Source organism: Pseudoalteromonas undina (genome assembly GCF_000238275.3).
In the GTDB taxonomy this organism is placed as follows: domain Bacteria; phylum Pseudomonadota; class Gammaproteobacteria; order Enterobacterales; family Alteromonadaceae; genus Pseudoalteromonas; species Pseudoalteromonas undina.
Genome location: NZ_AHCF03000003.1, coordinates 807,400 through 865,070 on the forward strand (window position 1 = coordinate 807,400; position 57,671 = coordinate 865,070).

Sequence of the window (57,671 nt, forward strand, 5' to 3'; positions counted from 1 at the left end):
ACTTAGTGCAAACAGCCGACGAAAGCTGTGAGCAATCTTGTCAACAAAATGCACTTGATAATTTGATTGGGCAAGTACCCAAATTAGCCGAAATGGACGACCTACAAAACCCACAACTTGCAAAAGCATTTTTACAATTATTAGTGCTTGGTGAAAATAACGGATTAAAGCTTGCGCAGTTAACAGAAGATAAACCCGCACAAACAACCACACACAGTATTTTGCAGTGGGGCAAAGGTATTATTCAAGATTTAGGTTTGGGTTTTGGCTGGGCGGCTGTGTACTTCACACTGTTTTCTTTATTATGGCGCGGTCAAACCCCTGGTAAAAAGCTCTGTAACACCAGAGTGGTTGCATTAAGTGGTGAATCACTGGGTTTACTTGATTGTTTTGGCCGCTACGGTGGTTACGGTGCAGGTTTTGCCACTGGCTTGTTAGGTTTTTTACAAGTTTACTGGGACCCAAACAGACAAGCTATTCAAGATAAAATATCAGCCACGGTGGTTATTAAAGGGAGTATTAACCAAGTTGTAAATGTGCAAACGGTAGAAGAGACTGTTAAAAGTTAACTCTGTTTCATAACTTACAAGGATGGTTATGAAAGTTTTAATGATTGTATTTATTAATCTGTATTTTATTAGCACAAACGCATCAGCTTACGTCTTTTATTTTAGATGAACAACGCAGTCTCAGCGTTTGTTGAAAAGTTACAAGCACATAAAAGTGACAATTTAATTATAAATAAACGTTACTTTGAAGATGAAACTCATGACACAGTCGCTGCCCTTAGTTGGTATTATGGGTTGAAAAGCATACTTAAAAGATAATTTTATCATTGAAGTTGAATGGGAGTTTAATTGCTAAATATAAAGCACAAAGAGTTTCATAAAAGTTTTTTATATCTATTAATTATATTCGTACTAATGAGCTATTTAGTATTGCTCATTGGATGGTACGAGTTTAACGATCCTGCTCTTATTGCTAATGAGCGATTACATTTTATAGAGCTAGTAGTGCTACCTATATTAACTATGGCAGTGATATATACATTATTTAAAAAGTATAGGTGTGATCACAACTTTAATTATTTAATAACTCGTCACTTTTTTAAAGGTAGCAGGCTAGTAAAAGGATTTTTGATAGTAATGTACCCTTGTTTGATCTATATGGCGTTGTGGAAATTTAGCGTAGTTCCCATTATGTATTATGCTGAAAATAATTTAGGCGAACTGTGGTCTGAAGAATATTTTTTAACTGATGTAACTACATGTATTATAAATGATCAGCAGCAATGTATAACATTAAACATTGCTGATTTATCCACTGGTGAAGAGCATTCGTTTAGATGGTACTTAGATACAGACGAGCTACAAACACTTAAAAACAAAAAAATAAATTTAGTCGGTGAAAAAAGTTACTTTGGCTATCTTGTTAACGAAATACAATGGTAAAAACGAAAGGGAATTAAATGAAAAGTAATAATTTTAATGAGAGCATAAAAGGCTTTTTTGGGGAGTTGGGTTTGTAATAGCAATGCTTGGCGGTATTAGTGCATTCGCCCTGACAATTGCCGCTGATGTTGACAGTGGATTTAAAACAATGGTTTCTAATAAAGCATTAGAAACAAGTGATGAATTTAACAATGACTATAATCTAACTCTTTCTGAAATATACAAAGAAAATGGTCAAGTAAGAATCGCAGCTGAATTAAAAAATATTACTAACGAGAGCATTTATACGGGAACCGTTATTGCTTCTACATTTGACGAAAGTGGCAAGTTTATTGGTAATTGTGTAGGCAAAAGCACAGACAGCTTCTTAGAACCTAGCGAAGTTAGCTATGTTGACATTAAGTGCAATTTATTTAGATCACAAGCAAGTAAAGTTCACTCGACAAAGCTTAAAATTAAGTGGTTTTAGGCATGTATTCAATTTTTTTAGAGTTAAGTGTAGATGCTAAATAAGCTATTTAGTTGGGAGCGTGGGCGACAAAGATCAGGTTACGACAAGATGCTGCTCTGTCGTATTTTTGCTCCTTTTAAGTTTGATGTCTATTTGATTAAATTTCCACAAGGGAGTGAAATAAAACCGCATACCGATAACGTTAAAACTGGTCGGCACTTTAGGCTCAATATTATATTAAAACATGCCGTCAAGGGCGGTGAGTTTATTTGTGACAACCCAATTATAAATTACAACCGAGTTAAGCTGTTCAGGCCTGATATAGAACAGCACCAAGTATCAAAAATAGAAAAGGGCAGTCGTTATATTTTAAGCATAGGCTGGATTAAAAAATAGATTTGCGAAGGTTGGTTAGATACCAGAGCAACCTTTCTCTTACTGATAGCTGACAACTAATAGTTATCAGCTATAGTTTACTTCTTAAACCTAACCCCAAATCCAATCATACCCAATAACAATATAAATCCCCATACAAACCCATTGCTGTATTGGCTATACACGCTATCCCCTTGTATGAGCTTTATATTGGCTTTGAGTGTGGTAGCTTCAAACTGTGGCATAGTTTGGCGTGTTTGGCTTATTGGGTCGTATACGCCACTTATACCGTTGTTGGTAACACGTATTAGTGGACGTTGTAGTTCAAGGGCGCGCATGCGGGCAATTTGCATATGCTGGTGAGGGCCGATTGAATCACCAAACCAAGCATCATTACTCACCGTAAATAATATGTCTGAGTCGCTTTTATAATTACCCCGCACTAGATCGGCAAATACTATTTCGTAGCAAATAGCAGGCAGTAGGTTAAAGCCATTCGCACGTAAGTTATTTTGCACTTTATCACCGCGAGAGAACGATGACATAGGCAAATCAAATAACGGAGCGATGGGGCGTAGTATGTCTTCAAAGGGAACAAACTCACCAATCGGCAGTAATTGATGCTTTTGATAGCGGTTACTATCTAAGTAACGATAGTGGCCGTGTTCATCACTTTGCTCTTTGTTACCGACCACAATCAGGGTATTGAAAATGGTTTTAGTGTCGCGTTGGTAATCGACAATACCGGTCACTAATGCGGTTTTATTAAATGAGGCGGCACTGTCTAAGCCTGCTAAATACGAATCGGCAAGCGCTTCTATTTCAGGCACTGCAGCTTCAGGCCACACAATTAAATCGGCATCCCAGTGACGGCGCGTCATATCCTGATACTGACTCATGGTGGTCCAAAACTCACTGGGGTCAAAGCGCAAGTGTTGTTTTATATTACCTTGTACAAGCAGCACAGAGAGGTCTTTATCGGAGTAATGGGTTACCTTTGTAAAGTGTGCGCCTGCGAAGACAAGCAAAACCACAGCAGCGGTAACAACAGGCATTTTAAATTGTTTTTGCGCTAAGCTGTACAATGCAAAGCCAATGGCAATACATAATAGCGTGAGCCCAAATTCACCAATTAAAGGAGCAAGGGCATTCAGAGGGCTATCGGTTTGTGTATAACCAAAGCTTAACCAAGGAAAACCAGTTAACAGGTTGGCACGCAAATATTCACTAATAGCAAAACAAGGGAGTAATAGCGCTGCAAAACTTATAGAACCGTTTGAAAAGCGAGTAGTTGCCCACAGCGCCAGCGCAGGAAATAACGCAAGGTAGCTACAAAGCAGTGTCATTAATGCAATTGAGGCGACCAGTGGCATACCGCCAAAGGTGGCGATAGAAACATGTACCCAACTTATACCTGCACCAAACCAGCCTAGACCAAATATAAAGCCATATTTAGCGGCGGTTTTAGCATGTACTTTTCCATTAAGGTTTGCAGGAATACAAAAAAATAGCGAGCCTATGCTAAAAAATACAATCGGCCAAATACCAAAAGGCGCGTAGCTAAAAGTTAAAACAAGGCCCGCAACCAGTGCGAGCCATGCTTTTTTATCTTTTGCTAGTAGGGTGAGACTAGTTAGCAGTTTCTTCACTGTCGTTATCATCAGCCTTAGGAATGGTGACTTGCAGTTGCAATATTCGACGATTATCAGAATTGGTTACTTTAAACTGAAATCCTTCTATATCGATGGTTTCGCCACGGCTCGGCATATGGCCAAAGGCGTGTAACACGGTACCACCAATAGTATCGGCGTCTTGCGAGCTATAACCTGATTTAAAATGCTCGTTAAAGTCATCTACAGGGGTCAGTGCCTGCACAACGTAAACATGCTTAGCCAGTTGACGAATATCTTGTTGTTCTTCTTCTTCATCGTGCTCATCTTCGATTTCGCCAACAATGATCTCAAGAATATCTTCAATGGTTACTAAACCCGATACACCGCCGTATTCATCAATTACAATCGCCATATGGTAGCGTTGCTGACGAAATTCATTAAGCAGGGTATCCACCCGTTTACTTTCAGGCACTACCATGGCAGGGCGCAAATAGTCACGTAGCGATGGTAAATGCTCATCTTTATTTAAAATGAGGGGTAATAAGTCTTTTGCGAGTAAAATCCCTTCTACATGGTCTTTATCTTCACACACTACCGGGAAACGAGAGTGGGTAGAGTCAACCATCATAGGTATGTGCTCTTCAAGCGGGCTATCAATTTCCAAAGTGACCATTTGTGAGCGCGGGATCATAATATCTCGCACTTTGAGCTCAGACACGCCAAGCACACCTTCAATCATTTCTTTGGTTTCAGGATCGATTACATCCCGCTCTTGGGCATCGGCAATTACCTCAACCAGCTCTTCTCTATTCTGGGGTTCCCCTTGCAACATCTGGGTTATACGACCCAGCCAAGTTTTGCCAGAAGAACCCTGGCTAGATTGCGAGTTATCGTCGCTCATTACGTCTAATTGCTCCGTTTATTTAAATATCGTCCCGATATGGGTCTGCTATGTTTAGTTCAGCAAGTAATTGCTTTTCTATGCTTTCCATCTCTAACGCGTCTTCACTCTTTATATGGTCAAATCCAAGTAAATGCAAGCATCCATGAATAACCATATGAGCAAAGTGGTCATGAAATGACTTTTCTTGCTCTTGCGCCTCAGCCAAAACAATGGCAGGACAAATAATTAAGTCACCCACAAGTGGGATATCAATACCCGGTGGCGCTTCAAATTCAAATGATAATACGTTGGTAGGCTTATTTTTACCTCGGTAGTCATTATTGAGCTGTTGCGACTGTTCTTCATCGCTGATGACAATGGTCAGCTCAGACTCATCACGATATTGGCTAAGTACTTTATCGGCCCACATGGCAAACTGCTCAAGGCTGGGTAAGTTGTCAAACTCACACGCTATTTGTAAATCAAGTTCTGTTTTCACGGTATTACTCTTTAGTAGCAGGTTGCTCTTGAGCGGCAAGCGCTTCTTTGGCTTGTTGTTTCTCTAATCGCTTAAGGCGTTCACGCTCATCGTTGCGCTCATACGCTTCTACAATGCGGGCTACTACAGGGTGGCGTACCACATCGTGCGATTTGAAAAAGTTAAAGCTAATTTCATCAACGCCATCTAACACTTCAATAGCATGGCGAAGACCTGAGCGCGCACCCCGAGGTAAATCAACTTGGGTTATATCGCCGGTGATCACTGCTTTAGAATTAAAACCAATACGGGTTAAGAACATTTTCATTTGCTCTGTAGTGGTATTTTGGCTTTCATCTAAAATAATAAACGCATCATTAAGTGTGCGCCCACGCATGTAAGCCAATGGCGCAATTTCAATGATGTTTTTTTCAATCAGTTTTTCAACACGCTCAAAGCCAAGCATTTCAAATAAGGCATCGTAAAGTGGGCGTAAGTAAGGGTCTATTTTTTGGCTTAAGTCACCCGGTAAAAAGCCGAGTTTTTCACCCGCTTCAACCGCAGGGCGAGTGAGCAATATACGGCGTATTTCTTGGCGCTCTAGTGCATCAACTGCCGCTGCAACAGCAAGATAGGTTTTACCTGTACCTGCAGGGCCAATACCAAAGGTAATGTCGTGGTGCAAAATATTAGCAACATACAAGCCTTGGTTATCGTTTCGCGGTTTAATAACGCCACGACGGGTTTTAATCATCATTTCTTTGCCATAAGCACTGTGTGCAACATCTTGCTCAAGCGCTTTAGACTCAGTGATGGCTAAATGTACGTTGTCAGGCTCAATTTCGCCAATTTCCCCACGTACAGGTTGAGTATCAATATAAAGGTTTTTTAAGATCTCTACCGCGCCGGCGCTACTGTGTAGTTTACCGGTTACTTTAAAAAAGTTATCACGATGAATAATTTCAACACCTAGACGGCGTTCAATTTGTTTGATGTTTTCGTCAAACGGGCCACATAATGAAGAAAGGCGTTTGTTGTCGGCAGGTTCTAAATAAATCTCTAATGTTTTTAACTGATTACTCAAAATTACTTCCTATTACAGTGCGCCAGCGTTAACTGGCGCAATGAATTTTTGCAACTAAGGTACGAAAGTAGCGACGCCAATTTCGTTAGCTGTCTCGGTTTTTTGCTCACTCGCTGCTTTAGTTAAAATAGCAGAAGGCGCAATTTCGCGGCGTAAGTTCATTTCTGATTCTGTACGAATTAAATCGCCACGTAAAGAGTTTGGTAGTGCCTCGGTAATACGTACATCAACAAACTGACCGATCACTGTGTGTGGGCCAACAAAGTTAACTACACGGTTGTTTTCAGTTCGGCCACGTAGTTCCATCGGGTTCTTCTTAGAAGGACCTTCAACTAAAATACGTTGCTCAGTATCAAACATTTGGCGGCTAATTTGCTGTGCCATTTGCGTAATACGATTTTGCAATAAGTACAGGCGTTCTTTTTTCTCTTGCTCGGTTACGTCATCTGGCAAATCGGCTGCTGGTGTACCTGGGCGTGCGCTGTAAATAAAGCTAAAGCTCATATCAAAACCAATATCGTTGATAAGGTTCATAGTAGCTTCAAAATCGGCCTTGCTTTCACCTGGGAAACCTATGATGAAATCTGACGACATGCTTAGGTTAGGGCGAATTTTACGTAGCTTACGAATTGTTGATTTGTACTCAAGAGCAGTATGACCGCGTTTCATTAAGTTTAAAACACGGTCTGAACCACTTTGTACTGGAAGGTGTAAGTGATCAACCAGTTCAGGCACATCAGCGTACGCATCAATAATGTCTGGTGTAAACTCTACAGGGTGTGAGGTGGTGTAACGAATACGGTCAATCCCGTCAATTGCAGCCACTAAACGAATTAGATCTGAGAAATAGCAAATTTCACCATCGTGTGTATCACCACGGTATGCATTTACGTTTTGACCTAATAGGTTAACTTCACGTACGCCTTGCTCGGCTAACTGTGCAACTTCTAATAATACATCATCAACAGGGCGGCTTACTTCTTCACCACGGGTGTAAGGCACAACACAGAAAGTACAGTATTTAGAACAACCTTCCATAATTGATACAAACGCAGAAGGACCTTCCGCTTTAGGTTCAGGTAAGCGGTCAAATTTTTCAATCTCAGGGAATGAAATATCAACTACAGATGAACCTTTATCGCCTTGTACTTGTTTAATCATCTCAGGTAAACGGTGCAAAGTTTGTGGACCAAAAATAACATCAACAAACGGAGCACGTTGGCGAATTGAATCACCTTCTTGTGATGCAACACAGCCGCCTACACCAATAATAAGGTCTGGTTTGTCATCTTTTAATAACTTCCAACGACCTAGTTGGTGAAATACTTTTTCTTGCGCTTTTTCACGAATTGAACAGGTGTTAAGTAAGATAACATCAGCATCAGCAGCTTCTTCAGTTAGCTGATAGCCGTTGGTAGCATCTAGAAGATCAGCCATTTTCTGAGAGTCGTATTCGTTCATCTGACAACCCCAGGTTTTAATATGCAGCTTTTTGCTCATTGAAATATAGCCTCGTGTTCAATTCGATAGTGGCACAAATATGTGCTAGAAACAGGTATAAGTGGCGGAATTATTAAAATTTCGCTCGACTTAAAGGACGCGTATTTTAGCTGGATACACGCTCAAAACCAAGTATAGATTTCATGTTTGTGATCTGAAATCAATATAGTATGGGTTTAATAATAGAATTAAGCGAAGCGCTCACACTGAGCAAACTAATTACGATACAATCTAAGCAGAGTTAAGTCAGAATTAAAATGATGAAAAACATGACTAAAAATAATGTAATTGTAGTAGGGGGCGGCATGGTTGGTGCCGCTATGGCTATTAAATTAGCGCAACAAGGCAAAGCCGTACGTGTTATTGAAAAACACCCAATAGATGCACCACAGGTACTTAACAGTGATGAGGTTGATATACGTGTTTCGGCTATTAATCGCTTTTCGGAAAAATTGCTTGATCAGCTCGGTGCAATGCCATTACTGAGAGCAAATAGATTGGCTCCCTATGAACAATTAGAGACCTTTGAACGAGGTAATGATCATTTATTATTTGATTGTCATGCTATTAATACCACCCATTTAGGTCATTTAATCGAAAATAAGCTAATTCAAGCCAGTTTATGGCAGCAATTTGTGCAACATAATATTGAAATGATTAATCCTTCATCGGCTTTAACGGCAATAGAGCAAAACCCTGACAGCATTACCTTGCACTACAACGAACAAAGCTATACTGCTGATTTAGTCATTGCAGCGGATGGTGGGCAATCACAATTACGCAGCAAAGCCAATATTGGTATAACTGGTTGGCAATATCAGCAGCATTGTATGGGCGTGCTAATAAAGCTCGATGCACCACAACAAGTTAAAACATGGCAGCAGTTTACACCTACAGGGCCTGTTGCGTTTTTACCTATGCAAGCACCTTATGCAAATTTAATTTGGTATGACGATGCAAATACCCTCAAAGCATTTAAAGCCCTACAACCTAGCGAATTAAAAGCCCATATTATTGAAAAGTTTCCAAAGCTTGCTGGTGATTTTGAAGTACAAAGCCATGCTATATTTCCTCTGGCAAGGCAGCATGCCAATAATTATTCACAAGGCAGACTCGTTTTAGTGGGTGATGCGGCGCACACCATTAATCCTCTGGCAGGACAGGGTGTTAATTTAGGCTTTCAAGATGTAGCTGCTTTAGCTGAAGTGTTACGTACAGCTGATGATGTAGGGTGCCCGCTAATGCTTAAAGAATACGAGCGTAGTCGTCGTAACGCTAATTTGTTAATGATGAGTATGATGGATGCTTGCTACTTTGGTTTCTCAAATCAAATAGCCCCATTAAAATGGGCGCGCAGCACATTTTTAAAGTTAGCTAATAATACAGGGCCGGTAAAAAACTGGGTGCTGAAATACGCAATAAGCGGTGAGCTTAGTTAAAATACTTATAGTTATTAAAAGGCTCAAATTTGGGTCTTTTTTTATGCCCAAGAAAAAGTGGTGTAAATTATAAAGGTAAAAAAAATTAAAGATATAAATTATATAATTGGAATTGAGGATAAATCGTGAAGTGTAATCAAAGAAGTGTGCAAATTGGCTGGGATACCAGGATTTGAACCTGGGAATGCCAGGATCAAAACCTGGTGCCTTACCGCTTGGCGATATCCCAACTCTAAATTTGGATGAGTTTTAGTTCTAGTTAAGAACATGGTGCGGAAGGAGAGACTTGAACTCTCACATCCTAAGATACTGGAACCTAAATCCAGCGCGTCTACCAATTCCGCCACTCCCGCATACAGGCTTATATTTATACTCTTAACAGAGTTTTCTTATACAACGCTCTTTGGTAGAAGAAGTTGGCTGGGATACCAGGATTTGAACCTGGGAATGCCAGGATCAAAACCTGGTGCCTTACCGCTTGGCGATATCCCAACTAAGAAATTGCTGATAATTTTAATTCTTATCAAGAATGTGGTGCGGAAGGAGAGACTTGAACTCTCACATCCTAAGATACTGGAACCTAAATCCAGCGCGTCTACCAATTCCGCCACTCCCGCATACAGGCTTATATTTATACTCTTAACAGAGCTTTCTTAATTCAACGTTCTTTGGTAGAAGAAGTTGGCTGGGATACCAGGATTTGAACCTGGGAATGCCAGGATCAAAACCTGGTGCCTTACCGCTTGGCGATATCCCAACTAAGAAATTGCTGATAATTTTAATTCTTATCAAAGAATATGGTGCGGAAGGAGAGACTTGAACTCTCACATCCTAAGATACTGGAACCTAAATCCAGCGCGTCTACCAATTCCGCCACTCCCGCATTATCACTTTGAATTAATCAAAGAAATGGTAGTTATTTTAAACTCTTCATTGAGTTGCAATTTAACTCTTGCAGAGCCATTTCTAAAAAGAAATGGTGGCTAAGACGGGATTTGAACCTGTGACCCCATCATTATGAGTGATGTGCTCTAACCAGCTGAGCTACTTAGCCATTGTTGGCTGGGATACCAGGATTTGAACCTGGGAATGCCAGGATCAAAACCTGGTGCCTTACCGCTTGGCGATATCCCAACAATAAACAATTGATAATTTTAATTCTCATCAAGAATATGGTGCGGAAGGAGAGACTTGAACTCTCACATCCTAAGATACTGGAACCTAAATCCAGCGCGTCTACCAATTCCGCCACTCCCGCATTATCGCTTTGAATTAATCAAAGAAATGGTAGTTATTTTAAACTCTTCATTGAGCAACAAAAAATAAATGGTGGCTAAGACGGGATTTGAACCTGTGACCCCATCATTATGAGTGATGTGCTCTAACCAGCTGAGCTACTTAGCCATCTTTTTTGTTAGCACTTCATCGCTGAGTGCGGGGCGTATTATGCTGATATGCCCCAAATTCGTCAACACCTTTTTTGCAAAAAAACACTTAAGTTGGTTTGTTTGCAGGAAAAATAGGCTAACCGGCTACTTTTTAATTAAAACGTTGCTTTTTTAACACTCTTTATGAGCGTAGCATTGTAATTATAGCTTTGTTTTACAATTCTGAGCTTATGGTAAAAGTAGCTAATTATTGTTTTTATTCGGCTGAAAATAAAAAAGGCCCGTAAAAACGAGCCTTTCAAAACAATTAGCCACTCAAGGTGGTGCAGTGTTTAATTATACGTTGAACAAGAAGTTCATTACATCGCCATCTTTAACAATGTATTCTTTACCTTCTTGACGCATTTTACCTGCTTCTTTTGCACCGCTTTCGCCTTTACATGCAATAAAGTCATCAAAAGCAATTGTTTGTGCACGGATAAAGCCACGTTCAAAGTCGGTATGGATTTTACCTGCAGCTTGTGGCGCTGTTGCACCCACAGGGATAGTCCATGCACGAACTTCTTTTACACCCGCAGTAAAGTAGGTTTGTAAGTGCAGTAATTCATAACCGCCACGAATAACAAGGTTAAGCCCTGGCTCTTCAAGACCAAGATCAGCCATAAACTCTAACTTGTCTTCATCTTCAAGCTCAGAAAGCTCAGACTCGATGGCAGCACACACAGGCACAACAACCGCATCTTCAGCGGCAGCTATTTCACGTACACGATCAAGTAGTGGGTTATTTTCAAATCCATCTTCTGCTACATTGGCAATATACATAGTTGGTTTGATGGTTAAGAAGTTAATAGGCGCAATTGCTGCTTTTTCTTCTTTTGTTAGTGCTAAAGAACGTAAAGTTAAGCCTTCATCAAGATGCACTTTTACTTTTTCAAGTACTGCATTTTGCTCTTTTGCGTCTTTATCACCGCCTTTTGCTTTTTTTGCATTACGGAAAATTGCTTTATCAGCACTGTCCATATCAGCAAGTACAAGCTCAGTGTTGATCACGTCAATGTCGTCCGCAGGGTCAATAGTACCCGCTACGTGAATAACGTTTTCATCTTCAAAACAGCGAACTACATGGCCAATCGCATCTGTTTCACGAATATTTGCTAAAAACTGATTGCCTAGGCCTTCACCTTTCGATGCACCTTTAACTAAACCTGCAATATCCACAAATTCCATACTTGTTGTAAGAATACGTTGTGGGTTAACAATTTTAGCAAGTTCGTCTAGGCGAGGATCTGGCACCGGTACCACACCTGTATTAGGTTCAATGGTACAAAAAGGAAAATTAGCGGCTTCAATACCCGCTTTAGTCAATGCATTGAAAAGTGTTGATTTACCAACATTAGGCAAGCCAACGATGCCACATTTAAAACCCATAGTAAGATACCTTGTTTAGATTCGTTTAAAACGTGTGTACGTATACCCCTAAAAATTAGGGTTTAAACGAATGTAGTCTGTTTTGTGCTTTTAACACACCGTCTTTAGCAAGTATTTCCATACAACGAACTGCTTCATCAACTGCGGCATCCATTTTTTCCTGATCTTCCTTGGCTGCTTTTCCAAGCACCCAACCGGTGACCATTTCACGATGTCCTGGATGACCAACACCTATGCGTAAGCGCATAAAGTCTTTTTGATTTGCCATTTTTGCAATAATGTCTTTTAAGCCATTATGACCGCCATGTCCGCCGCCTTTTTTTAATTTGGCAACGCCTGGGTCTAAATCCAATTCATCATGGGCGACAAGTATGTCTTCCACTGGGATTTTAAAAAAATTGGATAAACTACTCACCGCTTTGCCACTTAAGTTCATGTAAGTGGTGGGGATCAGTAATTTGAATTCTTTGCCTTGAATAATCACTTTGCCAGTAAGGCCGTGATATTTAGGGTCGTGTTTTAGCGTGCAGTTGTAGCGTGCAGCGAGTTCTTGAATGAACCAAGCACCTGCGTTGTGGCGTGTATTTGCGTATTCGGGGCCTGGATTAGCCAGGCCCACAAGCATTTGAATAGAATTCAAGGTGCGAGACCTTAAATATTATTCTGCAGCGTCTGAAGCGTCGTCTTCAGTTGGAGCTGCTTTGTTAGCTTTGATAGTAACGATAGACTGATCGTGGCCTTCGCCTTTACCAAGCTCAACAGATTGAACACCTTTAGGGAACGCAAGATCTGTAAGGTGGATTGAATCACCAGCTACAAGATCAGATACGTCTACTTCGATGAATTCTGGAAGTGACTTAGGAAGACAAGAAATCTCAACTTCAGTTAACTGGTGAACAACAGTTGCACCTAACTTAGTTACTTTATCTTCACCGATGAAGTGTAAAGGAACCTTAGTTACTAGTTTGTGAGTTGCGTCTACACGTTGGAAATCAAGGTGAGTAAGCTTAGGCTTGAAAGGGTGACGTTGGATATCTTTTAAGATAGCTTCAACTTTCTCGCCACCTACATTTAATGTAAGGATGTGAGTGTAAAAGCCTTCGTCTTCTTGTGCTTTGATCATATCTTTATGTTCAAAAGTAAGCGATAAAGCTTCTTTATCAGCTCCATAAAGGATTGCCGGCACTTTGTCTTCGCGACGTAGGCGGCGGCTCGCACCAGTACCAGTTTCTACGCGAAGTTCAGCGTCATAAGTATAAGTTGTGTTAGACATGATGTCTCCAATAATTAAAAGTGTTAGGGCCTTTGCGACCAAGGTCCCTAGCCAAAAGGCGCGCTATCATACCACTGCGGGTTTATAAAATAAACATCACCTACAAAAAAAGCGCCAAAAGGCGCTTTTATACTCATTAATGTTTAACTTTAATGTTCAAACATTGCCGAGATAGATTCTTCGTTGCTAATGCGACGAATAGTCTCTGCTAACATATCTGCAAGTGTTAATACTTTAACAATATCAAGCGCTTTTAGTTCGTCAGACAGTGGTATTGAGTCAGTTACAATCACTTCATCAATCACAGAGTTACGTAAGTTTTCTGCAGCTGTACCAGAAAGAATAGGGTGAGTAGCGTAAGCAAATACACGTTTAGCACCATGCTCTTTAAGAGCTTCAGCTGCTTTACACAATGTACCACCGGTATCAATCATGTCATCAACAATAATACAATCACGACCTTCAACGTCACCAATAATATGCATTACTTGAGAAACGTTAGCTTGAGGGCGACGTTTATCAATAATAGCTAGGTCGGTATCGTTTAATAGTTTTGCAATTGCACGGGCACGTACAACACCACCAATATCAGGTGATACAACAACCACGTCATCAAAGTCGCGGTTTTTCATATCTTCTAATAATACCGGGCTGCCAAATACGTTATCTACTGGTACATCGAAGAAGCCTTGGATTTGCTCAGCATGTAAATCAACCGTAAGAACGCGGTCAACACCTACACTTGATAAGAAATCCGCAACCACTTTAGCTGTAATTGGCACACGTGCAGAACGTACACGACGATCTTGACGAGCATAACCAAAATAAGGAATAACAGCAGTGATACGACCGGCAGATGCACGGCGTAGCGCATCAACCATAACGATAAGTTCCATCAGGTTATCGTTAGTAGGGGCACAGGTTGATTGTAAGATAAAAACATCCGAGCCACGAACATTTTCATTAATTTGAACACTGATCTCACCGTCACTAAAACGGCCAACAACAGCATCGCCTAATTCAATATATAAACGTTTTGCAACTTTTTGAGCTAGGTCAGGTGTTGCGTTACCAGCGAAGAGCTTCATGTCAGGCACGGTAGGGTTCCTCAGGCACTGAATTTTTGGACTAACTTACATTGAATGAACAAAGTAGGTTAACTTATGATTACTTGTACGTTACTTCATTTATCAATGATGGCGGCTAACTCCGTGTGAGCAGGAGAAGTATTAACGCTTGATGCGATAAACCCCTGCCAAGTATGGGGGAGGTTAGCAAGTACATCTTGTGCTTGAACTTGACTAGCAAATTCAACAAAACAACATGAACCTGTTCCGGTCATCTTTGATGGGGCGTATTTTAGCAACCACTGCAGGGTTTTTTCAACCTCGGGACACAGCTTTTTCACTAAAGGCTCACAATCGTTAGTCAAAACCTGTTGTTGCCAGTCACCTAAAAGTTTAGGCGTGTCACGTTTTAAATCGGGGTGAGTAAATATTTGTGCAGTACTGACATGCTGGTTTGGAAAAACAACGCAGTACCATTTTTGTGGCAATTTAACATACTCTAATTGCTCGCCAATGCCATGTGCTATGGCACTTTTACCTTTAATGAATACAGGTACGTCTGCACCGAGATTCAAGCCTAAATCTGCAAGTTCATCTAGTGTAAGAGCGGTATTCCACAGTGTGTTAAGCGCTAAAAGTGTTGACGCAGCATCGGATGAACCACCACCAACACCTCCGCCCATAGGCAAACGTTTAGTTAAATTTATTTTTGCACCTAAATTCACTTTACACTGAGTTTGCAATAATAAAGCTGCTTTATAAATTAAGTTGTCAGTTAGCGCAATGCCATGAGTGTCACCGCTAATACTAATATTTTTATCATTAGTAAGCGTAAAATGGAGCTCGTCGCCATAGTTTAAAAATGTAAATAGGGTTTCTAATTCATGATAGCCATCATCACGGCGACCATTAATATGTAAAAATAAATTTAGTTTCGCCGGCGCAATCAGCGAAAGTTCAAAGGGAGTATTCATAATTAGTTAAACTGCCAATCGTAGAGTTTGATTTTAATTTTAATCTTTTGATGGGTTAAGGTTAGCGCATTAGGTAACCAAAAACCGTGTTTTTGTATGTAACTGGTGTAGTTTATTTGCCATTTTTTGCCGGCGTCATCAAACCATAACACGCTTTTAGCACGGCCTAATTGATCGACTTCTAAGGTTTGATCGTCAATAGTGGCTTTTAACCACTGACCGGCGTTATTTACCGGTAAAGTAAACCCCGTTAAGCGTTGTAAAAGTTTACTCGCATTAGTATCAAAAAACTGTTGATCATCAAATATTAATTCAGCCCCCACTGCGGTTTGTTTGAGCGATAAAATTCGGGTGCCAATAAATGTGGTTAACACTAAATGATTACTATTTTGTGTTTGTTGCCAATTTAAGTTAGCAGATTGGCGCTCATCAGGGCTAATAAACGCTAATTTACCTTCCACCTGCCAAGTTTTTTGTGTACTAAGACGTAACTTCCAGTCTTCGTAAGTTTTTGTATTGTAGTTGTTTTTATTGGCGCAGCCCGTTAAAAAAACAAATAACAGGGTTAAAATAAAATATTGTCGAGTCAAATGTTGTTCCTTACTTTCCATATTCCTGAGATTTTTGATAAAATTGCCGCCTATGAAGAAGGGCTCAGCAATATTTGGCAGATATGACCATAATAGCACTTGGTATTAATCACAAAACCGCATCCGTAGATTTACGAGAAAAAGTGGCCTTTTCGCCTGAGCAAATTTCAGAGGCGCTACAGCAATTAAGTGGTCATGCCGACTTTAATGAAGCGGTTATTGTATCTACCTGTAATCGCACTGAAGTGTATTGTAGCCTTGCGCAGCAAAATTCCCAAACATTGTTGCAATGGTTAGCCAGTTTCCATGGTTTAGATGAACATGAACTGAGTAAAAACATCTACTGTTATGAAGACAGCGCAGCAATAAACCATTTAATGCGTGTAGCCTGCGGGCTTGATTCGCTGGTGTTAGGTGAACCACAGATTTTAGGGCAAATAAAGCAAGCGTATAACAGCGCTAAAACCCACGATGCGGTGGGTGTAACTTTTGATCGTTTGTTTCAAAAAACTTTTTCAGTGGCAAAAGAAGTACGCACCGAAACTAACATTGGTGCGAGTGCAGTCTCGGTTGCGTTTGCTGCGGTTAATCTTGCAAAGCATATTTATGGCAAATTAGACAAAACCAAGGTGCTATTAATTGGTGCTGGTGAAACCATTGAGCTGGTAGCAAAACATTTATACCAAAATGAGCCACAAAAAATAACGGTAGCTAATAGAACAATAGAACGGGCTCGCGGCTTAGCAGATGAAGTGTCAGCAGATGTTATTGCCTTGGCACAATTACCAGAACGATTACACCAAGCCGATATTGTTATTAGCTCCACCGCCAGTACTTTGCCTATTATTGGTAAAGGAGTGGTGGAACAAGCACTGAAACAACGTCGTTATAAACCTATGCTATTTATAGATATTGCTGTACCACGCGATATTGAAAGCCAAGTCGGAGAGCTTGACGACGCTTATTTATATTCCGTTGATGACTTACAAGCCATTGTTAGCGAAAACATGGCTGCACGTGAGCAAGCGGCAGAACAAGCACAAATTATTATTAGTGAACGCACCAAAGAGTTTTTTATGTGGCTGCGTTCACTTGATTCAGTGGATTTAATTCGCCACTACCGTAATGATGTACAAACTACAAAAGCAGAACTTGTAGATAGGGCCCTAAGCCAGCTAAATACAGGTAAAAGTGCAGAAAAAGTAATTTTAGAGCTAGCCAATAAATTAACCAATCGCTTAATGCACGCGCCTACCCGTGCCATCCAAGATGCAGCGAAAAAAGGTGAAGTGGCTCAGTTAAATCAATTGAAAAAAATGTTAGGTATAGATCAGGAATAACAGTTAAATGAAAGAGTCCGTTTATCGTAAATTAGAAACCTTAGTTGAGCGCTATGAAGAAGTGCAAGCGCTACTAAGTGACCCATCGGTCATTAGTGATCAAAACCGCTTTCGTACTCTTTCAAAAGAATACTCTGAGCTTGAAGAAGTGGTAAAAACATTTTTAGCGTACCAGCAAGCACAAGAGGATTTGAGCAGTGCTGAAGAAATGCTTAAAGATTCAGACCCTGAAATGCGTGAAATGGCACAAGAAGAATACAAAGAAGCAAAAGCACAGATTTCGACTTTAGAAGACGACATTCAAGTTTTAATGTTGCCTAAAGATCCGAGAGACAACAACAATGTATTTTTAGAGGTTCGTGCAGGAACAGGGGGCGATGAAGCGGCTATTTTTGCTGGCGACTTATTCAGAATGTACAGCCGTTACGCAGAAACAAAAAAATGGAAAGTAGAAGTTGTTACCACCAACGAAGGTGAGCACGGTGGTTATAAAGAAGTAATTGCTAACATCAGCGGTGAAGGTGTTTACGGGCAGTTAAAGTTTGAATCAGGCGTACACCGTGTACAACGTGTTCCTGAAACTGAGTCTCAAGGCCGTGTACATACCTCAGCATGTACTGTAGCTGTTATGGCTGAAGTACCAGAAGCAGAAGCCATCGAAATCAATACTGCCGATATTAAAGTTGATACTTTTAGAGCGTCGGGCGCGGGTGGTCAGCACGTAAATAAAACCGACTCTGCCATTCGTATTACCCATTTACCTACGGGTGTAGTGGTTGAGTGTCAAGATGAGCGCTCTCAGCATAAAAACCGTGCTAAAGCGATGTCGGTATTGGCTGCGCGCCTTCAGCAAGCTGAAGATGAAAAGCGTCATGCTGCTGAAGCATCAGAACGTCGTAACTTAGTTGGCAGCGGCGATCGTTCTGAGCGTATTCGTACATACAACTATCCACAAGGTCGTATTACCGATCACCGTATTAACTTAACGCTTTATCGTCTTAATGAAGTGGTAGCGGGTGATTTAGGCGCCGTTGTCGAGCCTCTAATGCAAGAGCATCAAGCAGATTTACTTGCAGCAATGGGTGACGATTAATCGTGACGCCTTCTGTTGAAAACGCTATTACTACAGGTACTAATTTATTAGCATCAAGTAGTGATAGCGCAAAGTTAGATGCACAAGTTTTACTGCTCAATATTTTACAAAAGCCACGAAGTTATTTATTTACTTGGCCTGAAAAACAGCTCACAGATGAGCAGTATCAGGCATTTCAACGTGCCTGTGAACGTCGCTTACAAGGCGAACCTGTTTCGCATATTACCGGCTGTCGTGAATTTTGGAGTTTGCAGCTTGAAGTGAACCCAACAACACTTATCCCTCGACCTGATACAGAAACCTTAGTTGAACTTGCGCTTGAGTGCGAAGTGCCTAAAAACGCGAAAGTACTTGATTTAGGCACAGGCACAGGGGCAATAGCATTGGCGCTTGGAAGCGAAATGCCCTCATGGGATATTATTGCTGTTGATCGTATTGATGATGCGGTAGCGTTGGCAAAGCGCAACCAACAGCGATTAGCTATTAATAATGTGACTGTTGAGCAGAGTAACTGGTTCAGTGCGTTAAAAAACAAAAAATTTGATCTAATTGTAACCAATCCACCCTATATAGAACATGACGATGTTCACTTACATCAAGGCGACGTGCGCTTTGAACCTTTGTCTGCATTAGTCGCAGATGATGCAGGAATGGCTGATATTAAACAAATAATTACACAATCACGTGACTATTTACACGCAAGTGGCTATCTTTTAATTGAACACGGATTTGAGCAAAGTGCAGCTGTGCGTCATATTTTCAATCAAATGGCGTTTATAAATGTAAGCACAGTGAAAGATCTTGGTAATAACGACCGCGTAACGTTCGGACAATGGCCCTAAATTATTTATAGTAGCTCCGTTGTTTGTTTGCATATGGTTTAAGGAATTCTATGTGATGGAAGATTTTTTATTTTCAAATGAACAACCACCTGAAGTAGCAAGTGAAGAGCAAGGAACATGGAAAGTTTTAATAGTTGATGATGAGCCAGAGGTTCATGCTGTTACCCGTTTAGCATTGAGTGACTTTAAGTTCCAAGATAAACGGTTGGAATTTATTAGCGCATATTCAGGTGCAGAAGCAAAAAAGTTAATTGATGAGCACCCAGATGCAGCCATCATCCTACTCGATGTTGTTATGGAAACTGACGACGCTGGTTTGCAAGTCGCGAAATACATACGTAATACCGTTAAAAATAATTACATTCGTATCATTTTACGCACTGGTCAACCAGGTCAAGCTCCTGAGCGTCAAGTCATTGTCAATTACGACATAAATGACTACAAATCTAAAACAGAACTCACCGCACAAAAACTATTCACCGTGATGATGGCTAGCCTTCGTTCGTATCGCGATATTATTTCTATTGAGCAGTCACGTGAGGGGCTGGAAAAAATAATAACCGCCTCTCGCAATATTTTTGCAACTCATTCAATGGATAACTTTATTGAAGGGGTTATGCAGCAGCTAACCTCCTTGCTTAATGTGGCCGACGAAGCTATGTATGCCACTACCTTAGTTGCGCAAAATCCGTCAGAGGAATTAAATAAAAAACTGATTGTTTGCTCTGGCACTGGTGATTTTGCTAAGCGCGAAGGGGAAGAGCTAGAAACAGTATTAGCAGCAGATCAACTCTTAGCGTGCCAAGAAGCCCTAGCTAACAAAGCAATTGTTTATAAAGATGACTATTTGTTTGCCTATTGTAGTAGTAAATTTAATCATAATTCGATGTTATTTGTATCCGGTGTGCCATCGAAGCTGACAGATACGCAACGAAATCTAATCGAAATTTTTTCTCAAAATGTGCAGTTGGCATTTGAAAATGTACAATTACACACTGAAGTTGAAGCCACCCAGCAAGAACTTGTCTATCGTTTAAGCGAAGCAGTTGAACAGCGTTCATGTGAAACGGGTAATCATGTAAAACGGGTTGCTTATATTTGTTATGAACTGGCATTAGCGTATGGATTATCTGAAGAGCAAGCGAATTTAATTCGCTTTGCCTCGCCTCTACATGATGTGGGTAAAATAGGTATTCCGGATGCTATTTTAAATAAACCCGGTAAATTAAACAGTGATGAGTGGGAAGTTATGAAAACCCATGCAGGCAAAGGCTACGCCATTTTAAAAGATTCACCGCGTAAAATAGTCAGTGCAGGGGCCTTAATTGCACAGCAACATCACGAAAAATGGGATGGGTCTGGTTACCCTTGCGGCTTAAAAGGCGAGAGTATCGATATTTTTGCTCGCATAGTGGCATTGGCCGATGTGTATGATGCACTGCGTCATAAACGTTGTTATAAAGGTGCGTGGACACTTGAAGAAGCCGTTGCTGAGATCAATGCAAACAAAGGTACGCATTTTGATCCTAAACTTGTTGATGTATTCAATGATAAACTTGAAGAACTTGAAGCGGTAATTTTACGCTTTCCTGATAAAACACATAACTAAACAGAAGTAACAATACACATGGATTATTTAGCATTAAAACATACGCACATGGCGATTGCGCTAGTGAGTATTATTTTATTTTACGTACGTTCTTTTTCGCGCATGGGCAGTGGCAGCCTTGCTAAAAATAAAGTGGTTTTCATTGGTAGCCACAGTATAGATACCTTACTAATCATCTCGGCTATTACTTTAATGGCCATGGCTAAAATAAACCCGTTAGAGCAACTTTGGCTATTAGAAAAAATTATACTGGTGGTTGTTTATATCGCCGTTGGGATTATTAGTGCGAAGCAAACCACAACATTACCTAAAGTTATGTTTTTAGTGTTTAACACTGCGGTTATCTTAGCTATTGGCTTTTTAGCAACCGCCAAAGCCCCGCTATTGTTGTAATTAACAATACTTGCTTAAGCTTTACACTACAGGTGTAAAGCTTGCCTCTTTATTTCATTTCTGATTATTGGTATCTAACCTTAAAATTAGGTAAACTACGTGTTCGTTTTCTAGAATGTTGTAGTATGAATGACCACCCTCGGGTTTGATGAACACGATGAATCTTATATAGAAGATGCCTACGATGATTTTTTGCCACCGGCAATATATCGTTGTATTAAAGCAGAAGCTAAATGGGACCCTCAAATAGACTTAACACCAAGTCTTGAAATATTGACTGCGTTTGAGCAACAAATAGAGACTATTTGTTCGCAAACACGCGATGCACATGATCGTTTAGAACAACTACTTGATTGCTTTTACAGTCAGTGGTTATTTAGTGCGTCAAGCCTTAAAGTACCTGAGTACAAGCTAAACAGTATTAGCTACACCTTATCTATGCGCAGTGGTACACCCACGACCTTAGCTATTTTGTTATGCCATTTTTTACAGCATGCAAAACTTGATGCTAGTGTAAGCATAACTCAAGGCGAAGTGGGCATTCACGTCGCAATGAGCGATGATGAAGGGTACATTGTTGAGCCAAGTAGTGGTCAACAAAGCTGGTATATCATTCCTGAAAATACCAACGAAGATAATGCACAAGAGCAAGAGCCTCTTGAGCTTATTTTTGAAGACGAAGTATATAAATTATTTTTAGCGCAACAAAAATGGTCTTTTATTAGTGAGAACAAATTTGGTCATGCGTTAACTTGCGTTGATTTGTTAATGGAAATGCTAGGGGATGATCCCTATGAGCGACGCGACAGGGGCTATTTACTAAATCAGCTAGGTTGCCCTAAAATGGCACGAGATGATTTACAATTTTTTGTTGATGAATGTCCCGACGACCCTGCTATTGAAGTCATCCAACATCAAATCGAAGAACTTGAAGATAATCATAAAACCCACCATTAAAAATAAAAATAGGAAACGTTATGGCTGATCCCCAAACTGCCTTGATCACCAATGATGCTGTTGTACTAGGTTTACTGGCGATTATTTTAGGCTTTATTTTTAAAACCTCGTCAAGTCAGCGCCCAGGGCTTGTAACATTTTACAAATATGTGCCTGCATTATTGCTGTGCTATTTTTTACCATCGTTGCTAAATACCTTTGGTATTGTTGATGGCTCGCAATCGAGTGTGTATTACGTTGCCTCGCGGTATTTATTACCTGCGTGTTTAATCTTACTAACTATTAGCATTGATTTAAGAGCGATTATTAATCTAGGCCCTAAAGCATTAATTATGTTCTTAACGGGCACCGCAGGTATTGTGATTGGTGGACCATTAGCTATTTTAATTATGAGTGCCGTTTACCCTGAAGCAGTGGGTGGACATGGCCCTGATGCTGTTTGGCGCGGTATGACAACTATTGCGGGCAGCTGGATTGGCGGCGGCGCGAACCAAGCGTCTATGAAAGAGATGTTTGAAGTTGGCGGTGATATCTTCTCTGCTATGGTTACTGTCGATGTGATTGTGGCTAATCTATGGATGGCGGTATTATTATTAATGGCGGCTAACCATAAAGCGATTGATGCCAAAGCGGGGGCCGATACCACTGCGATTGAAGATTTAAAACAGCGTGTTGAAAAATACCATGCAGAGCATGCCCGTATGCCAACGCTGAATGATTACATGATGATTATTGCTATTGCCTTTGGTATTACTGGTTTAGCACATTTTTGTGCTGATATTTTAGGACCCTTCTTTGCCAATAACTATGCATGGGCAAAAGAATACAGTTTAAATAGTAAGTTCTTTTGGCTTATTGTTATATCGACCACTATAGGCATTAGTTTATCGTTCACTAGAGTGCGTCATATCGAAGCCTTTGGCTCGTCTAAAGTGGCATCAGCATTTTTATATATCTTAGTAGCATCAATTGGCCTGCATATGAATGTGATGGCGATTTTTGATTCACCAATGTATTTTGTGCTTGGTGCAATTTGGATGCTAACTCACGCCAGCTTAATGCTGATTGTTGCTAAACTAATTAAAGCGCCGTTATTTTACATGGCTGTTGGCTCTCAGGCCAATGTAGGTGGCGCGGCCTCGGCCCCTGTTGTCGCCGCTGCGTTTCATCCATCACTGGCACCGGTAGGCGTTTTATTAGCAGTACTAGGCTATGGTGTAGGTACATATATGGCGTATATTTGTGGATTAATGATGCAAGCAGTTGCACCATAAGGAATTAAAATGAACAACCAAGTTATAAATATTAATCAGATAGAACTGGCAAATGATAAACCTTTCGTTTTATTTGGTGGCATGAATGTGCTGGAATCTCGTGATTTAGCGATGCGTATTGTTGAGCATTATGTTGAAGTGACCACTAAATTAAATATTCCTTATGTATTTAAGGCGTCATTTGATAAAGCCAATCGCTCGTCAATCAATTCTTACCGTGGTCCGGGCATGGAAGAAGGCTTAAAGATATTTGAAGAGATTAAAAATACCTTTAATATTCCGCTGATCACCGATGTGCATGAACCTCATCAAGCAGCACCGGTTGCAGAGGTTGTTGATGTTATTCAGCTACCGGCATTTTTGGCTCGTCAAACAGACTTAGTGGTTGCCATGGCAAAAACAGGCGCGATTATTAATGTGAAAAAGCCACAGTTTTTAGCCCCACATGAAATGCGTCATATCATTACTAAATTTAATGAAGCGGGCAATAATAATGTGGCCTTGTGTGAACGTGGTTCAAGCTTTGGTTATAACAACCTAGTGGTTGATATGCTGGGTATGGATGACATGAAAACCATGGCGCCCGTTATATTTGACGCTACTCATGCGCTACAACGTCCTGGCGGTCGAGCTGATTCAGCCGATGGTCGTCGTGCTCAAGCAGCAGAACTGGCTCGTAGTGGCATGGCACTGGGTATTGCAGGCTTATTTATTGAAGCACACCCAAATCCAAATGAAGCAAAATGTGATGGCCCTTGTGCATTAGCACTGAGTAAATTAGAAGGGTACTTATCGCAAATGAAAGCAGTTGATGATTTAATCAAAAGCTTTGCTCCGCTTGATACCAGTGCTAGCGATTTATAAAAAAGTGATTTACTCATTAAAAAGCGACTTCGGTCGCTTTTTTTGTGGCTTGAATATACTCTTTCCCAGCATAGGTATATAATTCACCGCATAAGAAAAACTAATTCTAAGCTTGGTTGCCATGTCAAGACGAGTTCCTCCATTAAACGCGCTAAAAGCTTTTGAAGCTGCAGCCCGTCATTTAAGCTTTACTAAAGCCGCAGAAGAGTTGTATGTGACGCAGGCTGCGGTAAGCCATCAAATTAAAACCCTCGAAGAGCACTTAGGGTTAAAGTTGTTTTTGCGTAAAAATCGCTCGTTACTTCTAACCGAAGAAGGTCAAGGCTACTTTTTAGATATTAAAGAGATTTTTACTCAGCTAATTGACGCAACCGAAAAGCTACTAGCCCGTGGTGCAAAAGGCTCGCTAACAGTGAGTTTAACCCCGAGCTTTGCGATTCAATGGCTTATTCCTCGATTGAGCTTATTTAACGAGTTACACCCTGAAATTGATGTGCGAATTAAAGCCCAAGATCAGGACGAAAACTCGTTAACAGACGATGTTGATATTTCAATTTATTATGGTCGCGGTCATTGGAGTGGCGTACAAGCTTATAAATTGCACACTGAATACTTAGTGCCACTGTGTAGCCCATTATTGTTAAGTGGCCCTAGAGCGCTTAATCAACCAAGTGATTTAGCAAACCATACCTTGTTGCATGACACCACTCGTAAAAACTGGAAAACGTGGATGAAAACCGCGGGTGTTCGCAACGTACAAGTTAACCAAGGGCCTATTTTTAGTCATTCATCTATGGTGCTGCAAGCTGCGGTACATGGCCAAGGTGTTGCAATTGGTAATAGTGTTTTAGCAAAACCAGATATTGATGCAGGTCGATTAGTGATCCCGTTTAATCACAGTTTAGAAAGTAAAAACGCCTATTATTTGGTGATCCGTGAGTCGCAAAATGAATTAGGTAAAATTGTGTCATTTAAAGATTGGATGTTAAGCCTAGTTGAGCAGGAGCAAGAATATTAATGAGCATTGAATGGGTTAAAAGCAGTCAGCAACCTGCAATCGCACAGTTTATATTTGCGCATGGTGCAGGGGCTGGCAGTGATTCTGAGTTTATGCAAACCATGGCCAAACAGCTCAGTGAGTATGGTATTGACGTTGGGCTGTTTGATTTTGAATACATGCAAATTGCTAAACAAACCAATAAACGTCGCCCACCAGAGCGAGCACCAAAATTACTTACATATTTTGATCATATACTTACTCAAGCTGATGCAAATTTACCGCTATTTATAGGGGGTAAATCAATGGGCGGGCGCATGGCGTCTATGCTTGCTTGCTCAACCTCGCATGCTGTTTTAGGTGTACTTGCGTTTGGTTATCCGTTTCATCCACCGGGCAAGCCAGAAAAGCTCCGAACAGATCACTTTGCAGACATACCATGTCCTTTTTTAGTACTACAAGGTGAACGAGACACCTTTGGCACCCGTGAAGAGCTTGCCACAATGGCAATGCCAAAACAGCCGCAGTATATATGGTTAACTGATGGTGACCACTCACTAAAACCACGTAAAAAAAGTGGTATAACCGAGCAACAAAACCTTAATGTTGCAGCAATGCAGGCGGCTAACTTTATCAAAAGCACCATTGAGAATGTAAAAGAGGAAAAACATGATTAAACTATTTTTACTCGCAGGCAGCTTTTTTTGTATGCTTTCAGTGATACTGGGCGCATTTGCTGCCCATGGTTTAAAAAGTCGCTTATCAGATTACGCTATTGGTATTTTTAAAACCGCCGCCGAGTATCAAATGGTACATGGGCTGGCACTGATTGCAGTGGCAATCTTAATAAAGTGGGGCATTAACTTAAGCATGGCAGGTGGTTTTTTTATAGCGGGTACACTGTTATTTAGTGGCAGCTTATATTTACTGGCTTTAACCGGCTTAAAGTGGCTGGGCCCAATTACACCACTAGGTGGACTGTGTTTTATTATTGGTTGGATAGTTATTTTAGTGCAAGTTGCACGATTTAAGTTTTAAAGAGTTTAAGGGTTAATATGTCTAGTGTTGTGATTTACTGTCGTAGTGGTTTTGAAAGCGATGCCGCTGCTGAAATAACGTTTCACGCCGCCGAGCAAGGGTTTGCTGGGTATGTAAAAGCAAAACCAAATACCGGTTATGTTATTTATGAATGTTTTGAAGCGCAGTACAGCGACGAAATAATCAAAAAAGTTGATTTTAAAAATATGGTATTTGCACGCCAATGGTTTGCCGGTAACCTGATAGAAAATATGCCATTAGAGGATAGAGTGGGCGCTATTGTAGATGCCGCAAAAGACTTTACTTTATGCTCTGAACTACGAGTAGAAACACCCGATACCAACGAGGGCAAGGAGTTACTGACTTTTTGTAAAAAGATATCAACTCCGCTTAAAAAAGCGCTCGAGAAACAAAATACCGTATTGCGTGAACCAAAAGCCAATCGTCCAGTAATGCATGTGCTGTTTTTAGCTAATAATACTGCGTATGTGGGTCACTCTTATAGCTATAACAACTCACCTTTCTTTATGGGGATTCTGCGTTTACGTATGCCAAACGATGGCCCAAGCCGCTCAACCCTTAAGTTAGATGAAGCATTTAATGTATTTATTCCTGAGCAGCAGCGTGAGTCAAGAGTGCAAGCTGGCATGCGCAGCGTTGATTTAGGTGCTTGCCCAGGTGGTTGGACTTATCAGTTGGTTCGCCGTGGTATGTTTGTTAGCGCGATAGATAATGGCCCAATGAATGAAAGTTTAATGGAAACAGGGCAAGTAAAACATTTTAGAGAAGATGGTTTTAAATACCGCCCAGAAAAAAGAAACATAACCTGGTTAGTTTGCGATATGGTAGAAAAACCAACGAAAGTAACTAACTTGATGATTGACTGGGCAGTAAACGCCTATGCAAAAGAGCTTATTTTTAATCTAAAACTACCGATGAAAAAACGCTTTGATAGTGTGTATGAATGTCTAAAAATGATTAGAGAGGAAATGGTGAAGTTCGGTATCAGCTATGAATTACAAGCTAAGCATTTGTACCATGATCGTGAAGAGATAACGGTGCACTTAAACGTAATTAAAGTACCACAAAGCTTATATAGTTAATTGATTAGCGAGTATAAAAAATGGGCCAAGAGGCCCATTTTTTTTAACTACGATATTGTGGTCGGTAATGCTCAACCCATAACCGTGTAGCGCCGCACACTGCCACAGGCATCACAATTAAATTTATAAATGGGATAGCGGTTAGCAGCATCACTGCAAAGCCAAACCCGTAAGATAAGCCTTGTTTGCTTTTTAAGTCATTTTTCATTTGAGTGAAGCTAACTTTGTGGTTATCAAAAGCATAATCTTTATATTGCACCGCATACATCCAGCAGGTAAAAAGCACCCAGAGCACTTGGCCTATTACCGGTAACACCCACAATAGAATAAAAAAGCCAATAGCGCGCGGGAGGTAGTAGCAAAGCTTAGTCCATTCTCGGCCTAGCATTCGCGGCACATCTTTGACTAAATCAGCTAATCCATCGTCGTTAATTTTTTGACCAGTTAAATACAGCTCAACTTTTTCACTTAGCAAGCCATTAAAAGGTGCGGCGATAAAGTTAGTAATAACGGTAAATAACATACTGTAACTAAACAGCACCACCAGTACAGCAATTGGCCACATTAACCATTCGAGCCAACTAAGCCATTCTGGAAGCATTGAATTTACAGCGTTAAAGCCATCACTCAGCCAGCCAAATAAAAAGAATAAGGAGCTACCAAATAATAAAATATTAATAAGTAGGGGGATTAGTACAAAGCGTTTTAGTCCTTTTTGACTAATTAACTTAAACCCGGAAAAAAAATATTCCATACCTTGCGTTATTTGCACACTAACCTCATCGATTATTTATCTTTTGGCTATTATAAATAGCCTGATGATTTTAAACAGTACTTTTAAGTAACAAAGTATTTAATAAAGGGTATTTCAAATAGAATGATAATAAATTGCTAGCTTGGGCAATTACTTTGAATTCTTCGAAAGTGCTTAATGAAATAAAATGCTCAGCAATAGACAAAATTACCATAGATGCTAATTTCAATATTATGTATAGTCAAAAGACTATAATAAATTATTATATAGAATATAGCGGCGCATTTAGCGTAAGTGACTGTTGAGGAATATAATTTGATTGAAATAATGAGAGTCAGAAAGCTGCTTTCTCAGCAACAAAATATATTATCTAAAATAGCCTTGGGTGCGCCACTTGATGAAGTACTTGAAAATATTTGTTTATCTATTGAGGAGCTTATTGAAGACTCCTCTGCAAAGTGCTCTATATTAACACTCAAAGGTGAACAGCTATTTCATAGTGCGGCGCCTAATATTGCAAAGGGTTACTGTGAGGCAATTAATGGCGTACATATCGGCCCCAGTGTTGGCTCATGCGGTACTGCAGTGTATGAAAAAAAGCGAGTAATAGCCTCAGATATTGCAACATCACCCTTATGGGAAAACTATAAAGCGTTGGCATTGAGTTTTGATTTAAGGTCGTGCTGGTCAACCCCTATTATTTCAACACAATCAGACATATTAGGCACTTTTGCAATTTATCATGACAGTGCCAAGTCACCGACAACTCAAGATTTAGAGTTAATAGACTTTTTTGTTGATTTCACCAGTATTGCTTTAGAAAAGCACACAGAGTCACTAAAATCAAAAGTGTTACTTGCAGAATTACAGCAAAGTAATGAAAAGTTTAAAGCCTTCGCAAAAGTACTTCCCGATCTAACCCTCATTTTGAGTGAAGAAGGGGAGTATACCAACGTTTACGGCACTGCTAATGAAAGTTTATATTTAAGCCAAGAGCATGTGATTAATCGAAATGTCAGAGATATTATGCCTCCCGAGGATGCTAATCCTATTATGGCGGTAATTGCCAAAACGCTTCAAACTAATGAAGTTCAAGTGTTTGAGTATCAGCTAAATATAAAAGGTAAGCAACTTACATTTGAAGGACGAACAGCCCCGCTTGAAAGTTACCAACCTAATAATCCCTCTCAGCGACATGTAGTATGGATGGCCAGAGATATCTCTACTCGTAAAGCGGCAGAAGAAGAGGTGCAACGGTTAGCATTTTTTGACCCGCTTACAAACCTCCCGAACCGCAGAATGCTCAATGATAAACTCAGTATGTATGTTGAACAAATTAAGCAGTCTGATCACACGGGCGCACTCTTATTTTTAGATTTAGATAATTTTAAACGTATAAACGACTCATTAGGGCACAATGCCGGTGATGAAATACTGGTTGAGCTATCACAGCGACTAACGCGTGTTTTAAACCCAACAGATACCCTTGCCCGCGTGGGCGGTGATGAATTTATTATACTCATTGAGAATGTAGGAGATAGCCATAAGCAAGCGAGTCTTGAATCAGAATTAATGGCTAAAGTGGTACAAAGCGTTTTTTATGACAAGTTTGAGATAGGGGATTTGGCGTTTCAAGTTAGCTGCAGTATAGGTATATGTTTAATTAATAACGCCAATGCTATTAGCGAAAATATTTTAAAATTTGCAGATACCGCCATGTATCGCTCTAAAATGAAAGGCGGTAATAGTAGTAGCTTTTACGATCCTGCACTGCAAACCTTACTGGAAAATCAAACTGAGCTTGAAACAGATATAGTCAGAGCGATTGCATGTGATGAATTTTGTGCTTACTTTCAGCCTCAATTATCAATTGATGGCAGTATTATTGGTGCAGAAGCACTCATACGATGGAATCACCCAACCAAAGGACTAATCTCTCCTAATTCGTTTATTCCAATTGCCGAGCAATTTGGCTTAATTCAAAAGTTACAAAACATTGTATTGCGCGATATTTGTATTTTACTGGAAACACTTCGAGATCATAACGTACTGAAAAACCAGTTTAATGTGTCTATTAACATTAGCCAGTGTCAGTTTAATTCTTCTACTTTAAAAGGAGAATTGTTTAAAGCGATTGAGACGTATGATGTATTACCCTCACAAATTAAATTAGAGATCACTGAGTCCATGTTAGCGGGTGATTTAATGAGTACGGTAAAGCAAATGAAAGAGCTAAAGTCGCAGGGATTTGTATTTTCAATTGATGACTTTGGTACCGGCTACTCGTGTTTAAAGCACTTGAGTGTTTTACCGATAGACGAACTAAAAATAGATAAAAGCTTTATTGATAAAGTGTTGGATAACGCATCGGGGCAAAGCATAGTTCAGTCTATTATTGGTTTAGGTCATAGTTTAGATATTAATATTGTAGCCGAAGGGGTCGAAAGTGCTGAGCAACTACATATATTAAAGTCTATGGGTGTAAACGCAGTGCAAGGGTTCTTATTTGCAAAACCATTAACACACAGCAATTACTTAAAATGGCATAAAGAGCACCAATAACATCGTGCTTGTTACTAACTGAGGCGACAAGTTTAGTTACCCCAATCAATAAGTCGCTTTGTTTAACCTCTAATTGGGCAGTAACGTTTGCTAACTTACTGCGTTTTAGCTCAAACAGAAATGTATACTTTTTGTTTGTTTGTTTGCTAGCTAAGTGTAATGAGTTTTTTACTATTTTGTAACAGTTGCACAAATCATTGCTGTGGCATTGGTTTAGCGTTTTTAACGCGTTAAACTAGTCAGGAATTGGCAATAAGTCTACTTGTTGTGACATTATCTAAACGTAAACACGACAGGTACTTGAAACTTGCTTTTGAGTTGCTTTTTCGTTCGTTGTAACTATGGTTTAGGGTTATGTCATGGTATGTCGCTATGTCGGTAACTGTAAAAAACCATTAGGAGCGATAAATGAATACCACGAAAGCAGCTTTAAAGTCGGGTGAAATACACTCTCCCCGAGTAAAGTTTCTGGAAGGGGTTGATATACCCGTTTTTTTAATCAGTGGCGGTATATTAGTTTTATTTGCCGCGCTGGCACTGTACGACATAAAACTGATGTCGGATTGGATAAACTCTGCCTTTGCCTTCTCCACCAAAATATTTGGCGCCTTTTGGCAAGTTCTGCTGTTATTAACCTTTGTGATTGGCATATTTTTAGCCGTAGGCCGCACCGGTTCAGTGGTGCTCGGCGGTTTAAAAACCCCTGAAATATCTACCTTCAAATGGATAAGTATAATTATGTGTACTTTGCTTGCAGGTGGCGGTGTATTTTGGGCCGCAGCAGAGCCAATGGCACACTTTATTTCTCCGCCCCCGTTATTTGGTGGTGAAACTGGCACAAAGGATGCCGCCTACAACGCTCTTGCACAAAGCTTTATGCATTGGGGCTTTTTAGCCTGGGCTATTTTAGGTAGTTTGACCGGCATTGTTTATATGCATCTCCATTACGAAAAAGGATTACCGCTTAAACCGCGCACTTTGCTTTACCCGGTATTTGGCGATCGCGCAATGAAAGGTGCGCTTGGTACTATTGTTGATGCATGTTGTGTACTCGCTGTGGTTGCTGGCACTGTTGGTCCTATTGGTTTTTTAGGTTTACAAGTGAGTTTTGGTCTAGAAAAATTGTTTGCCATTCCTGATACCTACACCACGCAGGTGGTTATTTTATTTAGCTTAATTGGAATTTACACACTTTCAGCGGTAAGTGGGGTTACCAAAGGTATTCAGCTACTAAGCCGTTTTAATGTTGTACTGGCAGTGTTGCTGATGTTGTTTATATTACTAATGGGGCCAACTGCGTTTATTATCGACAGTTACATTCATTCCTTTGGTTTGTATTTAGATAACTTTATTCCTATGGCTACATTTCGTGCCGATAAACCGTGGCTAGACTGGTGGACTGTATTCTTTTGGGGCTGGTTTTTAGGTTATGGCCCATTAATGGCTATGTTCGTTGCACGTATATCCCGTGGACGTACTATTCGTGAAATGATTTTACTTATTTCTGTGGTTGCCCCTGTGATCACGTGTTTTTGGTTTACTATTGTTGGCGGCTCAGGCATCTTTTTTGAATTAAACAATCCTGGCGTTATATCAGAGCCTTTTGCTGGGCTTAATTTGCCAGCGGCATTGTTAGCCATCACTGAGCAGTTACCTATGGGATTTGTTGTGTCGGTGTTATTTTTAGTACTGACCACTATTTTTGTGGCAACAACAGGTGATTCAATGACGTATTCGGTATCTATGGTAATGACGGGTACCGATCACCCACAAACCTCTATTCGAATGTTTTGGGGGATTATGATGGGGGTTATGGCGGCGTTGCTTATTTCTATAGGCGAGGGCGGAATTTCAGCCTTGCAGTCGTTTATTGTGGTCACTGCGGTGCCAGTTTCGTTTGTGTTACTACCTTCGTTGTGGACAGCACCACAAATAGTTAAGAAAATGGCAGACGAACAAGGGCTTTAATAATTGATAAAGAGCGCTAATAAGCGCTCTTTTTCTGGGTACATCATGTTCTCACCTTGTTATTGAGCTATTTATTATCCTAGCAATAAACTAACCCACTAAAAATAACTTAGCCTAAGTAGGTTGTTCATTCCTATCGATACGGTATAGTTTAAATATATTTAAGCATAACCTTGAGATAAACCATGCAGTTAGTCGACTTAGACCCTTGTGATCAGGATGTGATCAACGTATTTGCTGACATAGATCGACTTATTAGCTCATTATATCCTGTAGCAACTTCACAAGCGCTTACAGTTAATGAGCTTGGTTTACCGGGCGTTTACGCTGTAGGGTTAAAAAATCAAGACGGAATAGTTGCCTGTGGCGCAATAGTAAAGCAATTTGATGGTAGCTGGTATGGCGAAATTAGACGGCTTTACGTAAAACCTAGCTATCGCGGAAAAGGCTTATCGCGGCGTATTATGCAAATTTTATTGCACTATGCAGGCGAAGAAGAAATCCCAATCATAAAACTAGAAACAGGACCAAAGCAAATACAATCAATCCATCTTTATGAGAATTTAGGGTTTGTGCAATGTGCCCCTTTTGGTGAATACACAGAAAACCCGAATAGCTTATTTATGGAGCTTGCGCTCAGCTAATATTGCTTTGTTTGAAGCTTTTATTTATCAATTTCAATCCTAACTCGTTACGAGTAGAAATACTTGTTGGACATGAATCACTATTTTTCTTTTAATGCGCGGCAACTAGCCGAATCGGCATTCATAAATAAAAGAGAAAGATAAATGAAAGAGACAACATCACTAGAACAAGCTCGTACGAGCTACAACGTTCGTCATTGGAGCCAAGGTTTTTTTGGTATTAATGATCAAGGTGATGTGTATGTTGCGCCCAAGGCTGATGCCCCACAGCAAACCATTGCACTAACAGACATTGCTAAGCAACTTGAAGACAAAGGTTTAAGCTTGCCAGCACTTGTTCGTTTTCCACAAATATTACACCATCGTGTGCATAGCCTATGTGGCGCATTTAATACCGCAATAGAAAGCTATGGCTATCCAAAAGACTATTTATTAGTTTATCCAATTAAAGTAAATCAACAGCGTGAAGTTGTTGAAGAAATTGTTGCCAGCCAAGCGCAAGTAGAAAAAAAACAGCTAGGTTTAGAGGCTGGTAGCAAGCCAGAGTTATTAACTGTATTAGCGCTGGCTGAAAAAACCAGTGCGGTGATTGTGTGTAATGGCTACAAAGATAAAGAATATGTGCGCTTAGCGCTGATTGGCGAGAAGCTGGGCCATAAAGTGTATATCGTACTTGAGAAACTGTCTGAGCTGGATATGGTGCTTAGTCAAGCCAAAGAACTTAATGTAAAACCGCGTATTGGTATTCGTGTGCGTTTAGCATCGCAGGGCAAAGGAAAATGGCAAGCAAGTGGCGGTGAAAAATCGAAGTTTGGGTTGTCTGCTTCACAAGTGCTGTATGTAGTAAACCGTTTAAAAGAAACAGATCAGCTTGATTTAGTACAGCTTGTGCATTTTCACTTAGGGTCGCAAATGGCCAATATTCGTGATGTACGCTTAGGTGTAAGTGAAGCTGCGCGTTTTTATTGTGAATTACGTAAGTTGGGTGCACAAATAGAGTGCCTTGATGTAGGGGGCGGTTTAGCGGTTGATTACGACGGTACACGCAGTCAATCACACAACTCAATGAACTACAGTTTAGCCGAATACGCAAATAATATTGTGTACACCATAGGTGATATTTGTAAGCAGTATGAACAGCCTTTCCCTACCATTATTTCAGAGTCGGGAAGAGCATTAACGGCGCACCATGCAGTGCTTATTTCCAATGTAATTGGCACCGAAACATATGCACCAGAAGAAATAGAAGCGCCGGCAGATGATGCGCCGCAATTACTTAAAAATATGTGGATTTCATGGCAACAATTGCATGTACTTACTGATGACCGTGCATTAATTGAGATTTTTCACGACAGCCAAGGTGATTTAGCTGAAGCGCATAGTCAGTTTGCGATGGGATTATTAGATTTAACCCAACGCGCATGGGCCGAGCAAATTAATTTGCGTGTGTGTTATGAGCTTAATAAATTAATGGATAACAAAAATCGTTTCCATCGTCCGATTATTGATGATCTGAATGCGCGTTTAGCGGACAAGTTTTTTGTCAATTTCTCATTGTTTCAGTCATTGCCTGACGCGTGGGGTATTGACCAAGTGTTTCCGGTATTGCCTTTAAGTGGTTTAACGCAAGCTCCACAAAAACGGGCTGTGTTACTTGATATCACCTGTGATTCAGATGGCGCATTAGAGCATTATGTAGATGGTCAAGGTATTGAAAGTACGTTGCCAGTACCTGAGTTTACAGCAGACAAACCTTATTTAATGGGGTTTTTCTTAGTAGGTGCCTATCAAGAGATTTTAGGCGATATGCATAACTTATTTGGTGATACGCATAGTGCTATTGTCAATATGGATGAGCAAGGTATTGCTAGCATTACAGAAATTAATCATGGTGATACTGTGGCTGACATGATGCGTTATGTACATTTAGATGTTGAAGGTTTTCAGCAGTCATACGCGCAGTTAGTGAGCGCAAAAATTGCAGCAGATGAACAGCAAAGCGTTTTAGACGAGTTGCAAAGCGGCCTTGATGGCTACACTTATTTAGAAGAGTTATAAGCAATGTCTAGCTTGTTTGGTTGTGTTGACCACTCATTGTACTCAAATGGGATGACGTTTTTACGTCGTCCTATGGTACAAAACATTAACGCGATTGAAGCCGATGTAGTGGTATTGGGTCTACCGTTTGATTTAGCCACTTCAGGGCGCCCTGGTGCCCGCTTAGGGCCTGATGCTATTCGCAGAGCATCGGTACATTTAGCATGGGAAGATACAAAATATCCATGGACATTTCCATTGTTTGAGCGCTTAACCGTGGCGGATGCTGGCGACTTTACTTATCCGGTGGGCGATCCTGAATATTTTACCGCGCAATTGGAAATGGCGGCAGAGCAAATACTTCGCCAAGGTAAAACATTATTAGGCTTGGGTGGCGATCATTTCGTAACGTTACCACTATTGCGCGCACATGCAAAAATTCATGGCAAAATGGCATTAGTTCACTTCGATGCGCATACCGATACCTATAGCAACGGCTCGCGTTTTGATCACGGCACCATGTTTTATCATGCCCCAATGGAAGGGTTAATTGATGTTAATCACAGTATTCAGCTAGGCATTCGTACTGACTTTGATCAAAGCAGGCATGAGTTTGCAGTGATTGATGCCATGCAAGCCAATGATCTGCATGCGAATGATATTGCAGCTCAGATTATTGAGCGAGTGGGTGATTTACCGGTTTACTTAACCTTTGATATAGATTGTTTAGACCCCGCCTTTGCACCAGGTACGGGCACACCCGTGTGTGGTGGTTTAACCTCTGATAAAGTGCTTAAAATCTTACGCGCACTGAAAGGGGTTAATATGGTGGGAATGGATGTGGTTGAAGTATCCCCGTCGTACGACCAAAGTGAGCTTACCGCCATTGCCGCTGCAACGATTGCCAGTGAATTACTGCATTTGTGGGCATTTAAGCATAAATATTAATATGTGTTAATGCAGTTTAAAAAGCGCCAATTTGGCGCTTTTTTTATATGAAAATAAAAGACTATTAAAACTGCATATTGTGCTTTTTAGCATAAATAAAAAACACCGGAATTTCGATTATGACGTAAGTTAAAAAAGTAAACCAAAACCAATTAACTTCAAATATTAACCAGCTAAATTGCACGCCTGAGTTGTAATAAAGAGTAGATGCAATTAATAGCGTAATGCCTGTTGCAAATAAATCTTGCACCGATACTTTTTTAAAGCTGCTGCCTGCAAAGCGCGGATAAATAAATCCGTAGCCTAGGGTGATCATAATGATAACCAATAAGAGCAAATTTAGTTCAGGGGTCATTGTGGTTTATATTGCCTCGCATATTCTATTCGCTCTTGGGAACTTGGGTGCGTTGATAAATACTTTAACCAAGCATCATCATAGCTCCCTTTTTGCGCTTGTAAATTCTTTTCCAGTGCTTCAATTGCATCAGCAAAGTCGTGGTTAGAATAGCCTAATTTTAAAAGGTTTTTAATCGCATATATATCGGCTTCTTGTTCCATATCTCGCGAAAAAGCTTGTTGTAAAAAAGATGAACCAGAGCCAAGCACGACTTCTACTATACCTTCTAAGTCACCAAAAATAACTGCAAATACAACGGTGCTCGCTGCAGCTTGTGCCGCAAGTCGAATGCTGTGATGGTGCTGAACATGACCAATTTCATGAAGTAAAATAGCACGCAGGGCATCAGGATCATTTTTTAATAGATCAACAAGTTCGTCAGTTACTACAACCCGACCATTTGGAAGAGCAAACGCATTAGCTGAAAAATAATCAGACTGATAAAAAGATAGCCTAAACTTTGCACTGTCTAAATTGAGCGAGTTAAGCATTAAACGCCATTGTTGCTGTATTTCTGATTGCTTATTAGTGGAAAGTTGAGAAGGTTCCAATGCGACTTTTTCTATTACACTGAGCGTTTGCTCTCCCATCGTTTCAATTGTCGAGGCAGGTGCTAAGTTAACGCTATAAACGGCTACTGATGGTATTAAGCGGTATAAAATTAACCAAAGTAATAGGGGAATTAGCAGCACGGATGCAACAATAAGAATCTTATTTTTTTCTAAGCGTTCACTGAGTCCATGCTCTTTAAGCGCGAATGGCCACCTAAATTCTACATCTTGAGGAATAAATCGCCCACCATCAGCAAAATTTAACTCTGACGCCATGCCAGGTAACGGGCTATCAAGTTGGCAACTGTCTATTGTTGATGCAAGTAACGTCGTATTCTCAGAGTCAACAAGTGTTATTTGCTCATGGGAAAGGTGTGCATAGCTTTTAATATGTTGGCTGCTATTAGGGTAATAATAACAGCCAAAAATAGGATAATTACTCATTAGGTGAGTGAAATATCAATATCAAACACATTAGCAGCTTCTTCAGCAAATGATGACTGCTCATTTTGTGCAACATCAATCAACGAAAGTGCGCCGCTATAAATAGTGACTTCAGTAACCGATGCTAACAGCTTTGCTCTGCGTACTTTAGCCCAAGGGTAGGCCAGTCCTAAGGTAAATATAATTGCCAATACATTAGTAAATAGTAAGATGGCATAGTCAATGGCTTTTAAGTTCGAATCAAAGGTAGCGACTTCTGTAAATTCGCTGTTATTAAAAATATGATTTCGAATAAGCGAATGATAAACAGCGCCTACTAGTGTTAAAAACGCAACATACAACGTAGCAATTAATAGCGGCACTACAATTGTCGAAAGGCTAAAGTTTTGTGTGTTTAAGTTACCGATAGTTAAGGCACTTGCACCAGCAAAGAAGCCAAAAATAACTAAGCCACCTATTGCAACTCCTAGGGTAATAAGTGCTGCGATGTAATAGCGTTCGCCTTGAAGATTTACTGTAAGTGGTTTATTTCCATAGCTGATGTTTTCATGCATATATTGATCAATTCGCTTTAATACATACGGCAGTAATAGGTGTAATGTGAATACACTTGCAATAGGTAATAAAACAAAGTTAATAAATGCATCGCCGTAATTACCTGAAAAGGCAAAGCGTACATTACGATGGCGAGTCATACGCATATTAAAACGCAGACCTTGGTTGATGATCCACGGCAATAAAAATAAAAAGCCAATAGCAAATAAAAGGCCTATCGCTGGTGCGAGGCTGCTAAGTAAGGTGTAAATTAAAAATGCGATGACCGCTAAAATGCGTCCTTTTAAAATTTGTATTGGGGTCGCTAGATAGTCAAAGCTATGGCCGTCGATACGCGTATGACCGTAAAAATAACGATAGGTGCGAACTTTTGCCCATGCCGAATAAATTCCGAGAGTTATAATACTCAGCAGTATATTAACAATCCATATACCAAAAAATTCGCCGGCTTTGCCGCTAAATTGTACTTTACCGCTAAAAATAGCAGGGGGTGTTTGATTTGACTCAGATGAAGTTGGGTGTACTGGTTCCATTTTAAAAATATATCCATGTTGTTTTTTGTAAATTTACCTTTTTTAGATAAAAAAAACAATCTTTATAATTAGCTAGCTGATTGTAAGTAGGCTATTTTTATTGCTTTTACTGTTTATGGGGCTGCACTTTAAGTCACCTCTGGTATACTGTGCAGATAATTTAATGGGGCTGTCATGATTTCAAAAAACCAACTTAAACTTATTCGCCAGCTTGGCCAAAAAAAGTATCGCAAGCAATTTAACCAATACTTAGTACAAGGCGAAAAAAATGTACTGGAGTTATTAAATAGCCCATTAAAAGTAAACGATGTATTTGCAACGCAAAGCTTTATTGATAATAACCAAAGCTCATATCCTCAAACGCATTTTATTACAGCGGATGAAGAGCAGCTAACAAAGGCCAGTACTTTGGTAAGTAATAATGCGGCTATTGCAATTATTGATATGCCAAGCACCGTATTACCAGATGAAAACAGTTTAATATTAGCCTTAGATGGCGTATCTGATCCTGGTAATTTAGGTACCATCATTCGCGTGGCTGATTGGTACGGTATAAAACATATTGTTGCCAGCACTGACAGTGCCGATCCGTATAACCCAAAAACAATTAGCGCCACAATGGGGTCGTTCGTTCGCGTATCGGTAAGCCAAGTTGAATTGCCTGAATACTTATCTACATTAAACATGCCTATTTATGGTGCATTTTTAGATGGCCAAAGTGTGCATAGCACTAAATTTAGTGGCCAAGGTGTATTGCTTATGGGCAGTGAATCACATGGAATACGCGAGCAGTGTGCAAAATTAGTGAGCAACAAAATAACCATACCGGCTTTTGGCGGTGCAGAGTCGCTCAATGTAGCAATGGCCACGGGTATTATTTTAGATAATTTTAAACGCCAAGCTTAACTTTTTAGCTATTTATGCGTTAAGTTACTTATAGTAAAAAACAATAATAAATCGGTAATAACAATAAAATGCGCTTAAGCACTATTAAATTAGCGGGCTTTAAATCGTTTGTAGAGCCCACTAAAATTCCATTTCCTGACCAAATGACGTGTGTTGTCGGCCCTAATGGCTGTGGCAAATCAAACGTCATTGATGCGGTGCGATGGGTGCTTGGTGAAAGCTCAGCTAAAAATTTACGTGGCGATGCCATGACCGATGTCATTTTTAATGGCTCTACTAACCGCAAGCCCATTTCGCAAGCCTCCGTTGAATTAATATTTGATAATACCAAGGGTAAGTTACCCAATACTTTTGCTGATCGTAACCAAGTGGCTATTAAGCGTTTGGTGACTCGCGATGGTCAGTCATTGTACTTTCTAAATGGCAGTAAATGCCGAAAACGTGATATTACCGACATATTTTTAGGCACGGGCCTTGGGCCGCGAAGCTACGCTATTATTGAACAAGGGATGATCTCACGTTTAATAGAGAGCAAACCGCAAGAGCTACGTGTTTTCTTAGAAGAAGCCGCAGGGGTCTCTAAATACAAAGAGCGTCGCCGCGAAACGCAAACACGCATAAAAAGCACCCGAGAAAACCTAGAGCGACTGCTTGATGTTCGTCAAGAGTTACAAAACCAGCTTGATAAACTGGCGGTACAATCGGTTGAGGCTAAAAAATATCGCGAACTTAAATCCCAAGAGCGCACCTTAAAGGGGCAAATAGCGGTATTAAAATGGCAAAAACTGCATCAACAACAGCTCGATAAAAGTGCGCAAATAAAAAAGCTGGATGACCAAATCAGCTTCTTTAAAACGGCGCATTCAGGCCATGATGATGTGCTGGCAAGCCTTGATGCTCAAGTGCAAGCTCAACAAGATAAACTCGATGATGCACAGCAACAGCAGCACCTTACGCATACCGAATTGACTCGCAGTGAACAGCAGCAGATTAGCATTAAGCAACAAACGCTGTCACTGAAACAAAATTTAGCCAAGTTAGAGCAACAAAAAAACCAAAGTGAAGAAGTCAAAACGCAGCAACAAAGTCTTTGCCAAGAGTTAGATGACAATTTGCAACAGGCTGTAGAGCATAACTTAATGTGTAGCGAGCAGGTTATAGAGCTTAGCGATGAAGTTAATCGGCTGCTGGAGATTAAAAATACCGACACATCACAGTGGCAATCGTTAACAGAAGACTATCAGCAATTAAATAATCAGCAGTTAGCGCATGCAAATGCAGTAAAACATACAGAACAGAAAATCAGTTATGTTAAGCAACAACTAACGCAGCTTGATGAGCAAATAGATGAGTTAAAACGCAGTGAGATAGAGCAGCAATTAATTCAGCAACAGCAGCACAGACAAACGCTAACAGAGCAGCTGGCTAACGCGCAAACTGCTCATAGTAGAGGTCAAAGTGCTCAGACAATACAGCAGCAACAGCTTGATGAAGCTCAGCAACAATGGCAGCATTTATCTCAGCAAGTTAATGAACTAAAAGCCGGTATAGCAGGGCTAAAAACTACCCTTGGACTTGAAAAAAACAGCGATAAAAATTTAACTTTATTCAAGCAGTTAACTGTTCAGCCTGGTTATGAGTTTTTAGTAGAGCAGGCGCTGTCATCACTTGAGCACATTCATATTTCACCAGGTAAAGCAGAAAATAGCACGTGGCAAATACCCTCACAGTCTGTGGCAAGCAATAGTATTGCTGCCTTTATTAGCGCTGGTATCTACCCCGAGTTATTAAACCATATTGCTTATGATGCCGAGGGTGAAGCTCACCACCTTAACGATGCCAGTTTTATTGCAGTGATGGACAAGCAAGGGGCGTTACATGGTCGAAATTGGCATCTCAGTGGCGAAAAAAATGCAGAAAATTCCTTATTATTAATGCACAAAAAGCTCAAGCAGCAAGAAACCTTACTTGAGCAACAACAACAGGCATTGAGGGACGCACACTCCAAACTTGAAGAACATCAAGCGCAAGCTGTATTAATAACCGAGCAGCAAAACGAGCGCAAAGACACTATTCATCAATTAGCACAACAACTTGCTGTAGCAACAACGCGTGGTGATATGCTCAAAGCGCAAGCTGATCAACATCAGCAACAGGTGACGAAATTACAACAACAACGTCAGCCACTGCTAGAACAACAGCAGCAGTTAAGCGAATTGTTGGGCGAAGAGCTTGATAAAAATGAACAGCTTGCAGAGCAGTTAGAGACCTTAGCTGTAGAGCTTAACCAAGCCGATAGCACACGAATAAATAGTGATGAACGTTACAAACAAGTTTTGAATAATGCTGAACAATATAAAACGCAAGCACATCAGGCAGACCTTAATGAGCAAAAAGTGCGTAGTGAGTGGCAGCTCAGTCAAACCAAGTTGAACCATGCCGAACAAGCATTAACAATGGCTGTAGAAGGAACGCAAGAGCTAATAGAGCAAATTGAGGCGTTACTTATTCCTGAGCAAGAGCTTGCACTAAGTATTGAACAATTATTAGTACAGCACCAACAAGGCGAACAAACCCTTGTGGATATTCAACAGCAGTTAGCTCAAGCAAAACAAGAATTACAAACCAAACAAGCGAGTTTAAAAACGTCACAAACTGAGCTGGTGGCATTACAAGAGCAACACCAGAAGCTGAGCATTGAAGAGCAAAGCCTATTAATAAAAGCGCAAGCGGTACTTGAGCCACTTAGCGAGCTTAATCAAAATTTAAAACAGGTTTTAGCAGAGCTTCCTGCAGAGTTGTCATTAAACGCAGCGCAAAATCAACTTGCTGGAGTCAGTAATCAGCTAGAGCAATTAGGAGCCGTTAACCTTGCAGCCATTGATGAATTTGAACAAGCTAAGCAAAGAAGTGATTATTTAAATAATCAGCTGGATGATTTAACCCAGGCATTGACAGCTTTAGAAGGCGCTATTCATAAAATAGATCGTGAAACTAAAACGCGCTTTAAGTCTACCTTTGATCAAGTGAATCACGATTTTGGTCAGCTTTTTCCAAAAGTATTTGGCGGCGGCAGTGCTTACTTAGAATTAACCAGTGACGATTTACTCGAAAGTGGTGTTAGTATAATGGCAAGACCTCCGGGTAAAAAAAATTCGACAATTCATTTGTTAAGTGGTGGAGAAAAAGCGCTGAGCGCATTATCATTGGTGTTTTCTATATTCAGGCTCAATCCAGCTCCATTCTGTATGCTGGACGAGGTAGATGCCCCATTGGATGATGCCAACGTGGTTCGTTTTTGCCGATTGGTTGAAGAAATGTCACAATCTGTGCAGTTTATTTATATAAGCCATAATAAAATTGCAATGGAAATGGCGGGTAGATTAACGGGTGTAACCATGGCAGAGCCAGGCGTGTCGCGCATGGTTGCTGTAGATATTGAACAAGCGGTGCAACTTGCACATGCATAATTTTATAGTCATTTGCTAGTTGTTTTGGGTAAAATGATGGCAGTTAGGCATATTAATAATAAAAGGTGAGGGGATGGCCGAAGAATTAAGATGGGTTTTAATTGTGATCAGTGTGTTTGTCATTGGTGGCTTATTAATACACGGTTTATGGTCAGTAAGAAAAAAAGAGAATGCTGAACTCCCTGCAAGCGAGCGAGTTGAACCTGTTCAAGAACAGCAGCCTTCATCTGTGCATACTGAGCCACAAGAGCCAACGTTAGCGCAACGAGAAGAGCCACAAATGAGTGAGTTAAACTTCAGCGCTGATGAGCCACAAATAGATGCTAGCCCAGCTGATACAGCTATTGAAGATGACCTTGAAGTCGTAACCGAAGAGGCTGTTGATACGCAACAAGACGCCCCTAAAGATGTTTCAGACTTTGTGATTGTGCATATTCAAATGCCAGAAGGACTGACCATGCAAGGCAGTAAATTACTGCCAGCAGTTAACACGCTAGGTTTTAAATATTCAGAAGAAGGCTTTTTTAATCGCCATCTAGACCCTGCAGGCCAAGGGCCGGTGTTATTTAGACTGGTAAATATGTATAACCCTGGCACGTTCGATATTGATAATATGGAACAGTTTAGTACCGCAGGCGTGAGCTTATTTATGACTCTACCATGTGATGGCGATGGCCTTGCTGCGTTTAATATGCTACACAGCGCCGCTAAGAAGCTAGCAGATGAATTTGGAGCTGAAATCTTGGATGCTGAGCGAAACGAAATGACGGTAGAGCGTATTCGTCAATATGTTGAGCAGGTTCGCGCATTTTCTGCGTAATATACGCATAAGTTAAATTTTGTAAGCCACTGGGCGTTCACTCGTCAAAGTGGCTTTTTTTATGTTTTTGAGGTCTACATGGCAAGCAGCATTAGTGAGCAAATTAATCATCTTCGTACCACGCTTGAGCAACACAATTATAGTTATTATGTGCTTGATACACCCAGCATACCCGATGCCGAATATGATCGCTTATTACGTACTTTGAGCGAATTAGAAACCCAGCACCCTGAGTTTTTAACCGCCGATTCACCTACTCAAAAGGTAGGTGGGGCGGCGCTTGCCAAGTTTGAGCAAGTAGCACACCAAGTGCCTATGTTGTCGCTTGATAACGCTTTTGGTGAAGACGAATTCAATGGTTTTAATCGTCGTATTAAAGAGCGTTTAATGAGCACTGAAGAGCTTACATTTTGCTGTGAGCCTAAACTGGATGGCTTAGCGGTATCGATTATTTATCGCGATGGGGTATTAGTGCAAGCAGCGACTCGTGGCGATGGTTTTACTGGCGAAAATATTACTCAAAATGTAAAAACAATTCGCAATGTGCCATTAAAGTTACGCGGTGATGATTACCCGCGTGAGCTTGAAGTGCGCGGTGAAGTGTTTATGGATAGCGCGGGCTTTGAAAAATTAAATGCCGAAGCAGAAAAGCGCGGTGACAAAGTTTTTGTAAACCCACGTAATGCGGCAGCAGGCAGTTTACGCCAGCTCGACTCAAAAATTACCGCAAAACGGCCACTGATGTTTTATGCCTACAGCACCGGATTGGTCGCCGATGGCACATTACCTGAAGATCATTACCAGCAACTTGCCAAGCTTACCGACTGGGGATTACCACTGTGTCCAGAAACAAAACTAGTTGAAGGCCCAAAGGCCGCGCTTGCCTATTATAATGACATTTTAACGCGCCGTAGCGAGCTAAAATATGAAATAGATGGCGTGGTAATAAAAGTAAATAAAAAAGCCCTACAAGAGCGCCTAGGCTTTGTTGCGCGTGCACCGCGCTGGGCTATTGCTTATAAGTTTCCGGCGCAAGAAGAAATAACACACTTGCTAGATGTAGAGTTTCAAGTAGGGCGTACTGGGGCTATTACCCCTGTTGCGCGACTAGAGCCGGTATTTGTTGGTGGTGTTACGGTATCGAATGCAACGCTGCATAATGCTGATGAAATTGCCCGTTTAGGCGTAAAAGTGGGCGACACTGTGATTATTCGTCGCGCTGGGGATGTGATCCCACAAATTACCCAAGTAGTGCTTGAACAACGCCCAAGCGATGCAAAAGCGATTGTGTTTCCAACTATGTGCCCAATTTGTGACTCGCACGTTGAGCGGGTTGAAGGAGAAGCTGTTGCACGTTGTACAGGCGGCTTGGTATGTCAAGCACAGCGCAAACAAGCGATTAAACATTTTGCCTCACGTAAGGCTTTAGATATTGACGGCTTAGGCGACAAAATTGTTGATCAATTAGTTGACCGAGAGCTGATCAAAACGCCTGCTGATTTATTTATTTTAAAGCAGGGACATTTTGAGTCACTTGAACGAATGGGACCAAAATCAGCAAAAAACTTAGTTGCGGCGCTTGATGATGCTAAAACCACTACCTTAGCAAAGTTTTTATATTCACTGGGTATTCGTGAAGTCGGTGAGGCCACAGCTCAGAATTTGGCTAATCATTTTTTAACGCTTGAAAACGTGATTGATGCCAGCATTGAACAACTAATAGAAGTAAGCGATGTAGGTGAAATAGTGGCGAAGCATGTTCGAGGCTTTTTTGCTGAAGAGCATAACCTGACAGTGGTAAACGAATTAATAGCGCAAGGAGTAAACTGGCCACAGTTAACAGCGCCATCAGAGCAAGAACAGCCGCTAGAGGGTTTAACTTATGTGCTAACTGGGACGCTTAATACGCTTAATCGTAATGATGCAAAAGCGCGCCTACAACAATTAGGCGCCAAGGTTTCTGGCAGTATTTCAGCAAAAACAGATGCCTTAGTGGCGGGCGAAAAAGCCGGCTCTAAGCTCACCAAAGCGCAAGAGCTTGGTATAGAAATACTGACAGAGGATGATTTAATTACTTTGTTAGAGACTCATAATGGCTAGTTTTACAAATATACTTAATACCTTGTTAATTGACCTAGGCCAATGGTTACAGGGCTATTTGCCGCATTTATCACTGCTTTTAATGGTGTGCTTAGTGTCGCTGTATGCGGATGACATTTTAAAGTTAACCAAAGGCGTCGTAGCTAGGCGCCACTTTATTATTAGGGTGGCGTGTTTTGTGTTGATAACTGCGTTTGGCTTTGGCTTGTTAGTGGTGTGGTTAAGCCCACTGCTAACTAAAGCTTTACTGTTTTTTGGCACTAAGTGGTTAGCGCTTACCTTATTAGTGGCATTTTTTATTTTGGGCACTATTGCCGATAGGAAAAATCAGTTGTGAGTCGATATGGGCCTGAATACTGGGATAAATATGGAAGCTATCGTACACCATTCGCATTCCACTTGAGTATTTTAGTGCTACTGCGTGCCTATTTTATTTGGGTGATAGCCGCGTTGAGTCGTCGACCTGAGCTTGATTTAATGTCATTGTTTTTTAAGTCAAAAGATGATTTTTTTATTGCTATAGCGATCGGTGCAGTAGCGATTGTACCTACTATTTTATTTTGTTTACGCAGACCAAGAGACTCGCATCAAGCTACGCAGCGCTTGGCGCGTATTTGGCGGTATATGCGTTGGCCGCTGATTGCGTGTGCATTAATTGATTTGTCGTGGTTAAGTATTCAGGCAGCCCATAGCCATTATCGCTTCTCATTGTTTTTAGCTGTGCAAATGGTGATTGTATTATGGGTGTTGTGGTATTTGGCAAAAAGTCGTTACTTAAGCGTTTTCTTTAGTGATTGGCCCGAGCCGACAGAAAAAGCAACTGATAAAAAGTAAGAGGGCTTATGCATAGTATCAATAAAAAAATAGCATTAGTAATCGCTTTAATAGGGCTCGTAATTATAGCGTGTGGCTACTTTTTTTCTTTAGGGGAACACCTTTGGTTTAAAGCTGCCTTAGTTATGTGGGTTGTGGTGTTTTGTTCGTGTTGTTACCGATTAACGCCGTTGTTTAAAATGCGCAATCCGCTGCGTAATTTTATTCAACGCGATGCGCAGCACTTATTTGTTTTTAGTTTAACAGGGCTGTTTGATAAAAAAAATGGCCCGCATTGGTTAGTCATCAGTAACATTGAGTCGATAGAAATAAGAAACGATGAACTAATAGTGCACAGTAATAATGACAGACAATTAAGCGTGAGCATTCCTGGCAGTCAAGCCCAATTGCATGCCTATGTAAGCCGTATACTTACAGCAACAGAAAAGCACACTATAGTCTTTAGATAGCGTTGATCGTGGTATTAGCCACAGGCGTACCAGACTACAAGTAAATGATTGCTAGTTAAATTAATAACGTAATGAGGTTGTTATGTTGAAGTGGAACGATATTGTTAATTTTGCCAACTATGGTAATCCAACACCGGTTCGAAAAGTGGTTAAAACAGATCAGCAATGGCGCGAACTGTTAAACGAAGAGCAATATTATGTGACCCGTAAAAAGGGAACTGAACGACCAAATAGTTCGAGTAGTTGTACCTTGTTAGAGCCAGGTAAGTATGTGTGTGTTTGTTGTGACAACTTACTATTTGATGCAGATGAAAAGTTTGATAGTGGCACCGGCTGGCCTTCATTTACCCAACCGGCAACTGAGGAAGCGATTGGTTATGTCATGGATAATAGTCATGGCATGGAGCGAGTTGAAGTTGTTTGTAATGTGTGTGATGCGCATTTAGGGCATATTTTCCCTGATGGGCCACTTCCTACTGGTTTACGCTACTGTGTAAACGCACTGGCAATGAAAAAGCTCTAGGGCCTGTTGACCTCTCAAGGTTAAATTTGCAGCGGTCTGTTTGGGGTTTAGGCAAGGCAGCGCCTATGTGGTGTGGTTACTCCCCATAAATAGGCGATAACGTAGCATTAATGCCAAACAGGCTCTAACTAATCTCTAGTTTCATTTCTTTAGCAATCTGAAGTAGTTTATCGAACCGCTCTGATTGCTCTTCTGCTAAGGGAGATTTTTTTAATAGTTTAAAGCACTTTTGGGCCAACAGACTATTGAAAGAGTCACCATGTTTTTTTGACTTATCCACTAAACATTGCAATAAATTAAGCGCAATACTTGGATTGTGTGGCATGACTCTAAATGCTTGGCTGAATGCCTCTAAGGCAACATTTAATTGGCCGCGCTCAAACTGCTTAACAGCATGATTATTGAGCTCTTTCGGCCCCATTTTAATATCACGTCTTTCACTTTGCTGTTGCTGTATATAACGCAAGTAAGTAGCATCGCTTCTACTTGGGTGACGTTCGCAATGATCAATTATTTGGCTAAATAGCGCTTGCGCCTTTTGGTGAAAACCTAATTCATGCAGTGCTTTTGCTTTGTCTAGGGCACCATCTACTGAACGTATTTGAGTATCGCTGTCATCAAGTTGCTCAATGAGCTGTTTCGCTTTTTTATGTTCATCTTTTAAATAATAAAGGCGTGCATTGAGCACATCGATTTGAGTTTGCGCATTACTGGTTGGGAATTGTGTTTTTAGCTCATTAATATATTTATTTGTTTGACGAGAGATCCTGTTTATTTGGTCGGTTTGATCTGTGGTCAATGCAAAATCAATCCCAGCACGAGCAGCATTTAAATAAATGTCTGGGCTATCATGCATAGAGTACTTAGCATAAGTGGCAATATCTTTTTGAGTTAAGTAGCTGGTTTCATAATCTCTATTAATGAGCGATACGCTGTTCAGTGATTTTTGACGGTCTATATTACGTGGAGCAATATGTGTCGCTTGGCTTAAAAAGTCTTGGGCTAAATCAAATTGGTTTAGTTTTATTTCTAAACGCCCCAATAAGTCTAAGGCTATAAGTCGAGTCTCATTACGTTCAAGCATTGTTTTAAGCATGCGCTGAGCCAAAATATGCTCATTGTTAGCAATTAAGGCTTCTACCAATCCTACTTTTGCCCATGCAAACTTTTGCATATTCAAAACTGACTTAAAAAAATCTTTCGCTTCTTGGTTTTGTTTTAGCGCCAGTAAAATATTGCCTTTTAATCTAAGTAGAATAGGGCTGTATTTATTACTTTTATCGAGTTGGGCATTAATTTGTTTCAATGCTTTAGACTGGTTATCGTCATCAATTAAAGTGTATATAGCTTTTAAGTCGCTTTTACGTTTGAGAATACGCTCTATGCGCACTCTTAACTCTTGTACAGAGAAGGGTTTTACTAAAAAGTCATCGGGTTGAAGTTCTAATACACTGTGAACTAACTCTCCGCTAGTTTCCGCAGATGTAAAAATAAACCCAGTAGAGTGTTTTATTAATGCTTTAGCGCGTAATTCTTCATAAAGCTGGTAGCCATCTTGGCGTTTGCTTAGATTAAAAGAGCAAATTACCAAGTCAAATTCTTCATGTAAGCATTGTTCTTTTGCCGCTAGAGCATGATCTGCAAAACGCATATGTCCAAAGCCAATTTTTTCGAGCGACTGTTTCATGTAGCTTTGAGCAAGTGGCTGCTCTTCTACAATCAGTATTTTTGCTTCATTGAAAATATTTTTAGACATTGGCTTAAGCGTAATTGAATTTAACACAGACTATAATCAACAGTTTAGACGCTTACAAGGTAATTTAAAGATTCGCCTCGAAGATGAGAGCTTATTAAGCAAATTAATTCTAAAGGTTTATATTTTTACCTTAAAAGAGCTAAAAACCCATTTAAAGTAAATGAATAGCACGCGTAATAAAGTAAGTTTAAACAAAATGATTTTGGAGATAATAAAACTCGAAAGATAAATTTTTGGTATGTGATTGGAATACTGATTTTTTGAAACCGAAGAATTACTTGGTAACGAATTTCTAAATGGTAATTAATACTGAACTTGAACTAAAAAAGTGGAGGGTAATGAATATTAAAATGGAAGGTGGTACTGGAGGATTTAGATTTTTGTAATATGCACCATTCAAAGAATGGTGGGTCGTACTGGACTTGAACCAGTGACCCTCGCCTTGTAAGGGCGATGCTCTCCCAACTGAGCTAACGACCCATATTACAAATTTACACCTACTATTAAAATAAATAGTACTGGACTTTAACCAGTGAACTTCGCCGTTACTTGTAAATAGCGGTGATGCTCTCATTTCTTGTAACTGAGCTAACGACCCATATTACAAATTTACACATGACTATTAACATAATAATAGAATTTATATGTGGTGGGTGATACTGGACTTGAACCAGTGACCCTCGCCTTGTAAGGGCGATGCTCTCCCAACTGAGCTAATCACCCACATATAAATTAAAACGCTACTATTAAAATAAATAGTACTGGACTTTAACCAGTGAACTTCGCCGTTACTTGTAAATAGCGGTGATGCTCTCTTTTTCTAACTGAGCTAATCACCCATTTAGACATCTTGTAATATGCACCATTCAAAGAATGGTGGGTCGTACTGGACTTGAACCAGTGACCCTCGCCTTGTAAGGGCGATGCTCTCCCAACTGAGCTAACGACCCATATTACAAATTTACATATGACTATTAACATAATAATAGATTTTATATGTGGTGGGTGATACTGGACTTGAACCAGTGACCCTCGCCTTGTAAGGGCGATGCTCTCCCAACTGAGCTAATCACCCACATATAAATTAAAACGCTACTATTAAAATAAACAGTACTGGAGTTTAACCAGTGAACCTCGCCGTTACTTGTAAATAGCGGTGATGCTCTCATTTCTTGTAACTGAGCTAACGACCCATATTACAAATTTACACATGACTATTAACATAATAATAGATTTTATATGTGGTGGGTGATACTGGACTTGAACCAGTGACCCTCGCCTTGTAAGGGCGATGCTCTCCCAACTGAGCTAATCACCCACATATAAATTAAAACGCTACTATTAAAATCAATAGTACTGGACTTTAACCAGTGAACTTCGCCGTTACTTGTAAATAGCGGTAATGCTCTCATTTCTTGTAACTGAGCTAACGACCCATATTACAAATTTAAACAAATAGCTACTTATATAATAACAGTTTTTATATGTGGTGGGTGATACTGGACTTGAACCAGTGACCCTCGCCTTGTAAGGGCGATGCTCTCCCAACTGAGCTAATCACCCACATATAAATCAAACCAAACTATTATGAAAATAGTACTGGACTTTAACCAGTGAACATAGCAATTACTTGTAAGTAAAATAATGCTCTCTTTTTCTGATTGGGTTAATAAACCCCTACAGAACTTAGATACGACACATTAAAATGTGGTGGGTGATACTGGACTTGAACCAGTGACCCTCGCCTTGTAAGGGCGATGCTCTCCCAACTGAGCTAATCACCCGCATCTAAACAACACCACATTGCTGCGTTGTTGTGGGGCGCTATTATAGATAGACTTGTAAATGTGTCAACACTTGAATGATAAAAATGTGCTGAATGAAGCTTTTATAATCAATGCAATGCAAATAGTGTTCACTTTATCAACAAGGTAACATAAAACGAACAATAAGCAGCTTTGGCTAGGGGTTAAAATAACTATATTTATATTCACTAGAGCGAGTTCTGTTGCTTTTTAAGGATGAAAATTAATTCAATTTAGTGGTAATTGATTTGCCGAGTCAGGGTTGCAACCAAGAAATCAAAGTAAAGCTTTCTAGTTCAGATCATCCTGCCTATGTTATTCAATTGTTTAAACCACTCAAATTAGCAAGTTGTTTATCGCTTAGCATAGCTAAGCTTTACAATTAGCATTTAATAAAATCCAGCTAGATTATGATGGAAGTAGGCCCGTTTTAGGAGAAAAGCAGTGATAACTCAATTTGCATATAAATGTATACCTTTTGAGTCCGATGTGAATAGGTGCTTTTAGTATTACAGGGTCGTTATGCTCAACTCAAACTTAAATGTGGCACACTTAACGTAGCTCATGGTTACTAAATAGTATGAAAATCTACTTTTTAGCATGTATGATAGCCAGTTTGTTGAAAATTAAACCATTTAAATAATGTCGCACAAAAAACTGTTGACTTTATTTTGGGGGGTGCATAGAATGCGCCCCGCACTAAGCGATACACGACGTGGTTATCACCGAGCGTATTGAATAAGTTGGGGCTATAGCTCAGCTGGGAGAGCGCTTCGCTGGCAGCGAAGAGGTCTGCGGTTCGATCCCGCATAGCTCCACCAATTTTTAGTGTTTGTCCTAGGGTAACAGTTTTCTGTGTCCCCATCGTCTAGAGGCCTAGGACACCGCCCTTTCACGGCGGTAACAGGGGTTCGAATCCCCTTGGGGACGCCACTTAACTTTTTAGTTAAAGGCGGTTTTACCGAGAAAATAGCGTAACACATAAAGCTCGAGTCTTTATTTGTACTATACGCCATTACCTTAAGAGCTCAGGATGTGAGTTAAACTAATCAATCGTCCTAGTGACACTTTTTAGTGTCCCCATCGTCTAGAGGCCTAGGACACCGCCCTTTCACGGCGGTAACAGGGGTTCGAATCCCCTTGGGGACGCCACTTACTATTATATAGTAGGGTAGTGTTATTAAAGCTCGTCTGAATCGAGTCTAAACTTTCAGTTGTCCTAGTGACACTTTTTTAGTGTCCCCATCGTCTAGAGGCCTAGGACACCGCCCTTTCACGGCGGTAACAGGGGTTCGAATCCCCTTGGGGACGCCACTTACTATTATATAGTAGGGTAGTGTTATTAAAGCTCGTCTGAATCGAGTCTAAACTTTCAGTTGTCCTAGTGACACTTTTTAGTGTCCCCATCGTCTAGAGGCCTAGGACACCGCCCTTTCACGGCGGTAACAGGGGTTCGAATCCCCTTGGGGACGCCACTTACTATTATACAGTAGGGTAGTGTTATTAAAGCTCGTCTGAATCGAGTCTAAACTATTCAGTTGTCCTAGTGACACATATTCTGTGTCCCCATCGTCTAGAGGCCTAGGACACCGCCCTTTCACGGCGGTAACAGGGGTTCGAATCCCCTTGGGGACGCCACTTACTTATTTTAAATAGGGAAGTGCAGTGTTATTAAGCAACTCACCTGAAACGAGTCTAAACTTTCAGTTGTCCTAGTGACACTTTTTAGTGTCCCCATCGTCTAGAGGCCTAGGACACCGCCCTTTCACGGCGGTAACAGGGGTTCGAATCCCCTTGGGGACGCCACTTACTTATTTTAAATAGGGAAGTGCAGTGTTATTAAGCAACTCGCCTGAAACGAGTCAAACCATTCAGTTGTCCTAGTGACACAGAAAATGTTTCTGAGAAGATAATGCCATTCGCCTCACAGGCTCGGCTCATCTTACGCAGAAATAGCAAATCAGTGATTTGCAAACCAATTTCTGCGTCCCCATCGTCTAGAGGCCTAGGACACCGCCCTTTCACGGCGGTAACAGGGGTTCGAATCCCCTTGGGGACGCCACTTACTTATTTTAAGTAATCTACAAAGCAGTATGACTGCAGCACTCTCTATCCGCAAAATAATAAAGAGTGAAAAATCTCTTGGTATGCCACCTACTATTCATTAGTAATATAGCTTTTAATAAAAAGTATCTAAAATCAGTTTACCTGCATTTCCATCACTACTTCAAAACTATCCAGTGAAGTTAAAATCTCAAAATTAAAAATTTTAATATAATAACTCCTATATATTATTAGTTTCTTTCCTTTCTTTATATTCAGCTTAAATATACTTCGCCTATGTTAGGGTACATATAAACGTCCAAATAAATAGGAGGTTATATGGCAAGTGGATGGGCACGCGATGGTGCAATTCAAGATCAAATCGACGCCAGCGTTAATGACGCTGTGCAGTATGCTAGAAGTAATTTAGTTTCTGGAGCCAGTGCCGAGCTATGTGAAGAATGTGATGAACCAATACCACAGGCACGAAGACTTGCGGTACCTGGGGTTAAGTATTGTGTAAGCTGCCAAGCTGACCTAGAAGGTAAAGGCGGGCTTTCAAAAGGGCTTAATCGGCGTGGCAGTAAAGACAGTCAGTTACGATAAAAAGGTGCATACAGCACCTTTTTTAATATCGTATCAGAGTTGAGCTTAGATAATTAAAAAGGGGTTAGTAAACCTATTAAATAAATTTACTAAAATTTATTCATGTTCTCTTTTTTCTGAATAAGTTCAATTGAGTAGCCATCTGGATCTTTTACAAACGCAATTTCTGTTGTACCACCCTTTACTGGTCCTGGTTCACGGCTAACGTTACCGCCAGCGCCCTTAATATCTTCACAGGCTTTATAAATATCATCAAACTCAATAGCGATATGGCCATAGGCATTACCTAAATCGTAGCTGTCGGTATCCCAGTTATAGGTTAGTTCAAGTACTGTCGTGTCAGTTTCATCACCGTATCCTACAAAGGCGAGGGTGTAGCGGTACTCTTCGTTATCAGCACGGCGTAACTCTTTCATACCGAGCACTTGAGTATAAAACGCAATTGATTTATCTAGATCAGCAACCCGTAACATGGTGTGTAGTAAACGCATTTAAACCCTCTTAAAATTCACATAAATTTTGATAACGCAGCCATTTTATAACGACTACTGCTGCGCTGTTAAAATATCAATAATCCGATTATAAATTATTTCTGTGAGCATCACAGTATCATCGCCATTAGTATTTATAAACTGTACAACGACTGTATCGATATCTTTATAATAACGAGCAATGCTTGAATACCCTAATACCCAACCCGTGTGTTCATACTTATAAAGCGATGTATACAAAGCTTGCTCTTGTTCGTCGAAAAAAGCGCCTTTGTTTAAAGCAATAAGAAAGTCGCCTATATCTTGTGCGGTAGCCACATAGCCTTGATCGAGTGCTTTAAAATCATTCTCATAACCTACGTAGTAACCACTCATCAAATCTACTAAATTTATTTCATGCACTGATGAAAACGTGTTCGTTAGGCCCAGTGGCGTTAAAATTTCATCTTTAATATATTGGTTATGATCATAACCCAGTACGTTAGACATAATTTTTCGCAGCAACAAATAATTGGTATTAGAATAGCCATAATCAGCATCAGGGCTAAAATCAGCGGGTTCATCGAGCACTAATGCAAGTGGATCAGGGTAGGTGATTGACCAATCAAAATTATCGGTGTCTGTGTAATTGGGTATGCCACTTTTGTGTTTTACCATCATTCGTAATGTAATCTTATCTGCGTTTTCAATGCGCCCAATTAATGATGGAAGATAATCAGCCAGTGTTTTATCTATATCAATACGTCCAGCGGCTGAAAGTTTGGTTAAAGCTGCTGCATCATATAACTTTCGAATGCTGCCAATTTTAAAAAGTGCATTAGGGTATGCGGGTATTTTTTGCTCTCGATCATGCCAACCATTTGCAAAATATTCAGGTTGCTGTCCTTGTTTATGAATGTAAACAATAATGCCATCAATTCCTTGTTCAATAGCCTCTTGTGTTTGTGCTTGAACGTTAGCGGGCAGTGGGTGAAAGTAATATAAAGCAAACTGCCAAGGGGCAAAAATGTATATGCTAGTAAGAGTAACAATGAGAGCTGCAACGCGCAGAAGCGTGAGCGCCTTTTTGTTCTTCAATTGTATCATTGCATTCTGGCCTCATTTATTTTTGGAGTGTGAGGATCAGCTCTTTATTCTACTAAACAGCAATATCATGTGATATTGCTGTTTAGTTATAAGGAGTTCAACTCTATTAAAATATACTTTTTACTTATTAGCTTTGCCCTTAAGAACATAGATTTCGCCATCAAAACTGCCTTGAATTGTTAATCCTTGTCCTGCAAGCTCCTTAAGATAGTCTACATGCTCTTGTGTAATATGTTGCCCCGGAACCAAAAGCGGAATGCCTGGCGGATAGGGCGTAACTAAACCGGCACAAATACGGTTGTTACTTTTACCGATAGGCACAGATTCGCGCTCGCCATAAAAAGCTTCGCTTGGAATACAGGCTAAGTCTATAGCTGGTAGGTTTTCCGGTAAGCGAGAACGTCGCGTCGATGTGGCTAGTTTTACCTTGCCACTATCGAGTTTTTTCAACGCATTGTATAAACGAATGATCTTCGAACGCGTGCCGCCAAGAGTCAGTAACACCAAAATGGTACTGTGGGTGTATTTTTCTATTTCTAGGCCAATTTCATCGAGAAGGTATTTATGAATATCTTTTAATGAATAGGGTAATTCGCTAATATCGATGAGAATTTTTAGCGGATCGTGACCCATGTTATCACCACTAAAGTGTGGAAATATTTCCATAAAATCTTGTTTACCAAGCACTTTAATTTGTTTGAGTGAAGCCATCTGTTGTTTAAATTCTTCCACATGGTTCAACAAAGCATTGAGTAACTTATAGCCTTCCATCTCCAATTGCTTTTGGCACACATCAAGCGACGCGATAAGCTGATATTTCGGCGATGTACTGGCATAAATACTGTAAATCTCGCGAAAGAAATCAGCATCGAAATCAGGATCGTTAACATGAATATAAGACGCCTGAGAAAACGCCGATACCACTTTATGCGCTGAATGAGTAACATAATCAGCGCCAGCATGAATGGCGGAATAGTAACGTAAGCTTGGATGAAACAGCGAGTAAGCAAACCACGCTTCGTCGATAAACACCTTAATACCATGCTGATGAGCAAATTCAACTACCTGTTTGAGGTCGCTCAGTAGGCCATCGTAAGTACAACCGGTGAGAACCAGTAATTTTGCATCGGTATTTTGTTCTATTGCTTGTTTTATATCAGCCAATGACGGTGGCGCAAAAATCCCATATTTAGGATTTAAAATACTCGACAAATAAATGGGTAAACTGGCTGATTGCAAAATGCCATAGTGCACAGATTTATGGCAATTACGGTCAATAATCACTTTATCGCCCTTGCGAAGCAGTGTCTGCAAGATGATTTTATTTGAGGTAGATGACCCGTTGGTAACAAAATAGGTATGTTTCACTTCAAACGTTGCCGCAGCTGACTCTTGGGCACGGCCAATGGTATTGGTGCTATCTGATAATGAGCCTAACGAATCGACTGACACCGACAAGTCACCTACGAAGACATTACGGCCATAAAACTGATAAAAATCTTTAATATAAGGAGAATTTCTAAAGCTAGAACCGCCACTATGTCCTGGAGTGTGCCATGAATCATTCGACTCGCCAACATACCGGCGATACGCCGTCCAAAATGGGGTTTCTGAGCGATCATCGAAATCGTTAATCATATAACCTAAAATTGCTTCAGGGTCTGAGATTACTTCATCTTTAAAGAAGAAAGACTCAATCTCCTCCGACTCATTAACGATTTCTAGCCCTTTTGTATCATCGCCAATAACATAAACGGGCAACTCAAGGCGGATCCTCTTTAGTTGCTCGATAAAGCGGCTATACATTTTCTCGCCTACTTTATTTTGCACATCCCAACTAAGTACAACAGCTTGAATATCGCCATCTTCTTCAACACACTCAAGC

50 protein-coding genes and 25 tRNA genes (2 of these 75 only partly in view) are annotated in these 57,671 nt (G+C 40.4%); 39 read left to right on the top strand and 36 right to left on the bottom strand.

The annotated features are described in order from the left end of the window. From PUND_RS07320 to PUND_RS07335, 4 genes are all read left to right on the top strand, one after another. A protein-coding gene (locus tag PUND_RS07320; RefSeq protein ID WP_010388325.1) for an RDD family protein crosses the window boundary here: on the top strand, positions 1-569 show its 3' portion. The gene continues 442 nt to the left of window position 1, outside the view; the window shows 569 of its 1,011 coding nt (coding positions 443-1,011); its start codon lies off the left edge, out of view; its stop codon occupies positions 567-569. A 597-nt stretch (positions 570-1,166) separates the two neighbouring features. Further along, on the top strand, positions 1,167-1,451 hold the full coding sequence (locus PUND_RS18360; protein WP_240539500.1) for a hypothetical protein: 285 nt from the start codon (positions 1,167-1,169) through the stop codon (positions 1,449-1,451). An 82-nt stretch (positions 1,452-1,533) separates the two neighbouring features. Continuing rightward, entirely contained in the window at positions 1,534-1,920 is a 387-nt protein-coding gene (locus PUND_RS07330; protein WP_010388328.1) for a hypothetical protein, read from the top strand. A 33-nt stretch (positions 1,921-1,953) separates the two neighbouring features. Further along, a complete protein-coding gene (locus tag PUND_RS07335) occupies positions 1,954-2,298 on the top strand; it encodes a 2OG-Fe(II) oxygenase (protein ID WP_010388329.1) in 345 nt (114 codons plus the stop codon). Positions 2,299-2,375: 77 nt separating this feature from the next. On the opposite strand, the gene lnt is transcribed toward PUND_RS07335, so the two are convergent. Genes lnt through miaB form a run of 5 tightly spaced genes read right to left on the bottom strand, consistent with a single transcriptional unit; the run spans position 2,376 to position 7,835 of the window. Then, on the bottom strand, positions 2,376-3,926 hold the full coding sequence (gene lnt / locus PUND_RS07340) for an apolipoprotein N-acyltransferase (protein ID WP_010388330.1): 1,551 nt from the start codon (positions 3,924-3,926) through the stop codon (positions 2,376-2,378). After that, positions 3,907-4,791, bottom strand: a complete 885-nt coding sequence (gene corC, locus PUND_RS07345) for a CNNM family magnesium/cobalt transport protein CorC (RefSeq protein ID WP_010388331.1) — start codon at positions 4,789-4,791, stop codon at positions 3,907-3,909. The genes lnt and corC overlap by 20 nt, the downstream gene beginning before the upstream one ends. Before the next feature lie 22 nt (positions 4,792-4,813). Continuing rightward, positions 4,814-5,272: an rRNA maturation RNase YbeY gene (gene ybeY, locus PUND_RS07350; protein WP_010388332.1), complete on the bottom strand. Its 459-nt coding sequence runs from the start codon at positions 5,270-5,272 to the stop codon at positions 4,814-4,816. Between the two features lie 4 nt (positions 5,273-5,276). Continuing rightward, entirely contained in the window at positions 5,277-6,335 is a 1,059-nt protein-coding gene (locus tag PUND_RS07355) for a PhoH family protein (protein WP_010388333.1), read from the bottom strand. A 54-nt stretch (positions 6,336-6,389) separates the two neighbouring features. Beyond that, the gene (miaB, locus tag PUND_RS07360) at positions 6,390-7,835 is read right to left on the bottom strand and encodes a tRNA (N6-isopentenyl adenosine(37)-C2)-methylthiotransferase MiaB (protein ID WP_010388336.1); all 1,446 of its coding nucleotides are present in this window, start codon (positions 7,833-7,835) and stop codon (positions 6,390-6,392) included. Positions 7,836-8,092: 257 nt separating this feature from the next. Here miaB and PUND_RS07365 point away from each other — a divergent pair, with 257 nt between their 5' ends. Then, positions 8,093-9,274, top strand: a complete 1,182-nt coding sequence (locus PUND_RS07365) for an FAD-dependent oxidoreductase (RefSeq protein ID WP_041709701.1) — start codon at positions 8,093-8,095, stop codon at positions 9,272-9,274. A gap of 154 nt (positions 9,275-9,428) precedes the next feature. Here PUND_RS07365 and PUND_RS07370 read toward each other — a convergent pair. From PUND_RS07370 to lolB, 16 genes are all read right to left on the bottom strand, one after another. Continuing rightward, positions 9,429-9,503 (bottom strand) — tRNA-Gln (locus tag PUND_RS07370). Positions 9,504-9,542: 39 nt separating this feature from the next. Next, positions 9,543-9,627 (bottom strand) — tRNA-Leu (locus tag PUND_RS07375). 64 nt (positions 9,628-9,691) lie between these two features. Then, positions 9,692-9,766, bottom strand: a tRNA-Gln gene (locus tag PUND_RS07380). A 40-nt stretch (positions 9,767-9,806) separates the two neighbouring features. Then, positions 9,807-9,891 (bottom strand) — tRNA-Leu (locus PUND_RS07385). Between the two features lie 65 nt (positions 9,892-9,956). Next, positions 9,957-10,031 (bottom strand) — tRNA-Gln (locus tag PUND_RS07390). Between the two features lie 41 nt (positions 10,032-10,072). Next, positions 10,073-10,157 (bottom strand) — tRNA-Leu (locus PUND_RS07395). A gap of 94 nt (positions 10,158-10,251) precedes the next feature. Then, positions 10,252-10,328: transfer RNA gene (locus PUND_RS07400), tRNA-Met, on the bottom strand. A gap of 5 nt (positions 10,329-10,333) precedes the next feature. Further along, positions 10,334-10,408: transfer RNA gene (locus tag PUND_RS07405), tRNA-Gln, on the bottom strand. Positions 10,409-10,447: 39 nt separating this feature from the next. Then, positions 10,448-10,532: transfer RNA gene (locus PUND_RS07410), tRNA-Leu, on the bottom strand. Between the two features lie 69 nt (positions 10,533-10,601). Beyond that, positions 10,602-10,678, bottom strand: a tRNA-Met gene (locus tag PUND_RS07415). Positions 10,679-10,998: 320 nt separating this feature from the next. Beyond that, complete coding sequence (gene ychF, locus PUND_RS07420) at positions 10,999-12,090, bottom strand: redox-regulated ATPase YchF (protein ID WP_008115165.1); 1,092 nt, start codon at positions 12,088-12,090, stop codon at positions 10,999-11,001. A 55-nt stretch (positions 12,091-12,145) separates the two neighbouring features. Further along, entirely contained in the window at positions 12,146-12,730 is a 585-nt protein-coding gene (gene pth, locus PUND_RS07425) for an aminoacyl-tRNA hydrolase (RefSeq protein ID WP_010388338.1), read from the bottom strand. An 18-nt stretch (positions 12,731-12,748) separates the two neighbouring features. Then, complete coding sequence (locus PUND_RS07430) at positions 12,749-13,363, bottom strand: 50S ribosomal protein L25/general stress protein Ctc (protein ID WP_010388341.1); 615 nt, start codon at positions 13,361-13,363, stop codon at positions 12,749-12,751. Positions 13,364-13,512: 149 nt separating this feature from the next. Continuing rightward, the gene (locus PUND_RS07435; RefSeq protein WP_008115168.1) at positions 13,513-14,460 is read right to left on the bottom strand and encodes a ribose-phosphate pyrophosphokinase; all 948 of its coding nucleotides are present in this window, start codon (positions 14,458-14,460) and stop codon (positions 13,513-13,515) included. 86 nt (positions 14,461-14,546) lie between these two features. Then, positions 14,547-15,404, bottom strand: a complete 858-nt coding sequence (gene ispE / locus PUND_RS07440) for a 4-(cytidine 5'-diphospho)-2-C-methyl-D-erythritol kinase (protein WP_010388343.1) — start codon at positions 15,402-15,404, stop codon at positions 14,547-14,549. 2 nt (positions 15,405-15,406) lie between these two features. After that, positions 15,407-15,994 (bottom strand): lipoprotein insertase outer membrane protein LolB, encoded by a 588-nt coding sequence (gene lolB, locus PUND_RS07445; protein ID WP_010388344.1) that lies wholly within the window; start codon positions 15,992-15,994, stop codon positions 15,407-15,409. A gap of 83 nt (positions 15,995-16,077) precedes the next feature. Here lolB and hemA point away from each other — a divergent pair, with 83 nt between their 5' ends. From hemA to rlmM, 12 genes are all read left to right on the top strand, one after another. Next, positions 16,078-17,334 carry a glutamyl-tRNA reductase gene (gene hemA / locus PUND_RS07450; protein WP_010388345.1) on the top strand — a complete coding sequence of 419 codons (1,257 nt, stop codon included), beginning with the start codon at positions 16,078-16,080 and terminating at the stop codon, positions 17,332-17,334. A 7-nt stretch (positions 17,335-17,341) separates the two neighbouring features. Then, on the top strand, positions 17,342-18,427 hold the full coding sequence (prfA, locus tag PUND_RS07455) for a peptide chain release factor 1 (RefSeq protein ID WP_010388346.1): 1,086 nt from the start codon (positions 17,342-17,344) through the stop codon (positions 18,425-18,427). A 2-nt stretch (positions 18,428-18,429) separates the two neighbouring features. Further along, positions 18,430-19,269, top strand: coding sequence for a peptide chain release factor N(5)-glutamine methyltransferase (prmC, locus tag PUND_RS07460; protein ID WP_010388347.1), 840 nt, complete (start codon positions 18,430-18,432; stop codon positions 19,267-19,269). A gap of 55 nt (positions 19,270-19,324) precedes the next feature. Continuing rightward, positions 19,325-20,878 (top strand): DUF3369 domain-containing protein, encoded by a 1,554-nt coding sequence (locus tag PUND_RS07465; protein ID WP_010388348.1) that lies wholly within the window; start codon positions 19,325-19,327, stop codon positions 20,876-20,878. Positions 20,879-20,896: 18 nt separating this feature from the next. Then, the gene (locus PUND_RS07470) at positions 20,897-21,271 is read left to right on the top strand and encodes a SirB2 family protein (protein ID WP_010388350.1); all 375 of its coding nucleotides are present in this window, start codon (positions 20,897-20,899) and stop codon (positions 21,269-21,271) included. Positions 21,272-21,400: 129 nt separating this feature from the next. Further along, positions 21,401-22,228: a tetratricopeptide repeat protein gene (locus PUND_RS07475; RefSeq protein WP_010388352.1), complete on the top strand. Its 828-nt coding sequence runs from the start codon at positions 21,401-21,403 to the stop codon at positions 22,226-22,228. Between the two features lie 20 nt (positions 22,229-22,248). Further along, complete coding sequence (locus tag PUND_RS07480; RefSeq protein ID WP_010388358.1) at positions 22,249-23,502, top strand: DUF819 family protein; 1,254 nt, start codon at positions 22,249-22,251, stop codon at positions 23,500-23,502. Positions 23,503-23,511: 9 nt separating this feature from the next. Continuing rightward, on the top strand, positions 23,512-24,366 hold the full coding sequence (gene kdsA / locus PUND_RS07485; RefSeq protein WP_010388361.1) for a 3-deoxy-8-phosphooctulonate synthase: 855 nt from the start codon (positions 23,512-23,514) through the stop codon (positions 24,364-24,366). A gap of 121 nt (positions 24,367-24,487) precedes the next feature. Then, the gene (locus PUND_RS07490; RefSeq protein ID WP_008115185.1) at positions 24,488-25,384 is read left to right on the top strand and encodes a transcriptional regulator GcvA; all 897 of its coding nucleotides are present in this window, start codon (positions 24,488-24,490) and stop codon (positions 25,382-25,384) included. Then, positions 25,384-26,040, top strand: coding sequence for an alpha/beta family hydrolase (locus PUND_RS07495; RefSeq protein WP_010388363.1), 657 nt, complete (start codon positions 25,384-25,386; stop codon positions 26,038-26,040). The genes PUND_RS07490 and PUND_RS07495 overlap by 1 nt, the downstream gene beginning before the upstream one ends. Further along, positions 26,033-26,401, top strand: a complete 369-nt coding sequence (locus tag PUND_RS07500; protein ID WP_010388367.1) for a DUF423 domain-containing protein — start codon at positions 26,033-26,035, stop codon at positions 26,399-26,401. Before PUND_RS07495 ends, PUND_RS07500 begins: the two co-directional genes overlap by 8 nt. Positions 26,402-26,418: 17 nt before the next feature. Then, positions 26,419-27,504: a 23S rRNA (cytidine(2498)-2'-O)-methyltransferase RlmM gene (rlmM, locus tag PUND_RS07505; protein ID WP_010388369.1), complete on the top strand. Its 1,086-nt coding sequence runs from the start codon at positions 26,419-26,421 to the stop codon at positions 27,502-27,504. A gap of 43 nt (positions 27,505-27,547) precedes the next feature. Here rlmM and cysZ read toward each other — a convergent pair whose 3' ends face one another. Further along, positions 27,548-28,258 carry a sulfate transporter CysZ gene (cysZ, locus tag PUND_RS07510; RefSeq protein WP_372861627.1) on the bottom strand — a complete coding sequence of 237 codons (711 nt, stop codon included), beginning with the start codon at positions 28,256-28,258 and terminating at the stop codon, positions 27,548-27,550. 315 nt (positions 28,259-28,573) lie between these two features. Here cysZ and PUND_RS07515 point away from each other — a divergent pair, with 315 nt between their 5' ends. The 5 genes from PUND_RS07515 (at position 28,574) to speB (ending at position 36,417) form a co-directional block, all read left to right on the top strand. Then, complete coding sequence (locus tag PUND_RS07515; protein WP_010388373.1) at positions 28,574-30,820, top strand: putative bifunctional diguanylate cyclase/phosphodiesterase; 2,247 nt, start codon at positions 28,574-28,576, stop codon at positions 30,818-30,820. 408 nt (positions 30,821-31,228) lie between these two features. Then, the gene (locus tag PUND_RS07520) at positions 31,229-32,788 is read left to right on the top strand and encodes a BCCT family transporter (RefSeq protein WP_010388377.1); all 1,560 of its coding nucleotides are present in this window, start codon (positions 31,229-31,231) and stop codon (positions 32,786-32,788) included. Between the two features lie 185 nt (positions 32,789-32,973). Further along, the gene (locus tag PUND_RS07525) at positions 32,974-33,432 is read left to right on the top strand and encodes a GNAT family N-acetyltransferase (protein WP_008467955.1); all 459 of its coding nucleotides are present in this window, start codon (positions 32,974-32,976) and stop codon (positions 33,430-33,432) included. Between the two features lie 144 nt (positions 33,433-33,576). Beyond that, a complete protein-coding gene (gene speA / locus PUND_RS07530; protein ID WP_010388379.1) occupies positions 33,577-35,490 on the top strand; it encodes a biosynthetic arginine decarboxylase in 1,914 nt (637 codons plus the stop codon). Between the two features lie 3 nt (positions 35,491-35,493). Further along, positions 35,494-36,417, top strand: coding sequence for an agmatinase (speB, locus tag PUND_RS07535; RefSeq protein WP_010388380.1), 924 nt, complete (start codon positions 35,494-35,496; stop codon positions 36,415-36,417). Between the two features lie 64 nt (positions 36,418-36,481). On the opposite strand, the gene PUND_RS07540 is transcribed toward speB, so the two are convergent. Genes PUND_RS07540 through PUND_RS07550 form a run of 3 tightly spaced genes read right to left on the bottom strand, consistent with a single transcriptional unit; the run spans position 36,482 to position 38,897 of the window. Then, positions 36,482-36,733, bottom strand: a complete 252-nt coding sequence (locus tag PUND_RS07540) for a hypothetical protein (protein ID WP_240539501.1) — start codon at positions 36,731-36,733, stop codon at positions 36,482-36,484. Between the two features lie 35 nt (positions 36,734-36,768). Beyond that, positions 36,769-37,809, bottom strand: coding sequence for a M48 family metallopeptidase (locus tag PUND_RS07545; RefSeq protein ID WP_010388383.1), 1,041 nt, complete (start codon positions 37,807-37,809; stop codon positions 36,769-36,771). After that, positions 37,809-38,897 carry a YjgN family protein gene (locus tag PUND_RS07550; protein WP_010388384.1) on the bottom strand — a complete coding sequence of 363 codons (1,089 nt, stop codon included), beginning with the start codon at positions 38,895-38,897 and terminating at the stop codon, positions 37,809-37,811. Before PUND_RS07550 ends, PUND_RS07545 begins: the two co-directional genes overlap by 1 nt. 174 nt (positions 38,898-39,071) lie before the next feature. On the opposite strand from PUND_RS07550, the gene PUND_RS07555 reads away from it, so the two are divergent. From PUND_RS07555 to msrB, 8 genes are all read left to right on the top strand, one after another. After that, entirely contained in the window at positions 39,072-39,803 is a 732-nt protein-coding gene (locus tag PUND_RS07555) for an RNA methyltransferase (protein WP_010388385.1), read from the top strand. Between the two features lie 68 nt (positions 39,804-39,871). After that, a complete protein-coding gene (locus PUND_RS07560; protein ID WP_010388386.1) occupies positions 39,872-43,273 on the top strand; it encodes a chromosome segregation SMC family protein in 3,402 nt (1,133 codons plus the stop codon). A 73-nt stretch (positions 43,274-43,346) separates the two neighbouring features. Beyond that, positions 43,347-44,093, top strand: a complete 747-nt coding sequence (gene zipA / locus PUND_RS07565; protein WP_010388387.1) for a cell division protein ZipA — start codon at positions 43,347-43,349, stop codon at positions 44,091-44,093. A gap of 78 nt (positions 44,094-44,171) precedes the next feature. Next, positions 44,172-46,193, top strand: a complete 2,022-nt coding sequence (gene ligA / locus PUND_RS07570) for an NAD-dependent DNA ligase LigA (RefSeq protein WP_010388388.1) — start codon at positions 44,172-44,174, stop codon at positions 46,191-46,193. Further along, the gene (locus PUND_RS07575) at positions 46,186-46,530 is read left to right on the top strand and encodes a DUF3392 family protein (protein WP_008115215.1); all 345 of its coding nucleotides are present in this window, start codon (positions 46,186-46,188) and stop codon (positions 46,528-46,530) included. The genes ligA and PUND_RS07575 overlap by 8 nt, the downstream gene beginning before the upstream one ends. Further along, complete coding sequence (locus PUND_RS07580; protein ID WP_010388389.1) at positions 46,527-47,027, top strand: DUF2919 domain-containing protein; 501 nt, start codon at positions 46,527-46,529, stop codon at positions 47,025-47,027. The genes PUND_RS07575 and PUND_RS07580 overlap by 4 nt, the downstream gene beginning before the upstream one ends. A gap of 8 nt (positions 47,028-47,035) precedes the next feature. After that, entirely contained in the window at positions 47,036-47,476 is a 441-nt protein-coding gene (locus PUND_RS07585; RefSeq protein WP_010388390.1) for a hypothetical protein, read from the top strand. Positions 47,477-47,558: 82 nt separating this feature from the next. Further along, entirely contained in the window at positions 47,559-47,999 is a 441-nt protein-coding gene (gene msrB / locus PUND_RS07590) for a peptide-methionine (R)-S-oxide reductase MsrB (RefSeq protein WP_010388391.1), read from the top strand. A 124-nt stretch (positions 48,000-48,123) separates the two neighbouring features. Here the strand turns inward: msrB and PUND_RS07595 are convergent, their stop codons facing one another. From PUND_RS07595 to PUND_RS07630, 8 genes are all read right to left on the bottom strand, one after another. After that, positions 48,124-49,755 (bottom strand): response regulator, encoded by a 1,632-nt coding sequence (locus tag PUND_RS07595; RefSeq protein WP_021033161.1) that lies wholly within the window; start codon positions 49,753-49,755, stop codon positions 48,124-48,126. Between the two features lie 404 nt (positions 49,756-50,159). Next, positions 50,160-50,235 (bottom strand) — tRNA-Val (locus PUND_RS07600). Positions 50,236-50,402: 167 nt separating this feature from the next. Further along, positions 50,403-50,478 (bottom strand) — tRNA-Val (locus PUND_RS07605). 151 nt (positions 50,479-50,629) lie between these two features. Next, a tRNA-Val gene (locus PUND_RS07610) sits at positions 50,630-50,705 on the bottom strand. A 49-nt stretch (positions 50,706-50,754) separates the two neighbouring features. Continuing rightward, positions 50,755-50,830, bottom strand: a tRNA-Val gene (locus tag PUND_RS07615). Between the two features lie 167 nt (positions 50,831-50,997). Further along, positions 50,998-51,073 (bottom strand) — tRNA-Val (locus PUND_RS07620). 169 nt (positions 51,074-51,242) lie between these two features. Next, a tRNA-Val gene (locus tag PUND_RS07625) sits at positions 51,243-51,318 on the bottom strand. A gap of 145 nt (positions 51,319-51,463) precedes the next feature. After that, positions 51,464-51,539 (bottom strand) — tRNA-Val (locus PUND_RS07630). Positions 51,540-52,305: 766 nt separating this feature from the next. On the opposite strand from PUND_RS07630, the gene PUND_RS07635 reads away from it, so the two are divergent. From PUND_RS07635 to PUND_RS07675, 9 genes are all read left to right on the top strand, one after another. Continuing rightward, a tRNA-Ala gene (locus PUND_RS07635) sits at positions 52,306-52,381 on the top strand. Between the two features lie 36 nt (positions 52,382-52,417). Continuing rightward, positions 52,418-52,493, top strand: a tRNA-Glu gene (locus PUND_RS07640). Positions 52,494-52,636: 143 nt separating this feature from the next. Next, positions 52,637-52,712, top strand: a tRNA-Glu gene (locus PUND_RS07645). Between the two features lie 86 nt (positions 52,713-52,798). Beyond that, positions 52,799-52,874, top strand: a tRNA-Glu gene (locus PUND_RS07650). A gap of 85 nt (positions 52,875-52,959) precedes the next feature. Continuing rightward, positions 52,960-53,035: transfer RNA gene (locus PUND_RS07655), tRNA-Glu, on the top strand. Between the two features lie 87 nt (positions 53,036-53,122). Next, positions 53,123-53,198: transfer RNA gene (locus PUND_RS07660), tRNA-Glu, on the top strand. Positions 53,199-53,290: 92 nt separating this feature from the next. Further along, a tRNA-Glu gene (locus PUND_RS07665) sits at positions 53,291-53,366 on the top strand. A 180-nt stretch (positions 53,367-53,546) separates the two neighbouring features. Then, positions 53,547-53,622: transfer RNA gene (locus PUND_RS07670), tRNA-Glu, on the top strand. Positions 53,623-53,942: 320 nt separating this feature from the next. Continuing rightward, positions 53,943-54,209, top strand: a complete 267-nt coding sequence (locus PUND_RS07675; RefSeq protein WP_010388395.1) for a DksA/TraR family C4-type zinc finger protein — start codon at positions 53,943-53,945, stop codon at positions 54,207-54,209. Positions 54,210-54,298: 89 nt separating this feature from the next. Here PUND_RS07675 and gloA read toward each other — a convergent pair whose 3' ends face one another. The 3 genes from gloA to PUND_RS07690 form a co-directional block, all read right to left on the bottom strand. After that, on the bottom strand, positions 54,299-54,700 hold the full coding sequence (gloA, locus tag PUND_RS07680; protein WP_010388396.1) for a lactoylglutathione lyase: 402 nt from the start codon (positions 54,698-54,700) through the stop codon (positions 54,299-54,301). Positions 54,701-54,754: 54 nt separating this feature from the next. Next, a complete protein-coding gene (locus PUND_RS07685) occupies positions 54,755-55,786 on the bottom strand; it encodes a serine hydrolase domain-containing protein (protein WP_010388397.1) in 1,032 nt (343 codons plus the stop codon). A 120-nt stretch (positions 55,787-55,906) separates the two neighbouring features. After that, positions 55,907-57,671 carry the 3' portion of an aminotransferase class V-fold PLP-dependent enzyme gene (locus PUND_RS07690; protein WP_010388398.1) on the bottom strand. Its footprint extends 146 nt past the window's final position, so the window shows 1,765 of its 1,911 coding nt (coding positions 147-1,911); its start codon lies off the right edge, out of view; the stop codon is at positions 55,907-55,909.

What these genes read in the sequence shown, in the direction of transcription:
- PUND_RS18360 (WP_240539500.1), top strand. Translation starts at nt 1,167, where the DNA reads ATGGCGTTGTGGAAATTTAGCGTAGTTCCCATTATGTATTATGCTGAA.
- PUND_RS07330 (WP_010388328.1), top strand. Translation starts at nt 1,534, where the DNA reads ATGCTTGGCGGTATTAGTGCATTCGCCCTGACAATTGCCGCTGATGTT.
- PUND_RS07335 (WP_010388329.1), top strand. Translation starts at nt 1,954, where the DNA reads ATGCTAAATAAGCTATTTAGTTGGGAGCGTGGGCGACAAAGATCAGGT.
- corC (WP_010388331.1), bottom strand. Translation starts at nt 4,791, where the DNA reads ATGAGCGACGATAACTCGCAATCTAGCCAGGGTTCTTCTGGCAAAACT.
- miaB (WP_010388336.1), bottom strand. Translation starts at nt 7,835, where the DNA reads ATGAGCAAAAAGCTGCATATTAAAACCTGGGGTTGTCAGATGAACGAA.
- PUND_RS07365 (WP_041709701.1), top strand. Translation starts at nt 8,093, where the DNA reads ATGATGAAAAACATGACTAAAAATAATGTAATTGTAGTAGGGGGCGGC.
- ychF (WP_008115165.1), bottom strand. Translation starts at nt 12,090, where the DNA reads ATGGGTTTTAAATGTGGCATCGTTGGCTTGCCTAATGTTGGTAAATCA.
- PUND_RS07430 (WP_010388341.1), bottom strand. Translation starts at nt 13,363, where the DNA reads ATGTCTAACACAACTTATACTTATGACGCTGAACTTCGCGTAGAAACT.
- ispE (WP_010388343.1), bottom strand. Translation starts at nt 15,404, where the DNA reads ATGAATACTCCCTTTGAACTTTCGCTGATTGCGCCGGCGAAACTAAAT.
- hemA (WP_010388345.1), top strand. Translation starts at nt 16,078, where the DNA reads ATGACCATAATAGCACTTGGTATTAATCACAAAACCGCATCCGTAGAT.
- prfA (WP_010388346.1), top strand. Translation starts at nt 17,342, where the DNA reads ATGAAAGAGTCCGTTTATCGTAAATTAGAAACCTTAGTTGAGCGCTAT.
- PUND_RS07465 (WP_010388348.1), top strand. Translation starts at nt 19,325, where the DNA reads ATGGAAGATTTTTTATTTTCAAATGAACAACCACCTGAAGTAGCAAGT.
- PUND_RS07470 (WP_010388350.1), top strand. Translation starts at nt 20,897, where the DNA reads ATGGATTATTTAGCATTAAAACATACGCACATGGCGATTGCGCTAGTG.
- PUND_RS07475 (WP_010388352.1), top strand. Translation starts at nt 21,401, where the DNA reads ATGACCACCCTCGGGTTTGATGAACACGATGAATCTTATATAGAAGAT.
- PUND_RS07480 (WP_010388358.1), top strand. Translation starts at nt 22,249, where the DNA reads ATGGCTGATCCCCAAACTGCCTTGATCACCAATGATGCTGTTGTACTA.
- kdsA (WP_010388361.1), top strand. Translation starts at nt 23,512, where the DNA reads ATGAACAACCAAGTTATAAATATTAATCAGATAGAACTGGCAAATGAT.
- PUND_RS07490 (WP_008115185.1), top strand. Translation starts at nt 24,488, where the DNA reads ATGTCAAGACGAGTTCCTCCATTAAACGCGCTAAAAGCTTTTGAAGCT.
- PUND_RS07495 (WP_010388363.1), top strand. Translation starts at nt 25,384, where the DNA reads ATGAGCATTGAATGGGTTAAAAGCAGTCAGCAACCTGCAATCGCACAG.
- PUND_RS07500 (WP_010388367.1), top strand. Translation starts at nt 26,033, where the DNA reads ATGATTAAACTATTTTTACTCGCAGGCAGCTTTTTTTGTATGCTTTCA.
- rlmM (WP_010388369.1), top strand. Translation starts at nt 26,419, where the DNA reads ATGTCTAGTGTTGTGATTTACTGTCGTAGTGGTTTTGAAAGCGATGCC.
- cysZ (WP_372861627.1), bottom strand. Translation starts at nt 28,258, where the DNA reads ATGGAATATTTTTTTTCCGGGTTTAAGTTAATTAGTCAAAAAGGACTA.
- PUND_RS07520 (WP_010388377.1), top strand. Translation starts at nt 31,229, where the DNA reads ATGAATACCACGAAAGCAGCTTTAAAGTCGGGTGAAATACACTCTCCC.
- PUND_RS07525 (WP_008467955.1), top strand. Translation starts at nt 32,974, where the DNA reads ATGCAGTTAGTCGACTTAGACCCTTGTGATCAGGATGTGATCAACGTA.
- speA (WP_010388379.1), top strand. Translation starts at nt 33,577, where the DNA reads ATGAAAGAGACAACATCACTAGAACAAGCTCGTACGAGCTACAACGTT.
- speB (WP_010388380.1), top strand. Translation starts at nt 35,494, where the DNA reads ATGTCTAGCTTGTTTGGTTGTGTTGACCACTCATTGTACTCAAATGGG.
- PUND_RS07540 (WP_240539501.1), bottom strand. Translation starts at nt 36,733, where the DNA reads ATGATCACCCTAGGCTACGGATTTATTTATCCGCGCTTTGCAGGCAGC.
- PUND_RS07545 (WP_010388383.1), bottom strand. Translation starts at nt 37,809, where the DNA reads ATGAGTAATTATCCTATTTTTGGCTGTTATTATTACCCTAATAGCAGC.
- PUND_RS07550 (WP_010388384.1), bottom strand. Translation starts at nt 38,897, where the DNA reads ATGGAACCAGTACACCCAACTTCATCTGAGTCAAATCAAACACCCCCT.
- PUND_RS07555 (WP_010388385.1), top strand. Translation starts at nt 39,072, where the DNA reads ATGATTTCAAAAAACCAACTTAAACTTATTCGCCAGCTTGGCCAAAAA.
- PUND_RS07560 (WP_010388386.1), top strand. Translation starts at nt 39,872, where the DNA reads ATGCGCTTAAGCACTATTAAATTAGCGGGCTTTAAATCGTTTGTAGAG.
- zipA (WP_010388387.1), top strand. Translation starts at nt 43,347, where the DNA reads ATGGCCGAAGAATTAAGATGGGTTTTAATTGTGATCAGTGTGTTTGTC.
- ligA (WP_010388388.1), top strand. Translation starts at nt 44,172, where the DNA reads ATGGCAAGCAGCATTAGTGAGCAAATTAATCATCTTCGTACCACGCTT.
- PUND_RS07575 (WP_008115215.1), top strand. Translation starts at nt 46,186, where the DNA reads ATGGCTAGTTTTACAAATATACTTAATACCTTGTTAATTGACCTAGGC.
- PUND_RS07585 (WP_010388390.1), top strand. Translation starts at nt 47,036, where the DNA reads ATGCATAGTATCAATAAAAAAATAGCATTAGTAATCGCTTTAATAGGG.
- msrB (WP_010388391.1), top strand. Translation starts at nt 47,559, where the DNA reads ATGTTGAAGTGGAACGATATTGTTAATTTTGCCAACTATGGTAATCCA.
- PUND_RS07595 (WP_021033161.1), bottom strand. Translation starts at nt 49,755, where the DNA reads ATGTCTAAAAATATTTTCAATGAAGCAAAAATACTGATTGTAGAAGAG.
- PUND_RS07675 (WP_010388395.1), top strand. Translation starts at nt 53,943, where the DNA reads ATGGCAAGTGGATGGGCACGCGATGGTGCAATTCAAGATCAAATCGAC.
- gloA (WP_010388396.1), bottom strand. Translation starts at nt 54,700, where the DNA reads ATGCGTTTACTACACACCATGTTACGGGTTGCTGATCTAGATAAATCA.
- PUND_RS07685 (WP_010388397.1), bottom strand. Translation starts at nt 55,786, where the DNA reads ATGATACAATTGAAGAACAAAAAGGCGCTCACGCTTCTGCGCGTTGCA.